This window comes from Nocardia sp. NPDC051570 (genome assembly GCF_044454005.1).
Lineage (GTDB): Bacteria > Actinomycetota > Actinomycetes > Mycobacteriales > Mycobacteriaceae > Nocardia.
The window spans coordinates 54,836-96,430 of record NZ_JBITDI010000024.1 but is presented as its reverse complement, the minus strand read 5'-3'; the positions used below and the strand labels follow the sequence as shown (position 1 = coordinate 96,430).

At 66.1% G+C, this 41,595-nt stretch carries 37 protein-coding genes; 13 read left to right on the top strand and 24 right to left on the bottom strand.

The genetic code is table 11. From position 1 onward, the window contains the following. Positions 1-680: 680 nt before the first annotated feature. Complete coding sequence (locus ACIA76_RS38915; RefSeq protein ID WP_397159749.1) at positions 681-1,412, top strand: class I SAM-dependent methyltransferase; 732 nt, start codon at positions 681-683, stop codon at positions 1,410-1,412. 157 nt (positions 1,413-1,569) lie between these two features. Next, positions 1,570-1,794 carry a hypothetical protein gene (locus ACIA76_RS38910; protein ID WP_397159747.1) on the top strand — a complete coding sequence of 75 codons (225 nt, stop codon included), beginning with the start codon at positions 1,570-1,572 and terminating at the stop codon, positions 1,792-1,794. Between the two features lie 259 nt (positions 1,795-2,053). On the opposite strand, the gene ACIA76_RS38905 is transcribed toward ACIA76_RS38910, so the two are convergent. From ACIA76_RS38905 to ACIA76_RS38880, 6 genes are all read right to left on the bottom strand, one after another. Further along, positions 2,054-2,908: a MurR/RpiR family transcriptional regulator gene (locus tag ACIA76_RS38905; protein ID WP_397159745.1), complete on the bottom strand. Its 855-nt coding sequence runs from the start codon at positions 2,906-2,908 to the stop codon at positions 2,054-2,056. 107 nt (positions 2,909-3,015) lie between these two features. Then, positions 3,016-4,173 carry a M20 family metallopeptidase gene (locus ACIA76_RS38900; protein ID WP_397159743.1) on the bottom strand — a complete coding sequence of 386 codons (1,158 nt, stop codon included), beginning with the start codon at positions 4,171-4,173 and terminating at the stop codon, positions 3,016-3,018. Then, positions 4,173-4,925 carry an amino acid ABC transporter ATP-binding protein gene (locus tag ACIA76_RS38895; RefSeq protein ID WP_397159753.1) on the bottom strand — a complete coding sequence of 251 codons (753 nt, stop codon included), beginning with the start codon at positions 4,923-4,925 and terminating at the stop codon, positions 4,173-4,175. The genes ACIA76_RS38900 and ACIA76_RS38895 overlap by 1 nt, the downstream gene beginning before the upstream one ends. A 38-nt stretch (positions 4,926-4,963) precedes the next feature. After that, positions 4,964-5,917 carry an amino acid ABC transporter permease gene (locus ACIA76_RS38890; protein ID WP_397159741.1) on the bottom strand — a complete coding sequence of 318 codons (954 nt, stop codon included), beginning with the start codon at positions 5,915-5,917 and terminating at the stop codon, positions 4,964-4,966. An 81-nt stretch (positions 5,918-5,998) separates the two neighbouring features. Next, entirely contained in the window at positions 5,999-6,943 is a 945-nt protein-coding gene (locus ACIA76_RS38885) for an ABC transporter substrate-binding protein (protein ID WP_397159739.1), read from the bottom strand. Positions 6,944-7,939: 996 nt separating this feature from the next. Further along, positions 7,940-8,530: a TetR/AcrR family transcriptional regulator gene (locus ACIA76_RS38880; protein ID WP_397159737.1), complete on the bottom strand. Its 591-nt coding sequence runs from the start codon at positions 8,528-8,530 to the stop codon at positions 7,940-7,942. 146 nt (positions 8,531-8,676) lie between these two features. On the opposite strand from ACIA76_RS38880, the gene ACIA76_RS38875 reads away from it, so the two are divergent. From ACIA76_RS38875 to ACIA76_RS38865, 3 genes are all read left to right on the top strand, one after another. After that, positions 8,677-9,459: an alpha/beta hydrolase gene (locus ACIA76_RS38875; protein WP_397159735.1), complete on the top strand. Its 783-nt coding sequence runs from the start codon at positions 8,677-8,679 to the stop codon at positions 9,457-9,459. A gap of 663 nt (positions 9,460-10,122) precedes the next feature. After that, on the top strand, positions 10,123-11,034 hold the full coding sequence (locus ACIA76_RS38870) for an alpha/beta fold hydrolase (protein ID WP_397159733.1): 912 nt from the start codon (positions 10,123-10,125) through the stop codon (positions 11,032-11,034). A 39-nt stretch (positions 11,035-11,073) separates the two neighbouring features. Beyond that, positions 11,074-11,604: a phenolic acid decarboxylase gene (locus ACIA76_RS38865; protein WP_397159731.1), complete on the top strand. Its 531-nt coding sequence runs from the start codon at positions 11,074-11,076 to the stop codon at positions 11,602-11,604. A gap of 247 nt (positions 11,605-11,851) precedes the next feature. Here the strand turns inward: ACIA76_RS38865 and ACIA76_RS38860 are convergent, their stop codons facing one another. Next, positions 11,852-12,445, bottom strand: a complete 594-nt coding sequence (locus ACIA76_RS38860) for a DUF4097 family beta strand repeat-containing protein (protein WP_397159729.1) — start codon at positions 12,443-12,445, stop codon at positions 11,852-11,854. A gap of 668 nt (positions 12,446-13,113) precedes the next feature. On the opposite strand from ACIA76_RS38860, the gene ACIA76_RS38855 reads away from it, so the two are divergent. The 5 genes from ACIA76_RS38855 to ACIA76_RS38835 all read left to right on the top strand — a co-directional run bounded on the left by ACIA76_RS38855 (position 13,114) and on the right by ACIA76_RS38835 (position 18,206). Further along, a complete protein-coding gene (locus ACIA76_RS38855; RefSeq protein WP_397159727.1) occupies positions 13,114-13,848 on the top strand; it encodes a dienelactone hydrolase family protein in 735 nt (244 codons plus the stop codon). A gap of 440 nt (positions 13,849-14,288) precedes the next feature. Continuing rightward, positions 14,289-15,740, top strand: coding sequence for an FAD-dependent oxidoreductase (locus ACIA76_RS38850; protein WP_397159725.1), 1,452 nt, complete (start codon positions 14,289-14,291; stop codon positions 15,738-15,740). Positions 15,741-15,944: 204 nt separating this feature from the next. Then, positions 15,945-16,862 (top strand): D-alanyl-D-alanine carboxypeptidase family protein, encoded by a 918-nt coding sequence (locus tag ACIA76_RS38845; RefSeq protein WP_397159723.1) that lies wholly within the window; start codon positions 15,945-15,947, stop codon positions 16,860-16,862. A 131-nt stretch (positions 16,863-16,993) separates the two neighbouring features. Then, positions 16,994-17,638 (top strand): class I SAM-dependent methyltransferase, encoded by a 645-nt coding sequence (locus ACIA76_RS38840; RefSeq protein ID WP_397159721.1) that lies wholly within the window; start codon positions 16,994-16,996, stop codon positions 17,636-17,638. A 58-nt stretch (positions 17,639-17,696) separates the two neighbouring features. Continuing rightward, positions 17,697-18,206 (top strand): hypothetical protein, encoded by a 510-nt coding sequence (locus ACIA76_RS38835; protein ID WP_397159719.1) that lies wholly within the window; start codon positions 17,697-17,699, stop codon positions 18,204-18,206. 38 nt (positions 18,207-18,244) lie between these two features. Here the strand turns inward: ACIA76_RS38835 and ACIA76_RS38830 are convergent, their stop codons facing one another. The 7 genes from ACIA76_RS38830 to ACIA76_RS38800 all read right to left on the bottom strand — a co-directional run bounded on the left by ACIA76_RS38830 (position 18,245) and on the right by ACIA76_RS38800 (position 26,225). Then, entirely contained in the window at positions 18,245-19,387 is a 1,143-nt protein-coding gene (locus ACIA76_RS38830) for a serine hydrolase domain-containing protein (RefSeq protein WP_397159717.1), read from the bottom strand. 29 nt (positions 19,388-19,416) lie between these two features. Then, positions 19,417-20,535, bottom strand: a complete 1,119-nt coding sequence (locus ACIA76_RS38825) for a serine hydrolase domain-containing protein (protein ID WP_397159715.1) — start codon at positions 20,533-20,535, stop codon at positions 19,417-19,419. 54 nt (positions 20,536-20,589) lie between these two features. Then, positions 20,590-21,738, bottom strand: coding sequence for an MAB_1171c family putative transporter (locus ACIA76_RS38820; RefSeq protein WP_397159713.1), 1,149 nt, complete (start codon positions 21,736-21,738; stop codon positions 20,590-20,592). Between the two features lie 5 nt (positions 21,739-21,743). Next, on the bottom strand, positions 21,744-22,181 hold the full coding sequence (locus ACIA76_RS38815) for a hypothetical protein (protein WP_397159711.1): 438 nt from the start codon (positions 22,179-22,181) through the stop codon (positions 21,744-21,746). Positions 22,182-22,705: 524 nt separating this feature from the next. Continuing rightward, on the bottom strand, positions 22,706-24,286 hold the full coding sequence (locus ACIA76_RS38810) for a family 2A encapsulin nanocompartment cargo protein cysteine desulfurase (RefSeq protein ID WP_397159709.1): 1,581 nt from the start codon (positions 24,284-24,286) through the stop codon (positions 22,706-22,708). Further along, entirely contained in the window at positions 24,258-25,205 is a 948-nt protein-coding gene (locus tag ACIA76_RS38805) for a family 2A encapsulin nanocompartment shell protein (protein ID WP_397159707.1), read from the bottom strand. Before ACIA76_RS38805 ends, ACIA76_RS38810 begins: the two co-directional genes overlap by 29 nt. Before the next feature lie 255 nt (positions 25,206-25,460). Beyond that, positions 25,461-26,225, bottom strand: a complete 765-nt coding sequence (locus ACIA76_RS38800) for an HAD family hydrolase (RefSeq protein ID WP_397159705.1) — start codon at positions 26,223-26,225, stop codon at positions 25,461-25,463. 203 nt (positions 26,226-26,428) lie between these two features. On the opposite strand from ACIA76_RS38800, the gene ACIA76_RS38795 reads away from it, so the two are divergent. Beyond that, the gene (locus ACIA76_RS38795) at positions 26,429-27,385 is read left to right on the top strand and encodes a hypothetical protein (protein ID WP_397159703.1); all 957 of its coding nucleotides are present in this window, start codon (positions 26,429-26,431) and stop codon (positions 27,383-27,385) included. A gap of 24 nt (positions 27,386-27,409) precedes the next feature. Here ACIA76_RS38795 and ACIA76_RS38790 read toward each other — a convergent pair whose 3' ends face one another. The 3 genes from ACIA76_RS38790 to ACIA76_RS38780 all read right to left on the bottom strand — a co-directional run bounded on the left by ACIA76_RS38790 (position 27,410) and on the right by ACIA76_RS38780 (position 31,215). Then, positions 27,410-27,601, bottom strand: coding sequence for a three-helix bundle dimerization domain-containing protein (locus ACIA76_RS38790; protein WP_397159701.1), 192 nt, complete (start codon positions 27,599-27,601; stop codon positions 27,410-27,412). 327 nt (positions 27,602-27,928) lie between these two features. Next, entirely contained in the window at positions 27,929-30,718 is a 2,790-nt protein-coding gene (locus ACIA76_RS38785; RefSeq protein WP_397159699.1) for a cation-translocating P-type ATPase, read from the bottom strand. Continuing rightward, positions 30,715-31,215, bottom strand: a complete 501-nt coding sequence (locus tag ACIA76_RS38780; RefSeq protein ID WP_397159697.1) for a hypothetical protein — start codon at positions 31,213-31,215, stop codon at positions 30,715-30,717. The genes ACIA76_RS38785 and ACIA76_RS38780 overlap by 4 nt, the downstream gene beginning before the upstream one ends. A gap of 242 nt (positions 31,216-31,457) precedes the next feature. On the opposite strand from ACIA76_RS38780, the gene ACIA76_RS38775 reads away from it, so the two are divergent. After that, complete coding sequence (locus tag ACIA76_RS38775; RefSeq protein WP_397159695.1) at positions 31,458-33,188, top strand: GAF domain-containing protein; 1,731 nt, start codon at positions 31,458-31,460, stop codon at positions 33,186-33,188. 115 nt (positions 33,189-33,303) lie between these two features. Next, on the top strand, positions 33,304-33,951 hold the full coding sequence (locus ACIA76_RS38770; RefSeq protein WP_397159693.1) for a response regulator: 648 nt from the start codon (positions 33,304-33,306) through the stop codon (positions 33,949-33,951). A 56-nt stretch (positions 33,952-34,007) separates the two neighbouring features. On the opposite strand, the gene ACIA76_RS38765 is transcribed toward ACIA76_RS38770, so the two are convergent. The 7 genes from ACIA76_RS38765 to ACIA76_RS38735 form a co-directional block, all read right to left on the bottom strand. Then, positions 34,008-34,658: a universal stress protein gene (locus ACIA76_RS38765; RefSeq protein WP_397159691.1), complete on the bottom strand. Its 651-nt coding sequence runs from the start codon at positions 34,656-34,658 to the stop codon at positions 34,008-34,010. After that, positions 34,655-36,751 carry a glycosyl hydrolase family 65 protein gene (locus ACIA76_RS38760; RefSeq protein WP_397159689.1) on the bottom strand — a complete coding sequence of 699 codons (2,097 nt, stop codon included), beginning with the start codon at positions 36,749-36,751 and terminating at the stop codon, positions 34,655-34,657. The genes ACIA76_RS38765 and ACIA76_RS38760 overlap by 4 nt, the downstream gene beginning before the upstream one ends. Before the next feature lie 84 nt (positions 36,752-36,835). Next, entirely contained in the window at positions 36,836-37,327 is a 492-nt protein-coding gene (locus tag ACIA76_RS38755; RefSeq protein WP_397159687.1) for a hypothetical protein, read from the bottom strand. A 223-nt stretch (positions 37,328-37,550) separates the two neighbouring features. Next, complete coding sequence (locus ACIA76_RS38750) at positions 37,551-38,264, bottom strand: hypothetical protein (RefSeq protein ID WP_397159685.1); 714 nt, start codon at positions 38,262-38,264, stop codon at positions 37,551-37,553. Positions 38,265-38,713: 449 nt separating this feature from the next. Continuing rightward, positions 38,714-39,682, bottom strand: coding sequence for a YihY/virulence factor BrkB family protein (locus ACIA76_RS38745; RefSeq protein ID WP_397159683.1), 969 nt, complete (start codon positions 39,680-39,682; stop codon positions 38,714-38,716). Positions 39,683-39,753: 71 nt separating this feature from the next. Then, on the bottom strand, positions 39,754-40,101 hold the full coding sequence (locus tag ACIA76_RS38740) for a lipopolysaccharide assembly protein LapA domain-containing protein (protein ID WP_397159681.1): 348 nt from the start codon (positions 40,099-40,101) through the stop codon (positions 39,754-39,756). A gap of 174 nt (positions 40,102-40,275) precedes the next feature. After that, positions 40,276-41,331, bottom strand: a complete 1,056-nt coding sequence (locus ACIA76_RS38735; RefSeq protein WP_397159679.1) for an LLM class flavin-dependent oxidoreductase — start codon at positions 41,329-41,331, stop codon at positions 40,276-40,278. Positions 41,332-41,595: the final 264 nt, after the last annotated feature.

Below are 41,595 nucleotides of genomic sequence, written 5' to 3'. Positions count from 1 at the left end.
CGCATGGATCGCATAGATCGACACCCCCGCTGATGTGAATCCCTCGCCGTCAACCGTAACCCGTTGTGCCAGTACTGAAAAGCCTCGGACAGCTGCCAGAAGACTTATGCTGGCCCAGATTCCGCCAAAGGGTTGACGTAAGACAATCTGCGAGTTCGCTCACATCGTGCGACTTGGTGTCGCAACGGCAGTAGCGGACGTTCGAAGCGGCGACGGGTTGGTGTGCTCGAGTCGACGTCTCGGGGGTCTGGTCTTCCGCGGTTGGCATCCGTGGTCGGCTGCGCGATTTCGTATGGTTTTCGACCGGCACGGCTTCGACCTCGCGATTGGCCGATATCGGCTGCGACTTGCAGGAAACGGTTCCCGTGCCTACTGAACCCGGATAGCCTGGCCGGGTGGCCAGTTCTGAACTTGCGCGGCTGTGTCGGGTGATCGACAGGCCCACTGTACCGACGCGCTCGTGCTGGACTTCCGGACCGTAGCAGACCTTTCGGTCGATCACAACGGGGTTTTCCGACGACGAAACGATCCGAATTCTGCAAGGGGTTGCAGCGGAAGATCGGCCGCGGCCGACACGTCCAGGGCGGAACGCCTTCTCCCGACCGCTACCTGCAATGTGATGCTGGTTTAAGGGTGGCGTCGTTATCGGTGAATGGCTTTGCAATGAGGGGGATTCGGCTGTGACCGTTCGGCGGGGGTCGTACGGCATCGACGCGCCGGTGGTGGTGGCGGCCTTCGCTGCTGCAGTCGCCACGTGCGCCGCTGGCGTTGTTGTGTTCGCAGTGCTGGGCATTACCCCAGCCGTCGTCGGGTTGGCCATCAGCGGTATCTGGGTGCTGTGTCAGCTTGCTTTGTATCTCCATGTGACATGGCGGGGAAAGTTCGTGGTTTGGAGCAGTTTGCTCAGCGAGCTGGGCTTGCGCGGTGATGAACGTCTGCTCGACATGGGTTGTGGTCGGGGCGCGGTGCTACTTGCGGCGGCCGAACGCCTGCCGAACGGCAACGCTGTGGGTGTCGATCTGTGGCGGGGCGTCGACCAGTCCGGCAACCGCGAAACTCTGACCCGGAGCAACGCGATCGCGGAAGGTGTTTCCGACCGCGTGGAGTTGTGCACCAGCGACATGACCGATCTGCCGTTTCCGGACGGGAGCTTCGATGTGGTTGTCTCCAACTTGGCCATTCACAACATCGGTTCCCGCGCCGGCCGCGGCGCCGCCCTCGATGAAGCGTTACGGGTACTGCGGCCTGGAGGCAGGCTGATGATCGCCGACATCCGCCGAGCGCGCGAGTATCGGGACCACCTCGTCGAGCGGCGCGTCTGCGACATCGTTCTGCGACCGCTGGGCTGGCGAATGTGGTGCGGCGGCCCCTGGGAATCCACCACGATGGTCACCGCCGTGAAACCCGGCTGATACAGGCGATCAACGAGCAGGCTTGTTGTTGGCGGCGCGAATACAGGCACACTGCTGTGCGACTCGGCTCAAAACCCGGTAATCGGCCACTTGTCGTGCGTTCGGTTGGCACACTTGGCCATCGAGACACGCTGGTCAGCGCGCTCAGATCTCATCGATGCGAATGGACCTCAGCCTCGCTCGGCGACGGTTGTGCACGAAACCTCGGAGCTACGGGGGTGCCATCATCCGCGAACAACGCCGACTCACCGACACCGAGATCGACTACGCCATCACCAGCTACCAGCAAGGCGAATCCCTCGCCCGCAGCGGCCAGCGCCTCGGCGTCGCCCACACCGCCATCCGCACCGCCCCTCCGGCGCCGCGGCATCCCCCGCCGTGATACCCACGGCGACCATGACCTCAAAGCTGGAACGTCGGTTTGCGCCCCTGGAGCGGCTCGTACAGCCGCGACACGCACACAGGTGCGGCGTGAACTGCTGATTTCTGCCGATGTCGAGGTGTCCAGGCGCCGCAGGCGGGTCCGGAACGGTGAGGTGGGATGAGGTCGAGCTGTCCAGGAGTGGGATGGCAGGCTTCCTTCACTTGGCCGAAGTTGACCGCGCACCAGTCTGCCGGTGCGCAGATGTTCGGGGCGGAATTCAGTACAGGACTGTCGTTTTGGCCGCGGCCTCGCAAGCGAGCATCCGCTGGTGCGCGGCCTCCCCCAGGTCGGCCAGCAGCGCGGCGACCACCGTCTCCACGACGGCGACGGTGGGCACCAGGCTGTCGTATGGCGAGGGTGAGGGGGCGTCCACCTGGCTGGGCAGCACGACACTGGCCAGTGAGGCGACCGGCGACAGCCAAGTGTCGGTGAAAAGAATGATCTTGCAATTCTTTTCCCGAGCCACCCGGGCCAGCTCGAGATGGTGCGGTTCGTAGCGGCGGTAGTCGAAGATCACCAACACGTCGCGCTTGCCGAGACCGGCCACCGACCCGGCCCGCTCCACCGGCGCGTCGGGCAGGCGAAAAGCGTTGTCGCGCAGTTGCACCAGATGCATCAGCAGGTAGTGGGCGAACACTCCGGTGAAACGGCCGCCGGTGACGTGGATGCGCCGCCGCCGCTCACCCAGCAGGGCGACCGCGGCGCGCAGATCGTCGGGAGGCAGGGCAGTGAGGGTGCGCTGCACCGCCTGGCCGAAGACCTCCGCACTCTGGCGCAGCAGTGCCTGCCCGCCCGAGCCTGATTCGCTGTAGAGGGTCAGCGGCGACGCGTTGCGCTGTTCGAGCTCGGTCCGCAACGCCTGCTGGAATTCGGGAAAACCTGTGAAGCCGAGCCGGTTCACGAACCGGATGACCGTCGGCGCGCTGGTGGCGGCTCGCTCGGCCAGCCGGGCCGCCGATTCCAGGCCCGCCGTCGGATAGGTCGCGAGCAGCACCCGCCCAACCTTGCGTTCGGACGGCGGGAAATCCCCGAGACGCTGCCGGATGGTGTCGGCCAGACTCTGCTGGGTCACAGGCGGTTTCCCTTTCTGATCGGTGTGACGCGAGCGTATCGGCCCGAGCAGCGCACGCCGCGCCCGCCAATGCAGCATGCACGAGGAGACATGAACGCACGAAACTCCTAGGCAAGATTCAGAATCAGCCCGGTGAGCAGGCAGATCCGGGGGATGATGCTGTCCAGGTCGAGCCATTCGCTCTCCGAATGGTCACCGCCGCCGACGGGGCCGAGCCCGTCCAGCGTTGCCGCGCCGACTCCGGCCGCGAGGTTGGCGTCGGCGACCCCGCCGGTGCTGACAGCCCCGACCTCGAAGCCGAGTCCAGCAGCGACCCGTTGGGCCGCGGCGACCAGTTCGGCCGCGGCTTGCATGGGTTCGACCACTCCGTTGCGCTGGACGCTGGATCGGGTGCCCGGAACCCATTCCCGGCGGGCGAGGCGGTCGATCTCGTCCAGCGCGGCGGCCAGCCCTGCCGCCGTGCTGGCGCGGACCTCGCCGTCGATGACAACCTGGGGGCATACGATATTGGGGCGGGTGCCGCCGTTGATCACACCGACATTGACCGTGGTGCCGGGCCATTTCCCGTTCAGCGCCTGGAGTTCGACCACCAGACGAGCCGCGGCGAGCGCGGCGTTCGCGCCGCGCTCGGGTTCGATGCCGGCGTGCGCGGCCCGGCCGGTCACGGTGATGCGGATATCGGCGATTCCCTTGCGCGCCTGGACGAGTGCGCCGTTCTCGCGAGCGCATTCCAGGCACAGCACGATATCGGCCGCAGCGGCCAGGCGTTCGATGTGCGGGCGACTGGCGGGTGCGCCGATCTCCTCGTCGGGGCTGCACACCACGACCAGTTCGGCGTAGGGCTCCGCGCCGTCCTCGACGAGCGTGCGCAGGGCGGTCAGTCCGGCCAGCAGTCCGGCCTTGTCGTCGGTGACGCCCGGGCCGTAGGCAATCGCACCGTCCACCCGGAACGGGCGCGCCGCCACGGTGCCGTTCTCGAAGACGGTGTCCATGTGCGCGAGCAGCAGGAAGCGGCGTCCGGCCGAATCGCGCCCAGTGCGCCGGCCGATCACCAGATCGCCCAGCGGCCGCCCATCGGGGTGGCGCATGGGGAGGCGCTCGACCGTGCAGCCCAGCGTGGTCAGCCGTTGCGCGCAGAAGTCGGCGATCTTGCCGACGCCTTGGGCGTTCCAGGTTCCGCAGTCGACGTCCACCAGGTACCGCAGGTTCTCGACGAAGCCGGGGTAGGCGGCCGCTACCCGTTCGCGGAGCCGATCCGGTCCCATCACAGCACCTTCGAGAGGAAGGCAGCGGTACGATCGTGCCGCGGGCGGACCAGAACCTCACGGGGATCTCCGCTCTCGACGACGACGCCGCCGTCCATGAACACCGCGATATCGCCGGCCTCGCGGGCGAAACCTATTTCGTGGGTCACCACGATCATCGTCATTCCTTCCGCCGCAAGCTGTTTCATGACCGCGAGCACCTCACCGACCAATTCCGGGTCCAGCGCCGAGGTGGGCTCGTCGAAAAGCATCAGCTTGGGGCGCATGGCGAGGGCGCGGGCGATGGCCACACGCTGCTGCTGCCCGCCCGACAGCTGCGCCGGATACCGATCCCCCTTGTCACGCAGGCCGACTCGGGCGAGCAGCTCGTGCGCGTTCTGGACCGCCTCGGCGCGCTTCACCCCGCGCACCCTGACTGGCGCCTCGAGGATGTTCTCCAGCACCGTCATGTGCGGGAAGAGATTGAACCGCTGGAACACCATGCCGATATCGCGGCGCCGTCGCGCGATCTGCCGGGGCCGCAATTCGTGCAGCCGATCGCCGCGCTGCTCGTAGCCCACCAGGTCGCCGTCCACCCAGAGCCGACCGGAATCGATCTTCTCCAGGTGGTTGATGCAGCGCAGGAAAGTGGACTTGCCCGACCCGGAGGGCCCGAGCAGGCACATCACCTGTCCGGCCTCGACTCGCAGGTCGATGCCCTCCAGCACCCGGGTCCGCCCGAAGCTCTTGTGCACGTTCTCGGCCAGCACCATGGGTGCGGCTGCGCTTGTCGTTCGCTCGCTGCGCTCGCTCACCGGGTCGCCTTTCGGTTGAAGCCGAACATCCGCCGCAGCGAACCGGGCCGGTTGCCGCCGATCCGATGGCCCCTGCCGAAGCGCCGTTCCAGCCATGCCTGCGGCACCGACAGCGCCGAGGTCAGCGCCAGGTACCAGACACTGGCGACGATGAGCAGCGGAATCACCTGGTAGTTCTGGGAATACACGTCCTGCAGGTTGGTGAGCAGGTCGTGGCCCGCGATCACCGAGACCAGGGCGGTGGACTTGAGCATAGTGATGGTCTCGTTACCCATCGGCGGCACGATCACCCGCATGGCCTGCGGCAGCACGATGCGGCGCATGGTATGCAACCGGGACATGCCCAGCGACTGCGCGGCCTCCGATTGCCCGGAGTCGACCGATTCGATTCCGGCCCGCACGATTTCGGAGGCGTAGGCGATCTCGTTCAGCCCCAGGGCCAGCAGCGCGGCCGCCGACGCGCCGATCACTGAGCTGGTCTGTGCCTGGAAGAGGGTGATGTGAGTGAACGGGATGCCCACCATCAGCTGCGGATAGATCGCACCGAGGTTGCCCCACAGTATCAGCTGGACCAGCAGCGGGGTGCCGCGGAACAGCCACACGAACGTAGCAGCGGCCGAGGACAGCACACGGTTGCTGGACAACCGTATAACGGCGACGACCGTGCCGCCGACGATGCCGATGAGCATGGCCGCCACGGTGAGCCATAGCGTGACCCACAGCCCGCGGAACACCAGGCCCTCGGTCAGGTAGTCGCGGACCACGGCCCAGTGGATATTGGGGTTCTTGCCCAGCGACCACAGGATGCCGCTGACCCCGACGGCCGTCAGCGCGGCGGCCAGCCACTGACCGTAGTGGCGGACGGGGACCGCGGGCAGCCGGGCAGGATCGGCGTCACCGACCTCGGCGGGTGCGGCAGCGAGGGGCGTTCGGATGTCAGATGCGCTCATACCTGTGCCTCGCTGACGCTTGGCTTCGGCATGACCGCGAGTGCGGCTGTGCTTGTCGTTCGCTCGCTGCGCTCGCTCATCTCAGCCCACCGCGGCATTGATCGTGGCCTTGGAAATGGCGATTCCCTGCTGGCCGTAGTGTTCGAGGATGCGATGGTAGCTGCCCTCGTCCATCAGCGCTTGAAGCGCCCGCTGGATCGAGTCGGGCAGTCCGCCTTGGGATTTCGCGACGCCGATGCCGTTGGGGGTGGCGTCGACGCCATTGGGGTACTGGGCATCGTCGATCAATTCGAAGGCCGTACCGCCCTCGGCGGTCAACGCCAGATAGCCGCCGGCGGGTTTATCCATGAAGTCGGCGATCACCTTGCCGCTCTTGATGGCCAGCTGCGCGTCGGCGTCCTTGGGGAACACCGACAGCTGCACGTCGGGTTTGCCCGCCTTGGGGCACGGGCTGTCCTCTTGCAGCAGTTCGGCCTGTTTGGTTCCACTCTGTGCGGCTACCGCGCGGCCGCACAGGTCGATCAGTGTCGAGATACGTTCGGGATTGCCCTTGGCGACCAGGATGCCCGAGCCGGACGCAGAGTAATCGACGAAGGTGAGCACCTGCTGTCGCTCCTTGGTGTCGGTCATGGCCGACATCACCACATCGAACTTCCCGGCCTGGATGGACGGGATGATGGAGTCGAATTTCGTTGCGGTGAAGTCGAATCGCACACCGAGCTTGGTCGCGATCGCCTGGCCGAGGTCGTAGTCCAGGCCGGTGATGCGCCGGCTGCCCGCGCCCTCGAACATCTCGAAGGGCGGGTAGGGCACGTCGGTGGCGACCCGGACCACCCCCGAATCCTTTACCGCGGCCGGTAGTCCGTCGTGCAGCCCGGGTTCGCGGCTCACCGTCACACCGGCGATGGCGACCGACTCCGGTTGCGCCGGATGGCTTTCGGCGGAGGTGTCGCATGCGGGGAGAGTGAGCGCGAGGGCGAGCACTGCGGCCCATGCCACAGGCCGCGACGAGGTAGCTCTGCTCATCGAGGTTCCTTACTTTGTTGCGTCCCGGCGGTCAGGCAGGCCCCGAGGTGAATAGTTTATTACATCTTATGCATCTATGTATCAGATGTATGATTCATAACATGTCCGTCACGGGCATTCGCCCGCATTCCGCCTCTCGCACAAGGAAATCCATACGGCCACCCGCCACCTCATGTGCCGGCCCGACTACTTCGCGGTCACCTCTGCGATCAACCCGTGCACGGATCCGTCCGCCAGCTCAGATCGCACGGTCGCGATCCGGCAGTGGGAGACGCTGCCGGGAGACCTGCGTGGTGACCACACGTGACACTCACTCACCCCCAGCAGACTTCGGAGATCAGCGCAGGCGCCATGACAGGAGGCCAAAGCGCGATCGCGGACGCGATGACAGCCTCACGCCGTTCGTTCATGCGATTGATCAAGTCGGTGACAGTCCAGCCCGTACACGCAGTCGGCACGCCGAGATCCGAGTCCGCAACGGTAGACGCATCGCAGAAATAGCTCTACCGCGGCCACCGCCGCGAGTGTCGCGTCCCGTCTGATGGTGGTAAGCAGTACGAATCTTGAAGCTTTGCCTCACATTCACGCTTTCTCCTTGACCGCATCCAGCAATCCTGACAAAACGACTGTCCTTCGCCCAACTCGAAATAGCAAGCAGCATAGGGAGTTTCAACTACCCAGTCACGAACGAGGTAATCGGATGATCCTGGAACTCGCTTTCACTGACGGTCAGAGTCCTTGGCTGCGACGGATACCCGTGTAGACGGCAGTGGCCGGCGCACCGATGACCCAGTCGACAGCCAACGCCACCGAACGCGCGGTAATGGCTCCTACTTATCTTGTAGCCGCCGCAACCTCGTGAACGTCCAGTATTGGCGCTGCGCGGGCGGTCTGAAGCGGCCTTGGGCGGGTGTCAAGCAAGATCGCGACGTCGGATTTCGCCGATGCGGCCCCATGGCTCTCGAGGCCGCCGTCGAGATTCACCGACAGATGGCGTCACGGTTCACCGATGAAGCCAGGGAGGCCCAGTCCGCCCAGCAATGCGTTGACACAGGTATCGCGTAGCGCGGTGCGCGAGAAGGTTTCGTTCTCGAGCCATTGCATGCAGAGGATGCGGACGAATACCAGCCAGCCCATCACGACCGCCGAAACGAGTTCTCGGCGATGGTCGGCGAGTTCGGGTGCGTCGAGTATGCGCTGCCGCAGGACGACGAATAGGTCCGACGTGACCGCTTGCACGGCCGGATCTCCGGACAGCTCCCGATTGGCGGCCAACGTAGTCAACTTGTTCGCGGCGTAGTAGTCGAGGTGGGTGTCCAGCGCCACGGATAGGTATTCCCGCAGCGGTGTCGCCGAATCGAGCGCTGTCGTCGTCAGCAGCCGATCCGCCCGCTGACGCCAGATCGCCGCGAACAGGTCGGCCTTGTTCGGGAAGTGCCGGTACAGCAGCGCACGCGACACGCCCGCGCGCGCAGCGACATCCTCCATCAGGACATCCGCGTACGGTCGCGCCGCGAACAGTTGGGTACCGACATCGAGCAACTGTTCGCGGCGTTGCTCGGGCGTGAGTCGACGGCGTGGGGCCATGGCGGAAATATTAGTTGACGCATGCCTACTTACGGCGATACCGTTCCACTTAGTAGACAAGCGTCTACCAAGGAGTGTCGGCGCGCGGGCCTGGCTCGAGCCGCGGAGGGGGCGGCTCGACGCGGCGAAAGTGAAGGGGGAGAACGATGCTCGAAATCGTCGAAAGAGGCCGGGAAACCGCAGCCCAGCCGGTACCACTGCTGTTCGTACACGGTGCGCTGCACGGGGCATGGTGTTGGGACGAGCATTTCCTCGGCTATTTCGCAGAACACGGATACCACGCACTGGCGCTGAATCTGCGCGGTCACGGTGCCAGCCCGACATCGGTACCGCTGCGGTCGGTCTCGCTCGCGGACTATATCGACGATGTACGCGTCGCCGCTGCGGGCCTTCCCGTCGCACCGGTGCTCATCGGTCACTCGCTGGGTGGATTTCTGGTACAGAAGTACCTGGAAACCGATGATGCCTCGGGGGCCGTGCTGTTCGCGTCTACGCCGCCGACTGGCGGGCGTGGGCTCGCGCTGCGCGGGGCTCGCCGGCATCCGTGGCTCAATCTCAAGTCATCGGTGACCGGCAAGCTGCTGCCGATGTTCGGCACAACCGCGGCGGCGCGGGAGTGGTTCTTCTCGGCGGACATGCCCGAATCGCTCGTCACCCGTTACGCCGGACAGTTGCAAGAAGAAAGTTTCCGCGCATCGATGCAGGCCGTGCTGGGCTCGGCGCATCCGGACCGGGTGCGCGCGCCGATGCTGGTGCTCGGTGCCGCCAACGACAATATGTTCAGCGTCAAGGAAACTCGCGCGACTGCCCGGGCATACCGAACGGAAGCGATATTCGTGCCGAACATCGCGCACAGCATGATGCTCGAAGCCGGTTGGCAGAACGCGGCCGATCACATCCTGAATTGGCTTGGCGGACTTCAGCTCTAAGCAATTCTTGAAGTGAGGTGAGGGGCGGGCTGGTCGCCTACCTCACAGCGAAAGGTGCGGGTAGCGCGACTGCCCCAATCCTTGACAATCCGTGGTGAGCCGACATCTGTCACCCTTGTTCAGCGTCATGACATCCTTCCTCGCTAGCAAGATCAACAACCCATGGATCGTATCGCGAACGACGACACCATCAGGCCCGCACGAGTAAGACCACCTCGCCGGAGAGGCGGCAACTGTCTGGCATGCAACGCAATTGATCCCCATCAGCCACCGCGCCGCGTGACCTGACCATCGGAGCACCCGACCGAACGTACTGACATGCCGCGGGGCGCTCGTTGGTCGGACGTCCAAACTGATTGGCTGACAGCATTTCTCACCGCGCGCACATGGCCGAGTTCCGTGTCCGCTCGGTGGCTGCAACACGGGGCCACAGCGCTACAAATCCAGAGAACCGTCGCAAAACTCCGCCGACATGTCTGCGACACAACACCACACCACAGGTCTGGATCCCCCCAGAACGCGGGATGGTTGCTGTCGGTGGCGGAGGCTATCCGACTGACCGGTGTGTGTCCTCTCGTGCTTCGAGATGGAACCACCTCGGTATCGGGTGCGTCATATGGTGCGAGGGGCGATCGGTCGGGCAGGGAGAGTCGAGGGGGCGAGATGCCGGACCGGGTGGAAATGGATCAGGGGCCGGTACCGCAGATTCCGCCCTGGAGTTCCAGCATCGACGCGTCACTCGGGTGGCGTGCGCGAGCCACCGGGCAGCGATTAATAAGACTTTGCTATAACAGTTTCATGCCGAACTTCAGGACGTTCGATGGTCTGGAGCTCAACTACACGGTATGGACGGGTGATGGTCGGCGGAGCAGGCCTGTGCTGTTGCAGCACGGGTTCATCGTGGACACCGATGCGAACTGGTTGGAGCCGGGTGTGGTGGCGGCGCTGGGCGCGGCCGGGTTCACGGTGATCGGGCTGGACGGCAGGGGCCACGGCCGGTCGGCCAAACCCCACGACCCCGCGAAGTACGGCGAGGACAAAATGGCGCGCGATATTTCGGCGTTGCTCGACGAGCTGGGCTTGGGCGAGGTCAACCTGGTCGGCTACTCGATGGGTTCGCTCGTCGCCTTGATGGTCACCGTCGCCGACTCCCGGGTGCACTCGCTCACCGTCGGCGGCGTCGGATCAGGCGTGGTCGATCTCGGCACCGTGGACACCCGGGTGGGCAATGACGACGCGATCGTCGAATCACTGCTGGCCACCGAACCTGCCACACTCCCGGCCGGTCCAGCGACGCAGTTCCGTAAGGCCGCGGACCGGCTCGATGCGGATCGGCTCGCGCTCGTCGCGGTACTGTCCGCGGGGCACGCAAAGGTGACCGGCCTCGACACCATTGCCGTGCCCACTCTGGTGCTGGTGGGGCAGGACGATCCATTCGCCGCGGAGCCGGAGCGGCTGGCCGCCGCGATCCCCGGGGGACGGTTGGTGAAGGTTTCCGGCGACCACATGAGCGCGATCACGGATCCGGCGTTTTCCGCCACGCTGGTCGATTTCCTGGTCGAACTCGACACCTGAGGATCGGTGCTCAGAATTCGAGATATAAGGAGCAGGCAGATGACCGCAACGACAACCGGCGAACCCATCCAGGAGCTGGACGAGATTGTCGGCACCCACTTCATCTACACCTACGCCACCGGCTGGCAGTACGAGTGGTACGCCCGCAACGAGAAGGAATGTGACTACCGCATCCACCACGGTCTGGTCGGGGGCCGCTGGGTTACCCATCAACCGATCGAGCTGGTGCAACTGTCCGCAGACGGTCAGTTCAAAGCCGACTGGCACGAACCCACCGGCACCTGCGTCAGCCTCTTCTTCGATCTGCCGCGCCGCCGCCTGCACGGCACGATCTTCTTCCCGCAATGGATCGGCGGGCAGAACCAGCACCCGGAGAAGACGATCTGCTATCAGAACGACTTCCTCGAGGATATGCACCGCTTCCGCGACGAGGGTCCGGCATACCCGTACGTCATCGTTTCCGGGTTCGCGACGATCACCTACATGGAGAATGCGGGCCGAGACAACGACGAGGTCATCAGTATGGCCCCGGGGCAGCTCCCCGATGGGTACACCGACCGCACCAACTGAAACCAGATCGTGTGCGTGCCATGGGCGATGGGTGGGGCAAACGCTCATCGGCTACATGTGACCGCTGGCGGGGTGACCTCCTCGGAGTGCGAGTACATCAAGGCATGAGCCTCGTCGGCTTGTAGTCCTCGAAAAGAACATTCGCCGAATCAGCCGAGTCCTTAACCAGGGCGTCACCACGTCCACCGCCGACACCCGTACAACGTCCTCTCTTGCCGCTGGTCGCGCGTTGTTCAATCGCCCAGAATCAGGCGGACTTCACTGCGATATGACCGTTCGACGTGCGAAGGTCGAGGTGATACTGCCCCGTCGGGGTGTTGGGCACATCGACGTTCTTGTCACCGCTGTGGGTCTCGGCCGTCACGTGGTAGCTGCTGGCCGGAACGGCCAGGTCGATGGCCCCGTTGTGGGTCTCGGCCCGCACATCCTGCGCCGTCGCCAAGGTGAGGTCGATTCCTCCGTTGCTGGTCTTCGCCTGGATGTGGTCGCCCTTGATTCCCTGCCCCTGGATCTTGCCGCTCGCGGTCTCTACTTTGACCGGACCCGCGATGGTGTCCATGCTGACCTGACCGGAGTCGGTGGACACGTCGACGCTGCCCATCCCGGACAACGTGATCGCGCCGCTGTGGATGCTGCCACTCACCGGCAGGTTCGCGGGCACGGTCAGCGTGTAGTCCACACTGCAGTCCTGACCGCAGCCATTCAGTACCAGCTCCCCGTTGTCCACGTGATACGTGACGCCCGATGGTGCCGCGCCGCGGTAGGCCAGCGATCGCTGCAGCGACACCTGGCTGACCCCCGCACGGCCGGTGATGGTCACACCACCGGAGGCACTGTCCAACCGAATCGACGAAATCTGCTGTGACAGAGTGTCACTGTCCTGGCTGGAGGTCGTCCCGATGCCACACGAGCCGACGGCGAGCGTCCCCAATCCGATGACAGCGACAAGCCCCAACGCACGAAGTGGCCGACACATGACATTCCCCCTACCAACTACCGGTTGATTACTGACCGACGCCAACGTCGCAACTCCGACGACAGTAGTGAACTCATCCTGCCGCCACATCAGGGACAACCCCGATACATACCCTAAAACGTTGTTGCACTCCGGATCCCATCGATCACAGCGATCGGCTGGGGCAGGGTTCAGAAACGACAATCCGGCCGCCATCCTCAACGCCGCCGGACATCTATGCCGCACACCGCGCTGACCGAACCGGCTAGCGCGACACCTCGGAAGATCAACGGGCTGAACGCCGATGACCGCCGGGCAGTGCGCGCTCATGGCGAATTGCGGGCATTCCGAACGATTCATCCGGCCACGGAGCCACCGCGAAAACCTGTTGGCGAACCACGGCGAGCACTGTTACCGTTCCGGAGGCCGTGCAAGAGAACGAGGAGGTGGTACCCGTGAACGCAGTATCGACATGGGTGCTCCCCTCTGGGGTCACGGTCGGGCGATAGGTCGTCCGGGAGCGCCGTTCCAGAGCACTCCCGAAAGGCACGACTGTGCAATTCATTTCCGAACAGCGGCTCGACGACGACAGCGTCCTCGAGCGCGAATTCACCCTCGGCGAGATCCCCGGCATCTTGTGGACGCCCGCACCCGAATCCACACCGGCCCCGCTGATCCTGCTCGGCCACCCCGGCGGACTGCGGACGATGTACCCCCGAGTCGCGGCCCGGGCCCGGCATGCCGTGACAGCAGGCTTCGCCGCGGCCACCATCGAGCTCCCCGGAGGCGGTGACCGGCCCCGTTCCGCCGTCACCGAGCAGGCCCGCACCGACCTGCACCGGGCGCTGAAGGCCGGCGAGCCGGTCACCGACGACATCGTCGACCGGCTCATCCTCCCGCTGGTCGACCAGGCGGTCCCGGAATGGCAGGCCACCTTGGACGCCCTTCTCGCGCTGCCCGAGATCGGCGGCCCGGTCGGGTATTCAGGCGGGGTGATCTCGATCGGCACCCGGCTGGCGGTAGTCGAGCCGCGCATCTCGGCCGCCGTTCTGTTCGCCGGGAGTTTCGTGCCTCGCTCCATCATCGAGGAGGCCCGGCAGGTCACCATCCCGCTGCATGTCCTGCTGCAGTGGGACGACGAAGGAAACGACCGGCAGATGGCGCTGGACCTGTTCGACGCCTTCGGCTCCAAGGAGAAGGCGCTGAACGCCAATATGGGTGGGCACACCGGCGTCCCGCAGCACGCGGGGGAAGAGGGGAACCGGTTCTTCGCCCGCCACCTGAAGTAAGGCCGGCCCGTCAGGCCGGCAGACGATAGGAGCCCTCGGCCAGGATGCCGCTATCGAGGACAGGTCTCAGTCCTTCCTCGATAGCGGTAGCCGCAGTCAATGCACTCCGGAAGACCAACGGGCAGAGATCATCTCGACTGGCCGGACGCACCCGAATGCCGAATATCGTGCGTTCTCCGATGCCCGCCCGCCTGACCCATCCGGCGTCGTGCGGGTGGATCGGATTTCCGATGGATTCTGGGAGCTGTTGTCTGCGTTGATGTCTCGGAGGCACAGTCGGATGGGATGGCCAGTCAGCGGAGTTCGGGCCGTGAAAAACGGTGTGGCAGTACCATCTCCGGTCTGCCTACGGCGGGGCGCAACCGAGGTGCGGCGAATCAGGCTTTGCGCGCGGCGATTCGCGGTCATACTGAAGGCCGGAAATCGAGTGAGGAGCCGCCGTGGACCGTCTGGCACCCATTTGTGTCGTCGGGGCGGGCCAGAGCGGCATTCTCGCCGCCGCGAAGCTGCACGACCTGGGCTATCGCAATGTCGAAATTCTCGAGGCGTCGCCGCAGCTGGGCGGACTCTGCGAGACGGCCGAGGCAGACGGTGAAATCTACGACTTCCAGGCGCATCTCATTGTGCAGCAGGACTTCGGTGCGGACATGACGGGAACCGCCATCCACGAGTTGATCACCAGGCACCCCGTCCCGACCCACACCGAAATCCTGCATTTCGTCGCCCGCTCGCCGTCCGGCGGACCGCAGCAGGCCGTGCCGCCGCACTTCATGCCGCTGCTGTCCACCCTGACCGCGGAGCAGGCCGCCGACCAGTTGACCGCGGCGTGGACCATCATCGAGCAGGCCCGCCGGGACCGAAGCGGACCCGGCATGCGCGGCTTGGCTTTCGACCGAATTCCCGGCGAGACCTGGGAGAGCTACCGCGCCAGGCACCCGCCGCTGGTCGGGGAGATCCTGCAAGGCCTCGTGCTTTACGCCAATATGCGGCGACCGCGCCAGCCCGCCGAGACCGTCATCAATATCAATGCGCACATCAACGGGCACATCGCACAGCTGGCGAAGATGTTGCTGTCGCTCTATCCCGCGGAGAGAGCGGCTCTGCTGGCGCGCATGCCGCCGTCGCTGGTGGCGCAGATCGGCTCCCGGCGCCCGATCAGTCTGGGCTTCCCGAACGGATTCCGCAGCCTGCTGGCGCGCATCGCCGACGACCTGCGCCTCGACATCGCCCTGAGCTCCCGAGTGACCCGAATCGAACCCCGTGGATCCGACACGGTTCGGGTCACCTGGTGTGCGGACGGCCGCGAGCACGCACGTGACTACGCCCGCGTCATCGTGACCGGCCGCCCGTCCCAGATCCGAGATGTGTTCGACACCAGCGATATCGGCGACCTCTTCGCCGAGCGCAATTGCCCGCGAGCCTGGACCCGCAGCTATCTCATCCGGGCGGGCGCGGAGCCGATCGCGTTCCCACGCCGCGCCGGTTCCCCGGAACCACTGGGTTTCTGGGTGATCGACCCCTACGGCAGCTACACCGACACCGATCCCGACCAGGCGCTGCACCGCATTACCGCGGCCAACAAACAGCACCCCGGCCGGAACTGGGTGTGCTTCAGCAACTCCGACACCTCGGTCACCGACGCCGAAGCATGGGCCACAGCCAAAGACACCCTGTTCCTGTTCGGCGAACCGGAGCTTCTCGCCGAGACGATCGCCGAATGGCCCGCCTACCCCAGCGCGGCCGCCCTGCGCGACGGCTGGTTCGACCGGATCGAGGCCATCCAGGGGCGCGACGGCATCTACTTCGTCGGCGAAATCCTCTCCGGCCCCACTATCGAGTGCATCAGCTCCTTCGTCCGCGACTCCATTCCCACCTGGTTTCCCACCGTGTGAGTCGTACTTACCCCCGAATCCCTCGACAGCGTGCATCATCTCGAAGGGCCTCCGTGGCGCTCAGGGGAGGGCGGCCAGTTGCTATAGCGTTGCTGAGCACCGTGCGGATCTGCCGCCGCTACCGGGCGCCGAACTCTGGGACTACGGCGTGTCTTCCGATGGGTGATGCCCCTATCGGATCGCCGATGCAGGCACAATGTGGCGATGCAGCCATATGCGCGATTGATGCGGGCCGCCGTCGCCGGGGCACTCATCGTGGTGGCCGGGCACGCCGCCGCGGCCGCATCCCCGGTGAGCGTGTCGCATACCCAGCTGTTCCCCTGGTTGTCACCCGAACCGGACGGGGTACAGGCGCCGGGAGCGGAGTTGGCGGACGGGAATACCGGCGCGGTGCGGTGGGCGCGGCAGGCGGACACCACCGCCCCGATCGGCAGCATCACCAAGGTGATGACGGCGCTGGTCGTGATCAACGCCGGCAACCTCGACCGGAATATCACAGTGCCGCAAGGAATCATCGACTACGACCGCAAATATGACGGCAGCACAGCGGGTTTGGTTCCCGGAGAGGTGCTCACCGCGCGACAACTGCTGTACGCGATGCTGCTTCCGTCCGGCTGCGACGCCGCCTACGCCCTCGCCGAGGCGTACGGCCCCGGCCAAGCCGGCTTCGTCGACATGATGAACGGCACCGCGCGCCAACTCGGCCTGGCGAGTACGCATTTCAGCGACCCGAGCGGACTGCCCAACCCCACCGACTACTCCACCTACTCCACCCCGGCGGACCTGGTGACGCTCGGTCTGCGCGCGATGAGTCTTCCGGTGTTCCGCGAGATCGTCGGTATGCAGAGTTATCACCTGCCCGCAGGCCCGGGGAACCGCGATCACCTGTGGCAGACCACGAACCTGCTGCTGCACGACTACCCCGGCACCGTCGGCATCAAAACCGGGTCCACCGACGCCGCGGGGACCTGCCTGCTGTTCGAGGTCGTCCGGGCAGGACAGCCACTGATCGGCGTAGTCCTGCACAGCTCACCGGACAGCGACGCCGTCGCCGCACGTGACGCCGAGCGAATGTTGAACTGGGGCTACGGGCCGTTGCTCGGCTCACTGTCGGCTGGCTGATGGGCGAGCACGGGCAATCCCAGTGCGTCCCGGCGACATCGGCTACCGGACGGCCGACGGCTCGCTCGAACGACCGGGATGCGGCGACTATCGACCGTTGGACCAATGTTTCGATGGGTAGCATTCCGAGCGTGAATGCCGTTGCCGCACGTCTGATGTCTGCGCTTGCCGGTCAGCTCGGCCATCCCCACGGTCTGCCGGGGAAGGGAGTCGCAGTCCTGCTGAATCGCGCCAATCGGCGTGATGTGATCGCGGCGGTCGAGGCCGCGGCGATCACCTCGAGCGAAACTGTCGCCGATCTCGGATTCGGCGGTGGGGCCGGGTTGGAGTTGCTGCTCGACCGCGTCGAATCGACGGGCATCGTCTATGGAGTCGATATCTCGAAGGATATGGTGAATCGTGCCCGGTCCCGGCTCACCCGCTATGTCGACTCCGGCAGGTTGCGGCTGCTGCAGGGATCGCTGAGCGCCCTTCCACTCGCCGACGCCAGCCTCGACGCGATCATCACGGTCAACACGATCTACTTCGTCCCTGATCTGGATGTGGTGTTTACCGAACTCGCCCGCGTACTCCGGCCCGACGCCCGCGCGGTCATCTGCATCGGGGCCCCTGCCGCGATGGCCAGAATGCCGTTCACACCATACGGATTCACACTACGTCCGGTCACCGAGGTCATCGCCGCATTGGAACGTGCCGGGCTGTCGGTGGACCACCACGAGGTGCCGGTCGGCCTGATGCCGGGGCATCTGCTCATCGCCCGCCGCCCGGCCCGATAGTTTTCCGAAACCGGCAGCAGGACGGCGTGGCGGCGGTGATGTAGGGCATGGTGTGTGAATGAGTTACAGGCAGCTGCGCCGACGATGCCAGTCGTTGCTGAGTCACATGGATCTGCCCCCTTTCTCCGATGTCCAAACCCTGTGCAAGAGTTTGTCCGCGCAGCGGGGCCGCCCGATCTATTTGCATCCACTTCCACCGCAGAACGACTCCAAGGCCTGCGGGTTGTGGCTGGAAACCAGCGAAGACGACCACATCTTCTTCGAGCAGAAAACCACCCTGCTGCATCGGGAACATATTTTGTACCATGAGCTCGGCCATATGCTGTGCGATCACGATATGCACGGCATCACCGACAGCGAGGCCTTGGATTATGTGTTCACCGATCTCCAACCGAACTTGATCCGACGGCTGCTCGGGCGAACGAATTACACGACACGGCAAGAGCAGGAAGCCGAGATGATCGCCGGTCTGCTGCGCGCCCGCGCCATCAGCACGGCTCCTCCCCCCTCCCCCGGAGTACTCGGAGGATTGGAGACCCGGCTGAGGTTCCGGCCGACCTCACGCTGAGTTCGTGTGCGGCGCACCGGCGTTCCGGCGCGCGATGGTCAGGTGGCGAGTGCTTGATAGGTGGCGTTGATGATGTCGATTCCTCGTCGGTCGCCGATGGTGTACTCGCGGCGTCTGATGTGGTTGGGGGCGTAGGCAATAGTCAGGTGAGCATCGATATCGATAATCACCAGCGATCCCCCGCTGCCGTCCCACCAGCAAGTTCGGGGATGCGGCAACGGGGAGGGACCGAGCTCGGGGGAACGGAGTCCGAAACCGGTGCCGTAGCGCAAGGAGGTACCGAGGACGAGGTCGGTGCCATGGGCCTGTTCGCGCAGTGCTGCTTCACATCCTTTGCGAGACAGGAGATTACGGGTGGGCATGTCTCCCTCGCAGGCCAGTACCGAGTGGATCGCGGCGATGGCGCGCGCGTTGCCGATGCCGGAAACCGCGGGGATCTCGGCGCGGCGGTACTGGGCGGTTCTGGTGTCGTCCAGGGTGAGTCTCGTGCGTAAGGGGATGACTGGGCTGGATGAGGGCGTCGCGGCGGGTTCCGTGGTCGGCGGTGCGGGAATCATCTCGGCGACGCGATGATCATGACGGGGGTCCAGACCGATGTGGAAATCGGCGCCCAATGGTTCGGCGATCTCCTGCGCGAGAAAGGTTCCCAGCGAGCGTCCGTCGACGCGGCGCACGATTTCGCCGAGCAGATAGCCCTGGGTGAGTGCGTGGTAGCCGGCCGCGGTGCCCGGTTCCCAGCGGGGGGCTTGCCGGGCGAGCAGCGTGGTGGCTTTCTCCCAGTCGCACAACTCGTCCAAGGTCAGCGGCTGGTCCCAGTCGGGCAGCCCGGCGGTGTGTCCGAGGACCTGCGCTACCGTGATGCGATCCTTGCCGGCGGTGGCGAATTCCGGCCAGTAGCGGGCGACGGGGACGTCGAGGTCTATTCCGCCGCGGTCGGCGAGCACGAGAATGCACAGGGCGGTCATCGTTTTGGTGACGGACCGGACTTCGCTGATGGTGTCCGCTTGCCAGGGACGTGTCTTGTCCTGGTCGGCGTAGCCGCCCCAGATATCGACGACGGGCGCGCCGTCCCGATACACCGCCACCGAGGCTCCGATATCGAGCCCAGCGTCCAGCGTCGCCTGGAAGAGTTCGCGCACAGCGGAGAACTGTGCGTCGCAGGCGCCGTGAACCCGTGCCATGACAGTCCTTTCGGTTGTTCTGCGCCAGCTCACCGGCACTGCTGTCCAAGAGCCCGGCGTAGTGCCTCGAAGAGGGCGGTTCGACGCGGGTCATGGCCGTACCCGGACAGCAGATGGTTGGGGATGTAGGCGACTGCGAGCTGGTCGGCGGTGTCGGCGAATGCCAGGGATCCCCCTTTGCCGCTGTGTCCGAAAGAGGATTCACTGAGCAGCGGGAACGTTTGGCTGTGGAGGCTGTAGCCGAGGCCGAATCGCGTCGGTGCTTGGAGAGTGACGTCGTGGCCGCTGACTTGTTCGGTGGTCGCGGCGGCGATCGTCGCGGGCGAGAGCAGGGGCGCCGCCGGGTCGATGAGCGCCGCGTAGAGGTGCGCCAGGGCCCGGGCGGTGGCGACGCCGTTGACCGCGGGCATTTCGGCGAGAAAGGTTCCGGCGTCGGTGAAGTCGATTGGTGGCGTGGTGAGGGCGATCGGCGGCCGTCGAGGTGTCGCGCGATCGGGTGATTCGTTGAAGACGAGGCGGGCGAGGCGGTGATGCTCGGCTGTGGGCAGTCCGATGTGGAGGTCGAGTTGCAATGGTTCGGCGATTTCCTCGGCAAGGAAGGCCGAGACGCTGCGGCCGTCGATGCGCCGGATGAGCTCACCGGCGAGCCATCCGAAGGTTTGCGGGTGATAGCCATGCGCGGTCCCTGGTGTCCAAGAGGGCTTTTGCACCGCGAGAGCGTCGATCATCGGGTTCCATCGCAGGGCTTGCTCGAGCGGAAGGGGCGCGTCGAGTCTGGGCAATCCGGCTTGGTGGCTGAGGAGCCAGGCCACGGTGATCTCGGCTTTGCCGGCTCGAGCGAATTCGGGCCAGTAGGTGGCGACCGGTGCGGCCGGATCCAGCACACCTCGGTCGATGAGGATGTTCACACAGGTGGCTGTCACGCCTTTCGTGGCCGAGAGGACACCGCAGAGCGTGTCTTCCTGCCAGGCATGGCCGGTACGGAGATCGGCTGTTCCGGCCCACAGGTCGACTACGCAGTCACCGCGGTGAAAGACACTCAACGCGGCGCCGATCTCACCGTGCTCCGCGAAATTCTCGGCGAAGGCGTCCCGGACGGTATCGAACCGGGGATCGCACGTGCCGTGGAGGGGGATGGTGGCGGTCACGGGAGAGCCTCCTACTCGTGTGCTGCTGTTTGCGTTATGCCATGTCCCCGAACGTTATTGCACGACGACGCTACCCGCCGGAGTGAGCTGGTCGACGAAATCCTTCACCAGTGCCGAGTTGCGGGCTCGGGTGACGTGGAGCAGGAACGTGAGTTCGGCTTCGAGGTCCTCGCCGCCGAGCTCCGCCATATTCAGGGTCTGTGGATGGGTGCGGCTGTGGCGCCTCGCGCGTTGCGCGGCGTGGATGAGGCAGGCGGCGGTTAGGGCATCCACATGCTCGGGACGGGAATTCTCGACAGTGCGGCGTACGTGGTCGATCGCTGACGGCGCGATGTGGTCGGTGAGAATCAGGAGGGCATCACGGATTTCGATGACCATGCGATACAGACGCAATTCCGGCGAGAACACCGCTGTCATGGTGTCGACAACCCGGAATCGGGGTCGCATCAGTGTCACCTGCGGGGTGGCCGTCACGAGCTCGACCCATAGTGGCCACAGTATCCACGACCTTCCGCAATTCTTCGCCCACAGGTATACGGCGGGAGCGATCGGCAATCCCGCACCCACGGCCTGAAGAATCTCTTCGATGCCGGTCACCGGCGGTACGTAGCTCAGAATCGCCGGAACAGGGGTGATCAGATAGGAGATGAACACCATCCACAGCACGCAGGCGAAGGCCGCGCCGATCCCGAAGATGAACAGGCCCCACCGCACAGACCATTCGCGGGCGCGCCGCCAGTAACGCCAACAGACCGCGACGACGATGGCATCGGCGATCAGGTGATACCCCATCAACAGGTACCAGCACAGCACCGGTATCTGGGGTGTTCGCCCGTTGAAATGTCCATGCGGCGGCGAGGTGAGATCGAAGAAGATCAGGAGGGCCATCATCAGCGCGGCCGCCGCGAACAACGGCTTGATGTGCTGACGGCGCAGCGCCGCTCCCAGCACGAGATGAATCAGAACAGTGGACGCGGCGACATCGCACAGATTCCTGCCCAGATCGATGAGATGGAGTGGGCCGCCGACGATTCTGCTCAGTCCCTCGCTGATCGGATCCTGGTACAGGGTGGTAGTCAGGGCAATGAGCGCGACCGCGAGCCATAGATCGCGTTGGCCCCGATCACGCAGCGCCGCCGGTGCCCGCAGGACGGTCACGACCCACATGCAGACGAACCCGATTGTTTCCAGCCACGGCAGCATGATGATCAGAACTCCCAGGCCGGGCGGCGGCGGTAACCCATCGCGGTCTCGAGCCTTCCCAACGTCCCCGCAGACGGTCGCGGAATAGGATTGGCCCCCTGCGCGAGGATGAGACTGGCGAGCATCTCCGCTTCTCGCTCCTGAATGGTCGTGTAGTTCGTCGGCCCGAGCATGTCGCGAACACCCACCGGACCGAGTCGACCATCGGTCAGGTACTCCGGCGGTGTCTCCAGCACGCGAATCGTATGGCCGCAGAGGAAGTGTGCGAGCTCGTGAACGATGATGTGGTCGCGGTGGGGCACGATGGTCCGATCCTGGAAGAACAGGAAATCCGTGCTGGCGGTGGTCACACACAACCCGCGCAGCGCAGTCCGCTCCCCCGCCGGTATCGCACGGGTCAACGAATGCAGTACCAGCTCGCGGCCGCGCTGCTCGGCGACCATCCGGCACAATCGTTCGGCCGAGAACGGGTGTGGCAGTGGAAGTTGCGCAGCCAGGTGGCGACAGCGGCGGAGCATTCTGCGGTCCTGCGCGCGCTCCCGTTTCCAGCACACTGCCACGCACGCCCCCCATCACTCACCCGGGCTTGCCCCGCTGCGGGCGTTGTGTCCGGTTTGTAGCTACCGATGCGCGCTCGACTTTAGCGGCTCAGGTCGCGACGTGCGTACCGAGTCGATCGCGCTCGAGCCGCGGGCTGATGCGTGATCGCAGGAAGTGCATGGGTAGTCATCTCCATGCGCACCAGGTCGCATCCGGCGGCTTGCGCGCGAAGCACAAGGGACGGGTCGGCCGCACAAAGGCGCTTCGAAATGGTTGGGCGGCAGGACTTCCCGTCTGACGCCCAGCTGCCGTGGGGGCCCTGTGGTCCCGTCGGCGGGCAGGGCCGATCGCTGAGTAGGCCCGGGGCGCGGTGGCGGGATTGCTCCTGCTCCGTTTCCCCGGACCTCTCGCCGAATGATGTCGATCCTTACCGGCGCGAGCGGGATGCCAGCTGTTCGAGGGTGGTGATCATGCGGTCGATCTCCTCGCGGGTGTTGTAGAACGCGAAGGATGGGCGGACTGTTTCCTCCAGGCCGAGGCGGCGCAGGATCGGCTGGGCGCAGTGGTGGCCCGACCTGACGGCTATTCCCCGCTCGTTCAACGCCTTTCCGATCTCGGCGGGTGTGCGGTCGGCCATCACGAAGGACAGCACGCTCACCTTGTTTGCCGCGGTGCCCACGAGGCGTATGCCGGGGATGGCCGCGACCCGTGGAGTGGCGTAGCTCAGCAGGTCGTGTTCGTAGCGGGCGATGGCGTCGATGCCTCGGTGTTCGAGGTACTCGAGGGCGCGGCCGAGGCCGATGGCGTCGGCGATATTGCCGGTGCCTGCCTCGAATCGGCCGGGCGGCGGCTGGTACAGCGAACGTTCCAGCGTGACATCGGTGATCATATTCCCGCCGCCCTGCCACGGCGGCATATCCCGCAGCAGGGCGGATTTGCCGTACACCACGCCGATTCCCGTGGGGCCCAATACCTTATGGCCGGAGAACACGAAGAAATCGGCGCCCATCGACTGCAGATCGATCCTGGTGTGCGGCACCGACTGCGCGCCGTCGACGAGGGTGACGGCTCCGGCCCGCTGCGCTTCGGCGACGATCTGCCGGATGGGCGTCACGGTGCCGAGACAGTTCGAGACCTGGGTCACCGCAACGAGTTTCGTCCGCTCGGACAGGAGCTTCGTGTACTCGTCCAACAGCAGTTCCCCGGACTCGTCGACCGGGATCACCCGCAGCCGCGCGCCCGTCTCCGCCGCCAGCATCTGCCAGGGAACGATATTCGCGTGATGCTCCAGATGCGAGATCAGGATCTCGTCGCCCGCGTGAATGTTCTTTCGGCCCCAGGTCTGCGCGACCAGATTGATGCCCTCGGTAGCGCCACGGACGAAGATGATCTCCTCGGGCGAGGACGCGCCCAGAAAGCGTGCCACGACAGCACGGGCATGCTCGTAGGCATCGGTGGAGCGTGCGGCCAATTCGTGTGCGCCGCGGTGGATATTGGAGTTCTCATGTTCGTAGAAGTACGCGAGCCGGTCGATGACCTGGCGCGGCTTCTGCGTGGTGGCGGCGTTGTCGAACCACGCCAGCGGGTGTCCGTTCACCCGCTCCCGGAGAATGGGGAAGTCGTTGCGCACGGAGTACACATCGAAGGGCGGGTGCGAGTCGGCGACGAGTGCGTCACCGACCGCCGGGGCCTGCGGCCGGTCCAGGAAGTAGAAGACCGGTGCCGTCGAGGACTGCGCCCCAGCCGAAATCTGCTGCGGGGGCGGCGGTTCGGTCATCGATGGCACGGCGGCGAGGAACGGGCCGATGTCCACCGCGGCCGGGTCCACCGATGGCATCGCGGTACCGCTCGGCATACCCACGGGTCGGGACAGTTGCGTGGGCAGGGCCGAGAAGATCTCACCCGCAAGGTGATTCATGGTCACCTCGTCCGGCCGCGCACCATTCTTCGCGGTGCTCCCCGGCACCGGCCCGGGGAGGTCAGCGCCGTTCGGTCGAGGCATAGTCATGGAATCGGTTCACCTCGGCTCCCTCGAGCAATGCCACCGCGTCATCGGTCAAGATCGCCAGTGAGCTGTACAGCGTCATCAGATAGGACGCGATCGCGCGGCGGTCGATACCCATGAATTTCACCGAAAGCCCGAGTCCCTGTTCACCGGTCAGGCCGGGCTGATACAGGCCGACCACTCCGCGTCGCGCCTCGCCGGTGCGGATCAGCAGGAAGTTCGTCCGGCCGTCGGTGACGGGGACCTTATCCGACGGAATGATCGGAATCCCGCGCCAGGTCAGGAATTGCGATCCGAACAGGCTCACGGTGGCCGGCGGTACTCCCCGCCGGGTGCACTCGCGGCCGAACGCCGCGATCCCCTCCGGATGGGTGAGGAAGAAGCCCGGCTCCTTCCACGCGCGGGCGATCATGGCGTCGAGGTCGTCGGGGGTGGGCGCCCCGGCGATGGTCGAAATCCGCTGCTTGTCGGCGACATTGGCGATCAGCCCGTATTCGGGGCTGTTGATCAGCTCGTTCTCCTGATGCTCCTTGATCGCTTCGATCGTCAGGCGCAACTGTTGGGTGATCTGGTCGTGCGTGCCCGAATACAGATCGGAGATGCGGGTGTGCACGTTCACGATCGTGTGCGCCGCCTTCAGCCGATACTCCCGAGGCCGCGTCTCGTAGTCGATGAAGGTCTCGGGCAGCAAGGACTCGTCGGCACAGTCGCTCTCGACGGTGACGGTCTGTTCGTTGGTGACTCGATTGCGCCGGTAGACGCCGGCCTCGACCGGAACCCAGTCCAGCAGATGAACCAGCCACCGCGGGGTGATCGACTCCATTTGCGGAACAGATTTGGTCTCGGTCGCAAGGCTCTGGGCGGCCTCATCGCCCAGCGAACTAAATTGCGGCTCAACCAGTTCCGTGACATCAGTTTTCATATGACACCTCATCCGAATCCGCTAGCGGGCATCGCCGACGCCCTGATGTGAAGTGTTGCATCGTGTTTCACCGCCAGCATCGCACGCCCGGATCGTGCCGAATCCACGCCGGAACGACTCACGCGCACCGGGCGTAACCATGAAACGCGTTGTAAAGCCAGGTTTTAGATCAACGAGATTCCAATACGAAGATCTCCCCCCTAAACACCCGTAGGGGCGGTAACCGATACGTTCACTGGCTGGTCACCGTTCCGTTCACTGGTGAATCTCGACCGCCGCCAGATCGGCGACGACGAGATCGGCACCACCGGCGGCCAGCCGGTCGGCGTGCCCGACGCGATCGACGCCGATCACCAGTCCGAACCCCCCGCGGCGCCCGGCGGCCACCCCGGCCTCGGCGTCCTCGACGACCACGGTGCGCTCCGGATCCGCGCCGAGCCGTCGCGCGGCCTCGACCAGCATCGCCGGATCCGGTTTGCCCGCCAGCCCAAGACTTTCGGCCACCACGCCGTCCACTCGGACGGCGAACAGATCACCGATTCCGGCCGCCGCGAGCACCTGGGCGCAGTTGCGGCTGGCGGAGAAGATCGCGGTACCGATGCCCGCCACGCGCAGCCGCCGCACCAGCGCGACCGTCGAGGCGAACGCGGGCACCCCGTCGCGGGCGATGCGCGCCAGGAACAGCCGATCCTTACGATCACCCAGCCCGCATACGGTGACCGCGTCGGGCGGATCCGAGGGCGCACCCCATGGCAGCGAAATACCCCGGGAGGCAAGGAAATCGGCCACACCACTGGTGCGGGGCTTGCCGTCGACGAAATGTTCGTAATCGCTCTCGGTGAACGGCGCCAGATCCTCGCCGGCACCCGGTTCGCGGCTGCCGAGGAAGTCGTCGAACAGTTCTTTCCATGCCGCCTCGTGGATGCGCGCGCTGTCGGTCACCACGCCGTCCATATCTAAGATCACCGCGTCGTAGCGGCGCAGATCAATGCATACGCCGGTCTCGCCACTGCTGTGCATCCCACCAGCCTGCGCCCGCGGCGACCGGGCGAGAAGGGCCACAGGTCCCACATGGCCACCCGCTGAAGGCCCGAACTCGAGGTCGAATGGCGGATCCCACCCGGGCAGGATCGCCAGCCGACGGCCGGCCGCGACCTTGTGCGCCGGAGTCGGGGTATTTAGCCTCTCGTCGCTGCCGGGGTCGGTGGTGTCTGCTGGATGCCATGGGGAATCGCAGCGTGCGCGCGGCGGGGTTGTCGCAACACACCGTCGGCGCCGCCGGTGCCCGGGCAGTGGCCGCCGCCGGCTCGTTGACCGCGGCCGAACGGCTGCTGCCCGACGGCCCCTGCCGACGTGCTGTGCGCGTGGGGGCTTCGCTGATCGAGGCCGAGCACGCCGTAGCCGCCACGGTCCTGTGGCAGCTGCGCGTTCTGGCCGCACGGCAGCCATGGGGCGGCGCCCGCATGATCCGTTCACTGGCCGGCGGATTCGAGGGCGCCAATATCGTCGCGCTCGCGAGCACGCTCGACGGGGCGCCACCACAGCCGATATTCGATCTGGGAGCGCTGGACTGGGCGTGGACCCGTGTGAATGCTGCTCGATCGCTCCCGGAACTGCGTGTGGCACTGCGCAAATCGGCGTGGGGCGAACCAGGCGGCGATACCGTCACCGACATCGCCGATGCGGTCGCGGTGATCTGGGCCGCCCGGGTGGCCGCGGAAGTACCTCCCGCGGCCTCATGGGCCGCGGGGGCGATGGCGTACCTGGTGGCTCGCCGCCAGGTGCTACAGGCACGCCCACTGCCGCAGCCGTTGGCGCTGCGAGCCCGGCACCTGCTCGGTTCCGCCGCGCTCCGCGCGGCGGACCTGCCGGAGTTCGTTGCCGCGCTGCCTGTCTCGGCCCGTTGGGCGTTGGTAGGATTGCCGCCGGACGAGTTGCGGCGGGCGGTTTTCCGGTGGTGGGCCCGCATCGAGCGTGATGGCCGGAAGCTGCTGTCGGGCAGGCGATTCGAGGCCGACGCGGCCGTGGGCACCGCGGCGATACTGGCCGCGGATGCCTGGCGAGTTCGGGTCGCACTGCAGATCGCGGCGGGAGTGGGCACGAGGGAGGATTTCGATGAACTCATCCGACCCACAGACCCGACACTCCAGACGCGGGGCCGAGTCGATCGAGATCGATGACCCCGGTCGGCGGGCCCCGCGTATTCAACGAGCTGCCAGCTCGATGTTCACACGCCGCTCGATGAGCAGGGGAACGAAGTTGCGAACTCTCGCGCCCGCGAGGGAATCTCGGGCGCGTGCGACGATCGCCGCGATGGTGCCCGGTGGCATCTCGGGGTGGTGCGTGGTTATCTTCTCCAGTACGGACCGGACCTGAGTGTCTTCGTCGTTCAGCATGAACCTCATGGTTCTCGCCTCGACACCAGCCGCACAGGGGACTTCTACCCCACTGAGTGAAGTACTCCGACCCCATTGCGTCTCTGGGCTGTCGGTATCGGCTCGCCGGCCGTCGTACGGCGAGCCGGACGCTATCGTTCGCCCCGACGAAGGTCCGGAAATCGCTGCATGATCTTCTCGATCTGCTGATGCACCCACGCCAGTTCAGCGGTCAACGGCTGGTGCGCCTCAGCCCCGACGGCCGACCGCCGCCGGGCAATCATCCGCGCGTGACGCTCCAGCTCGACGAGAAACACTCGGGCTTGCGCGGTGTCTGGATCATCCGAATCAGGTGGCATGGCGGCGCAGCCATAGTCGGCGGAGTTCGTCGGCGCCCCACACGATGAACGGGAACGGGACCACCAGCAATAGTTGGCCGGCAGACAGCGAGGCGGTGCCGAGTACCGGGTGCATGAACGGCGTGTACACCAAGGCAAGGGCGAACACGACCTCGGCGGCGATGCCCCACAGCAGCGCCGGATTGGTGAAGACGCCGACCGCGCGCAGCGACGCGCGCTCGGTGCGAGCGGCGAATGCGGTGCCGATCTGGCAGGCCACGATGCCCAGCCAAGCCACCGTGGTGGCCTGCTGATAGGGATGGTGCAGGGTGGCGCCGACCCCGGTGGCGTCGCCGGGATGCCACCCAGCGCGGTACAGAACGAGCAGGAACCCGGCCATGACCAGGCATGCGGAGATGGCGCCGAGAAACGCCCAGGCACGCAACAGCATTGCCGGGCGGATGATGCCTTGCTTCCGTGGGCGTGGTGGCCGATCCATCAGTCCCGGTTCGGCCGGTTCCCGCGACAGCGCGAGCGCGGGCAGGATATCGGTGCCCAGGTCGATCGCCAGAATCTGCAACACGGTCAATGGCAGTGGTATGGCCCCGCCGGACAAGGCGAAAACCAGGAACGGCACGACCTCGGGGACGGCGTGGGTGAAGATGTAGAGGATGAATTTGCGGACATTGTCATAGACTCGGCGGCCCGCTTCGACGGCGATGACGATCGTGCCGAAGTCGTCGTCGGTGAGCACCATGGTCGCCGCTTCGCGGGCTACATCGGTGCCGGAGCGTCCCATGGCCACCCCGATATCGGCGCGGTGCAGGGCGGGGGCATCGTTGACGCCGTCGCCGGTCATGGCCACGACTTGTCCCAGTGCCCGTAGTGCGTCGGCGATGCGCAGCTTCGCCTCCGGCGAGCTGCGGGCGAAGATGATTTCCTCGTCGCCGGCGAGCAGTTGGTCGAGTTCGGGCTCGCTCAGGGCGTCGAGCTGTTCACCGGTGACGATGCGGGTATTCGCCGACCCTATTCCGACGCGACGGGCGATCTCGGCCGCGGTGAGCCCATTGTCCCCGGTCACCACATGGATGCGGATCCCGGCACGATGGGCTCTGGTGATCGCGTCGACGACCTGCGGCCGGGGCGGGTCGAACATCGCGACCAATCCGAGCAGACACAGCCCGCCCTCCACGTCATCTCGGCCCGCGCCGGCCTCGGCAACGTCATCGAGTCGTCGCCGCGCGATGGCCAGCATGCGCAAGCCCTGGGTGGCATATCCGTCGATCAAGGCGGTCAGGTGGGTTCGGTCCAGATCCGTGAGTGTGTGTTGCCCACCGCCGATTTCGGCGATCGTGAGACAACACGGCAGCACCGTTTCGGGTGCGCCCTTGGTGTGTACGGCGAGGGTGCCGTCGCCCTCGACATCGACGGTGGACATGCGGCGAAGGTGAGCGGCGAAGTGGAACATCGCCCGTCGACCGACAGCGCGGTCATGCGGATCGAGAGGTTCGCCCACGGTGGCGTCCAACTCGAGCAGCGCGAGTTCGGTCGGATCCCCGGTCGCGGTCGGCGACGTTGCCGACGCCAACGCGGCGCTGGTGCACACCGCCGCCGTATATGCCAGTGCGCGCAGCTCACGCGAACCGGTTGTGCTGGTGATGTTTTCGAGATCGACCTCACCGCTGGGCAACCACACCTTGGTCACCCGCATCTTGTTCTCGGTCAAGGTGCCGGTCTTGTCCGTGCAGATCACCGTTGTCGAACCCAGCGTCTCCACCGCGGACAGCCGCTTGACCACGGCACCGTGGCGGGCCAGATCGCGCACACCCACCGCCAGCGCGAGGGTAATGGTGGGCAGCAGCCCTTCGGGCACGTTCGCCACGATCAGCCCGATCGCGAACGTCCCCGCTGCCACCCAGCCCAGGCCGGCGGCGACACCGACGGGAACGAATACCAGCCCGGATCCCGCCGCCACGATCGCGATCAACCAGGCCACCCGCTTGACTTGCCGTTCGAGCGGGCTGTCGTCGCGAGTGGTGCGCTGAGTCAAGGCAGCTATGCGGCCCAGTTCGGTATGCGCTCCGGTCGCGGTGACCACCGCTTTGGCGTCACCTTCGAGGCAGGCCGTGCCGCTGAACACGAGATCTTTGGCCTCCAGCCGAGGGCCGGCGGTATCGGTGTGATCAGCGGAACGAGTGGCGGACACCGATTCTCCGGTGAGTGTGGACAGATCCACCTGCAGGTCACCGTCGATGAGCCGGGCGTCGGCGCAGACCCGGTCGCCCTCCGAGATCACCAGCACATCACCGGGCACCAGAGTGCGCGCCTCGACCTCGACCGGGGTGCGGTCGCGCACTGCGCGCGCGTGGGTGGGCAGATAGGCGGCCAACGCCTCCACCGCTCGTTGCGCCTGCATTTCCTGAACGAACGCGAACCCGGCGTTCAACGCGATAACGGCAACGATCGCCGCCGCGAGGACCGCGGTGCCGGTCACCAAGGCCAGCAGCGCCGCGACGACCAGGACCAGGGCCAGCGGGTGAGTGATCTGTTTGAGCAGTTCACGCGGCCACTGCCGACCCGACGGCCGCGGCAACTCGTTGGGCCCGTACACCAGCAGCCGCCGCTGGGCCTCCCGCGTGGATAATCCCGATTCCGAGGTTCGCAGGTCGCGGAACAACACGGTCAAGGGCTCTCGCGAATCGGTCGCCCCCGCCGCGGAATCCACCGGCGTCGCACCGGAGACCATGGCCGAATTCAGGTCGGGCTGACCGGTCGGGGGCGGGGCGGTGTGGGTGCTCATCGGCGGGGTTCCCATGTCCAGTCGCGTATTTCGGGTAGGTCTCGGCCGTGGGTGTTGATGTAGTGGTTGTGTTCGACGAGCTTGTCGGCCATCGTCTGTCTGAGGTAGTCGCCGGTGGCGCCGGGGAAGGAGAACTGGGTGAACAGCTTCTTCAACCCGGCCTCGTCTTGGCTGATGTCGGGATAGATCTCGCTGTAGGAACCCTCGAGGTAGGTGTTGGCGACCAGCGCGGGCCCGCCGTGACCGGGACCCGCGACATAGAACATATCCAGGTCGTAGCTGGTGATCGCCCGATTCAAGTGCACATAGATGAAGTTCTGACCCGGTGTGGTGCCCCAATGCCCCACCACCAGCGGCTTCACATCCGACAACGCCAACGGGCGCTTCAACAACGGATTGTCGTAGAGGTAGATCTGGCCGACCGACAGGTAATTCGCCGCCCGCCAGTAGGCATCCATGCGATGCAGTAGTTCCGGTTCCAAAGTTCGGGTCACCATCGGGCGCTCCTCGCCTCCACGAGCTACGACGCGGCCGGGCTTCGCTCCACCACAAGACCGTCCCCCGACCGTATTTCGCGCGATATCGCGGATCGAAGAGGAATAAGGCATCAGCTCCGGGGCCGACCGTCACGCGCAGCCGCCACCGTCGCCGGAACCTGGCCTGGTGCCTAGAATGAAAGCACTCTCCGAGTCCTGAAGTGCGGCTCCGGATAAGCAGCCGCCTTCGAGAGGTGCCCCCGGTGCCCGACCAGCGACCCATCGACGCCTATTCCGTCCGCGACACCCTCTCCCAACTCCGGCTCCGCGAACTTCTCGCCGAGGTCCGAGACCGGATCGAACAGATCATCGACGCCCGCGACCGGATGGACGGCCTGGTCGAGGCGATGCTCACCGTCACCGCCGGACTCGAGCTCGACGAGACGCTGCGCACTATCGTGCATACCGCTATCACCCTGGTAGGCAGCGATTTCGGTGCGCTCGGGGTGCGCGGGCGCGACAACGAACTGGACCAATTCATCTACGAGGGCATCGAGGACGCGCTGCGCGCCCACATCGGTGATCTGCCGCAGGGCCGCGGCGTGCTGGGTGTGCTCATCGACGAACCCAAGCCGATCCGCCTCGACAACCTCGCCGACCATCCCGCCTCGGTCGGGTTCCCCACCAACCATCCACCGATGCGCACCTTCCTCGGGGTCCCCATCCGCATCCGCGACGAGGTCTACGGCAACCTGTACCTGACCGAGAAGTTCGGCGGGCAGCTGTTCACCGAGGACGATGAAGTGCTGGTGAAGGCGCTCGCCGCCGCGGCCGGGGTGGCCATCGATAATGCCCGCCTCTACGAGTCGGCCCGCCGCCGCCAGGCCTGGATCGCCGCGACCCGCGACATCACCACCGAATTCCTCGCCGGTACCGACTCCAGGCAGGTATTGGCGCATCTGGTCGAGCACGCCCGGCGTCTCACCGGATCCGCGCGGGCCTTTCTCGCGATATGCCTGGACCCGGACACCCCCGCCGACGAGGTCACCGCCCTGCGAGTCACCCAATGCGACGGTCCCGGCGACGATCTCGTCGGACGAGAACTGCCCATCGCCGGCACCGCGATCAGCTCCGCATTCCATGGCCAGGCCGCACTTCGCTTCGGTACACCGCAGGAGGCCGGCCTGGACGATGATCTGGCCGCCGCGGGCCCGGTGCTGCTGCTGCCGCTCTACACCACCGAATCCACCCTCGGCGTCCTCGTGGCCGCACGGCCACCCGAGGACATGCACTACGACGATGAAACCCTGGAACTGACCGCGGCATTCGCCAGCCAGGCCGCCCTGGCCATGGAGCTGGCGACCACACAGGAGCAGATGCGCGAGCTCGGCGTGCTCACCGACCGCGACCGCATCGCCCGCGATCTACACGACCATGTCATCCAGCGACTGTTCGCGGTCGGCCTGGCATTGCAGGGCACCATCTCGCGCAGCCACAAACCCGAAGTACGCGAACGGCTTTCCCACGCGGTCGACGAGTTGCAGGACGTCATAGAGGAGATCCGCACCTCCATCTTCGATCTGCACGGCGGCAACGGCGGGATCACTCGTCTGCGGCAGCGGCTCGACGATGCGGTCCACCGGCAGGTCGCCGACACCGCTATCGCGGCTTCGCTGCGCATCACCGGACCGCTGTCGGTCCTCGACGGCGAACTGGCCGATCACGTCGAAGCCGTTGTGGGCGAAGCGGTCAGCAATACCGTGCGCCACTCCAGGGCCGACACCCTCACCGTCTCGATCACCGTCGGCGACGACGTCGACATCGTCGTGGAGGACAACGGGCGCGGCCTGCCGCACGCCATCACACCCAGCGGCCTGAACAACATGGCCAGCCGCGCCGAACAGCGCGAAGGCACCTTCGCCGTCTCCCCCGCCGGCACCGGCGGCCCGCACGGCCCCGGGACCCGGGTCCGGTGGACCGTGCCCCTGACATGACCCGTCCGCGTTGGCCGAGTCACAGTGGCACAAGAGGACTTTCGGCCATATCCGGAGGTCGACGATCTGCCTAGGGTGATCTTCACCCATCCCTCATTCCGATTGGACACCACCCATGATCAAGGTGTTCCTGGTCGACGACCACGAGATCGTCCGGCGCGGCCTGACCGACCTGCTCGACGCGGACCCCGACCTCACCGTGATCGGCGAAGCCGGCGGTGTCTCACAGGCTTTGGCCCGCATCCCCGCGCTGCGCCCCGACGTGGCGGTCCTCGATGTCCGCCTGCCCGACGGCAACGGCATCGAACTATGCCGCGAACTGCTGTCGCGCCACGAGGGCCTGCGCTGCCTGATCCTCACCTCCTTCACCGATGAACAGGCCATGCTCGACGCCATCCTCGCCGGCGCCAGCGGCTACGTCGTCAAGGACATCAAAGGTATGGAACTGGCCGAGGCCATCAAGGCCGTCGGATCCGGCCGCTCGCTGCTGGACAATCGGGCCGCGGCGGCCCTCATGGACCGGCTGCGCCGCAGCACCGAACCGGACGGCCCCCTCGCGACCCTCACCGAACAGGAACGCACCCTGCTCGACCTACTCGGCGAGGGACTCACCAACCGCCAGATCGCCGAACGGATGTACCTCGCGGAGAAGACCGTCAAGAACTACGTCTCCCGCCTGCTCGCCAAACTCGGCATGGAGCGCCGCACCCAAGCCGCCGTCTACGCCTCCAAACTGCGCACCGGACAAGAGCGTTCACACTGACATCGCGTCGGGGCCGACGTCCCGCCGATCGTCCCCCGCGGTCGGCGCTGATGCCATCAGCCCGGAACAGCGACGGGAATCAGCATCACCGGGACAGGCGATTCCCGGACCGTCCGGCGCACGGTCTGCGCTCGGCCTGGGTCCAGTCGTCGCGACCAGCCCAAGATGATGAGATCCGCGTGCGCCCCGGCGATGTCGACCACATGCTCTCCCGGTGCGCCGGTCCGCAAGGTCAGCGTCGGGGCGGAGCCGGGGAGATGGGGGGCACAAAAGCGCGCCAGGAACTCCTGCTCCCAGATCGGTCGCGCGTGCGCGGCCTGATCCCAGAATCCGGGTCTCGTGGCCGCGTCGAATACGTGCAGAACCACGATGTCGACTCCTGCCGACCGGAACAGGCGAACCGTCTCGGCCACCGCCGCAACCGCCTCGTCGGTTCCGTCCAACGGCACCAGGACCCGTTCGATAGCCTCGATCGGCCGTGCCGCCGGTACCAGGACGACCGGTTTCTCCGCATGCCGCACGATCCGCCACCCCGCGCCGTCGAGGGCGACGACTCCCGCGGTTACTTCGGAGTCGGCGAGATCCTTCAGGAACTCCTCGACGGTCGTATCGGCGGGGACCACGCGCACCTCGCCGTCGACCGCATCGGCGAGTGCGTGCGCCACCGCCATCGATGCCTCGCTGGATCGAATCAGGAAGCGGCTCATGGCAAATCCCTTCTCGAGAGCGCCCGGACCATCTCACCGGACACCACGACCGGCTCGGCATCACCGACCGCCACCGGGATCGGCCCATCGGTCACGACACCCACCCGCTGCTCGGTGAGATCCAATCGGATCCGGCGACCCAGGCATCGGAAGGCCAGGCCCAATCGCGGCCACCGGGCCGGGAGCGCGGGACGAATCGAGAGCACTCCCGCGCGCACCCGCACTCCGGCGAAGCCGGTCAGCACTGCCTGCCACACCCCGCCCATGGTGGCCACGTGCAGCCCGCCGGCGGTCATCGCGCTGCGATCGTCGAGGTCCATTCGCAGCGCGGGCTCCAGCATTTCCAGTGCCTCGTCCGGCCGCCCGGCCCGTGCCAGCAGGCACGCCATGGTCGCGGGCGAGAGCGAGGATCCGTGGGTGGTGCGCGGGCCGTAGTAGTCCAGATTGGTCGCGAGTGAATCGGGCACGACTTCGTCGGGTACCAGCTGATGCAGCATCAGGACATCTGGTTGTTTGATCAGTTGTGCCCCGGCCACTCTCGCCTGTCCCAGCAGCACATCGGCTGCCACCGGTGCGCCACCGATCTCCGCCGCGGTGAGCGGTTCGAGGTCGTAGTAACCGCGGAACTGTTCATAGCGACCGTCGGCCCCCATGCCGTCCACGAGGCGCTCCGCGGAGTCACGCCAGGACGCGAATTCCGCTGCCTCCATGGCATTCCGGGGTGACAGTAGGGCCGCACGACGGAGGTTCCACCGAGCCATCACGTTGGTGTAGGCATTGTCGTCGACGGTCTCGTGATACTCGTCCGGTCCGATCACCGCATCGATATGCCCGCGGCCGTCCGCACCGACGCGTATCCGCGACGCCCAATATCGGGCCGTCTCGGTGAGCAGATCCCGCCCGTCGGTCTCGAGATAGTCGCAGGCCCCGGTCCATTCGGCGTAATAGTCTGCGGCCCAGGCGATATCGGCGGTGATGTGCTCCTCCTGGGTGCCCGTGAGAATGGGTACCGCTGTGCCGCCGAGGAATCCGGAGCGTGGTGTCACATCCGTGCCGTCGGCGGCCGATTCCCAGGGGAACCGGGCGCCGTCACGGCCCTCGTCTCGGGCACGAACCCGCGCCGCCCCCAGCCGATTCCGTCGATAGGCGACCATGGCGGCCGCGGCCGCGGGATCCATGCTCGCCAACGCCGGGAGCACAAATACATCGGCGTCCCAGAACACGTGACCGCGATAGCCGGAACCGGAAACGCCGCGCGCCCCCACCGCCGATTCACCGTGCGCGTCGGCATTGCACCACAGCTGAAACAGCGCGTACCGCACCGCCAACTCGGTCTCCGGATCGTCGGGGAGGTCGATCCCGACCTCCGACCATCGCTGTGCCCAGGTCGCCCGATGGGCCGCGAGCAATTCGTCGAATCCGTGATCCCAGGCTCGGTGCAACTCCCGCATGGCGCGTCCGGCGCCGGTTCGTTCGGCGGAGTCCACGGTGAAGGCCGCCACCCGCTCCAGCGCGCCTTCCGCTGTGCGTTGCGCGGCCGCCGCCACCATGGCACCGACCGGTGATTCGATTCGCAGACAGCGTGTTTCGGCAGTCGCTCCCATCGACAACACCTGTTCGAATTCGGCTCGGACCCCCTCCTGTGCGGCCGGGGCTCGCAGGGGCGGCCCGGGCCGGGCGTCCGCGATCACACGCATGGCCGTGACGCCCGGTCGCTGCGCGCAGGCGAATCGCAGACTGCGAAACGTGCCCTCCCCGTCGGTTCCACGTCGATGGAGCACTCCGTCGCGGAGGTCGAGCACGAACTCGGCGACCGGATCCTCCGACAGGTCCAGCCGGGTCCACACCGGCCCCTCCAGCAGACGTTGCTCCGTACCGGCCCCCGCGAAAACACCGGCCGCGAGCACTCCGGGAGTCGTTTCGCCGCTCTCCTCCGGCGTGGCCCGGGTCGCGAATCCACCGGAGCCGATGGTGAATACGGCGCCGTCGGCAATCACGGGCCGGACAGGGCTCGGCCGAACGGTCCACCGCGGATCGCATTCGGCAGTAGTCACCTCGGCATCGGTGGCCGAATTCCCCACGCGTGCAGACACATCATCAGCATCCATCTCCTGCCTCTCTGGGAGTCGCCGCCTTCGACGATGCCCTGGCGTCGACCGGTCCGCCAGGGTCGAATGTCATCGGACGCTCCCGTGTGGTGCGGGGAGCTCCGTCCATGGGACGTGCCATGTGGCACGAACGGCGAGATCCAGTGCCTGCCGGTTCTTCTCGCCGACGTAGGCGAACAGATCGCGTAGCATCTCCCGGTCGGGGGATGCCAGTGCCTCGATCCGGTGGGACAACCCTGAGAGATCATCGCGAATACAGGACAGCGCATAGACCGAGCCGCCGCGCCGGCTCGCGGCCAGGACGGCCGACAAACCGATGTCGATATCGGACCGTTCTCTCACACGCCAGCACTGCGGATCACGCACCGCCTGCCGACTCGAAGCATCGACATAGTCGTACAGCCTGCGCACCGCCTGGTCATCCGGATCGGCGGCGTCCAGCGCCTGTGCCTCGGTGGCCATCGCGAGCACCGCACGCCGCACGCCGTCGATATCGCCGGTCTCGGGCGCCTCGCGCAACCGGTCCGCGAGTGAAAGCAGTTGTCGCTCCAGCTGATTCATCTCGAGGACCTCCTCGCTCGGGACCGCGTCGGCAGAATCCTCTCCGGCCCGCGTGTTCACCCTAGAGGTTGCGCGACCGATCCCGCTGCGGCCCAAAGCCAGTGAACTCGAGGGCCTTTCGTACTCTCCCCGCGAGCATGGTCAGCATGGAAGAACCCGGCCACATCGCTGGCTCGCGCGGTGTGGCCGGGTTCGTTTCTCGATCCGACTCGGTCAAGCAGTGTCAGCAGTTGCCGCTGCCGGTGCCCGCATGACCGGGAGCGCCGCTGCCGCCTCCGCCGGTCCCGCCAGGGCCGCCGGGGCCACACTGACCGACAACGCCGGTGCCGGTTTTGACCCCACCGTTGCCGCCGTCTCCGCCGGCCCCTCCGGATCCGTTCGCGGCGGGTCCGCCGGTGCCACCGGTCCCACCCGCGCCGCCGTTGTTGTTCACGCCGGACGCGGCACCGCCGCTGCCGGCCTTACCACCAGCCCCGCCGGTCGCGGCGGCCAGGGCGGTTCCCCCGGTCCCGCCCGCCCCGCCTGCGGCGCCCGCGCTTCCGGCAGCTGTGCCGCCACCGCCTGCTCCACCGACGCCGCCCGCGCCGCCCGCGCCCGCAGTGGGTCCGCTGATGCCGCCGTTACCGCCGCGACCGCCGGCGCCCATGGGCCCGAGCCCGCCTGTCCCGCCGTTACCGCCCGCTCCACCGGCGCCGCCGCCGAAGCCGGCTCCACCGTTGCCGCCATTACCTCCGGGACAGTCCGCGGTGCCCGCGCTGCCATTGCCGCCGACACCACCGGCCGGGTGGGAGGCCGTCCCCGCGGCACCGTCGGCGCCGTTGACCGGCGCACAGGCGGCGAATGCTGGTGGGGCCACGGCGATCATGGCTCCGGAGGCGAGCACGAGGCCACCCAGGACGGCGGCGAGACGAGTATGCGTAGTACGAGTTCTGATCATGATGATGCTCCCAATATGCTGACGAGCAGATATGCACGCTGTCCATACCGTGGCGGAATTGCCGCCAAGTCGGTGACTCCTCCGGTTCGTCCAGGGAGGAGTGTGTGAATACACCCCGCGCTAAGGCGTATTCACCGGCTTGTCCGGTCACCCGACGAGCCGACACGCGTTCGTCGTCTTCGTCAGCGTTGCTGGAGACTGAAATTCGAACTGTGGTTGTCGCTGAGGTTCGGAACTGCCGTGTCGGACGGTGTTACCGAGAATCCATGCGGACGGTCTCTTCGGTGAGAGCTATCACGAACCTCGAGTGGCTCGGATTGTTACATCCCCATTACACGCCCTCGTCAGCACGACGTCAACAGTGTAGGTCTATGTTAGTTGGATACGGTGTACCGGTAGTTGCCCACGCGAGCAGGAACCCTGCACGTTCGGCGGTGCCGGGCCGAATATCAAGCGCCGGGCCGCTGGTCGAAGGTGACGGTGATGTCCTCGAAGTCTTTGTTGCGCTGGGCTTGTGCCTGATCGGTGTAGGTGCGCCGATCCCCAGTGGTGAGGCTGACGTTTTCGGTGAACGGGGTCATCAAGGCGCGGGGGTGGAGTTTGTCGATCCGCACGACGTTGATCTGCACACACAGCACGACCGAAAACGCGGCCAGGTAGAGAAAGCCGAGCAGTCCGAGCACAACGGCGAATACACCGTTGGTGTTCGAGGCATGCCGCACCACTCGGATGACGTAGAGCGAGCCGAAGCGTTGTAGCAATTGCCACACGATGGCGGCCGTGATCGCGCCGGGCGCGACCTGCCGCAAGCTCAGGGGTCTGACGGTGGCCATCTTGAATGCGATCGCGAACAGTCCCGCGTTGAGCACAACCGATACCAGTATGAGTAGCCAGGCGAATCCGAAACCGATATGCAGCGCGGCGGCGAATCGCGACAAGACCGTCAATGCGAGCATCGTGGGACCGAGGGTGATCAGTCCCATCAGCCCGCGTGCTCGTGCGGCGAAGGGATCGGGACGTTGATTGCGGGGCACCGACCAGGCGATGTTCATCGCGTTCTGCACGGCTACCGATACGGCGAGGCCACCGTACACAGCGCCGGCGATGCCGATGATCAGGCCCACGGTGCCGCCACTGAGTCGCTCCGGGTGACCGAGTTGGTCGCCGATCACCGGGAATTGACTCACGGCCGAGTCGAGGATGCGCTGCTGGAGGTGCGGGTGCGTTTTGAGAACCACGCTGAGCACCGTCGACAGAATCAGCAGTAGCGGAAACAACGACACAAACGCGTAGTAGGTGAGCAGCGCGGCCAGGTATCCGCCCTGATCGTCGACGAACTTGTAGATCACCGCGAGGGGAAACCCCACACTGCGGTGACGTTGCTGCCACCGGTCGACTCGGGCGAGGAATTCGGACACTCATTCCTCACGGTGCGATATGACGGGGATCAACCGTCGGCGGCCGGAGATTGGTTGCGCCCCAGGGCGAGTCATCGGCGAGTCGAGCGGCGCACACGCCGGCGTAGTTGCCAGATTCGCAGTGATCCGGCCGTCGCTGTCAGCAATACGCCTGCGACAGCGGCCATCAGCATCGCGACCGCCAGCGACAGATGTCCGCTCATGCCGAGGTAGGAGATCTTCACCGACTGGGTGTTCTGTAAGAGGAAGATCAGCAGCAGTACCAGGACGAGACCGAAGATGACGATGCCGATCCACGTATTTCCGGTGCGGGTGGCCCGCAGCGGGCTGCGGTTGGCGGGGACCGGCGGCGGACGGCCAGCACTGGTCGGCGGGGCCGGTATGGGTGGTGCCGATCTCGCGCCGGACGGATCGACCATGATGCGCCTCCTCTGGTGAATGTGACGAGTGGCGGGAGGCCCGCCCCTTCCGGGTATCGGATTTCCCGACAACGCCCGACAGCTCCGTCACTCGAGCGGATACCGCGCACACGCGGCCTCAAACCCCCAGTCGCTCACGTGCACTCAGGGCCCACGTCGCAGCCGAATGCCGTTTCACGATGAGGCGGGCCGCCAGCCCAGCTCCGGCCCCAGCCTCGTCGCGATGTCGGTGAGGATCTGCACGTAGTCCTCGTGTTCGAAGGCGAATGGCAATGCGAAGGCAACCTGATCCACCTCGCGGAACGCCGCATGCGCGTACAGCTGCGCGGCGATCTCGGCACTGCTGCCCACGAGATCCCGCGCGAACATCATTCGGGCGGGGCCCTGCGGCGCGGCGGTGCGAGGCGTGCGGCTCGCGGCGTAGGCCTCGTACTTCGCTCGCTGTTCGGCCGACGCCGAGTCGGTGGGAATCACGACGAGGCCCTGTGACACGCACGCCTTTTCGCCGTCCGGGTGGTGCGCGCGGAAGGTGCGGATCTGGGAGAGCTGGATCTCGGCGAAGTCCTCTGACTCCTCCGCCTTGACGACGCTGCTGGTCAGCAGGTTCATCGCGTGCTGCCCGGCCCACTGCGCGGAACGTAAACTGGCGCCGCCGTACCACATCCGCTCCCCGAGCCCGGCCGAATACGGCTGCACGCGGTCGGAGAAGACCTCGAACCCGGCCGTGCCGCTGAAGCCGCTCGCGGGCTCACCGCGCACGAAGGAGAGCAGCCGCTCGACGCGCGCGTAGCTGAAGTCCTCGACGTCCGCGGTGTCCGGGTAGAGCGCGTCCCTGACATGTTCGTAGTGCATCGGCGGGCCGACGCTGATGCCGGGATTGAGCCGTCCGCCGGAAAGGATGTCGACGGTTGACAGGTCCTCGGCCAGCCGCAGTGGATTCTCCCAGCCGAGCGGGATCACGGCCGTCCCGAGCTCGATCCGGCTGGTCCGCTGCGAGGCCGCGGCCAGCACGGCGACCGGCGAGGAGATCCCGTATTGCAGGTGCCGGTGCCGCACCCAGGCGCTGTCGAAGCCGAGCTGCTCGCCGAGCTCGATGACCGCGAGCGTGGACTCGTGCCCCGGCCTCGGATCGGCCGCGTCGAACAGGCCGATGGTGAGGAATCCGAGTTTGCGCAACGGTTCCGAACTCTGCGGCACTGTGCCCCCCTCTGCGGTTCGCCGGTAATTCATGATGCCAACGCGTCACCGAGTCTGTTGCTTCCCTAGGTCCGAAGCTCGGTCTCCCCTGTGATCTCTCGGACATTCCCGAAGCGGACGGTTCCCCGTGACTATTTAGTCAGGTAACCTGATAATATTGCCTTACTGAGTGGTACTTCCGAATTTGACGGTGTTACCTCGCACGCGGCCCGCCTGATTTCGCGCGGGCGAGACCCGCATTCTCGGTCGAGTTCCGCAAAGCAGCTTCGCGTCGGTTACCCGGCGTGGCTCGTGACG

Coding starts and splice junctions, on each gene's coding strand:
- ACIA76_RS38830 (WP_397159717.1), bottom strand. CDS start 19,387: ATGGCACGGGTTCACGGCGCCTGCGACGCACAGTTCTCCGCTGTGCGC.
- ACIA76_RS38810 (WP_397159709.1), bottom strand. CDS start 24,286: ATGACTATGCCTCGACCGAACGGCGCTGACCTCCCCGGGCCGGTGCCG.
- ACIA76_RS38755 (WP_397159687.1), bottom strand. CDS start 37,327: ATGAATCAGCTGGAGCGACAACTGCTTTCACTCGCGGACCGGTTGCGC.
- ACIA76_RS38740 (WP_397159681.1), bottom strand. CDS start 40,101: ATGGTCGATCCGTCCGGCGCGAGATCGGCACCACCCATACCGGCCCCG.
- ACIA76_RS38910 (WP_397159747.1), top strand. CDS start 1,570: ATGCGAATGGACCTCAGCCTCGCTCGGCGACGGTTGTGCACGAAACCT.
- ACIA76_RS38895 (WP_397159753.1), bottom strand. CDS start 4,925: ATGGTGCTGGCCGAGAACGTGCACAAGAGCTTCGGGCGGACCCGGGTG.
- ACIA76_RS38770 (WP_397159693.1), top strand. CDS start 33,304: ATGATCAAGGTGTTCCTGGTCGACGACCACGAGATCGTCCGGCGCGGC.
- ACIA76_RS38735 (WP_397159679.1), bottom strand. CDS start 41,331: ATGAATTACCGGCGAACCGCAGAGGGGGGCACAGTGCCGCAGAGTTCG.
- ACIA76_RS38820 (WP_397159713.1), bottom strand. CDS start 21,738: ATGCTGCCGTGGCTGGAAACAATCGGGTTCGTCTGCATGTGGGTCGTG.
- ACIA76_RS38795 (WP_397159703.1), top strand. CDS start 26,429: ATGGGGAATCGCAGCGTGCGCGCGGCGGGGTTGTCGCAACACACCGTC.
- ACIA76_RS38750 (WP_397159685.1), bottom strand. CDS start 38,264: ATGATCAGAACTCGTACTACGCATACTCGTCTCGCCGCCGTCCTGGGT.
- ACIA76_RS38785 (WP_397159699.1), bottom strand. CDS start 30,718: ATGAGCACCCACACCGCCCCGCCCCCGACCGGTCAGCCCGACCTGAAT.
- ACIA76_RS38805 (WP_397159707.1), bottom strand. CDS start 25,205: ATGAAAACTGATGTCACGGAACTGGTTGAGCCGCAATTTAGTTCGCTG.
- ACIA76_RS38890 (WP_397159741.1), bottom strand. CDS start 5,917: ATGAGCGCATCTGACATCCGAACGCCCCTCGCTGCCGCACCCGCCGAG.
- ACIA76_RS38870 (WP_397159733.1), top strand. CDS start 10,123: ATGCCGGACCGGGTGGAAATGGATCAGGGGCCGGTACCGCAGATTCCG.
- ACIA76_RS38865 (WP_397159731.1), top strand. CDS start 11,074: ATGACCGCAACGACAACCGGCGAACCCATCCAGGAGCTGGACGAGATT.
- ACIA76_RS38880 (WP_397159737.1), bottom strand. CDS start 8,530: ATGGCCCCACGCCGTCGACTCACGCCCGAGCAACGCCGCGAACAGTTG.
- ACIA76_RS38835 (WP_397159719.1), top strand. CDS start 17,697: ATGAGTTACAGGCAGCTGCGCCGACGATGCCAGTCGTTGCTGAGTCAC.
- ACIA76_RS38800 (WP_397159705.1), bottom strand. CDS start 26,225: ATGCACAGCAGTGGCGAGACCGGCGTATGCATTGATCTGCGCCGCTAC.
- ACIA76_RS38885 (WP_397159739.1), bottom strand. CDS start 6,943: ATGAGCAGAGCTACCTCGTCGCGGCCTGTGGCATGGGCCGCAGTGCTC.
- ACIA76_RS38845 (WP_397159723.1), top strand. CDS start 15,945: ATGCAGCCATATGCGCGATTGATGCGGGCCGCCGTCGCCGGGGCACTC.
- ACIA76_RS38875 (WP_397159735.1), top strand. CDS start 8,677: ATGCTCGAAATCGTCGAAAGAGGCCGGGAAACCGCAGCCCAGCCGGTA.
- ACIA76_RS38815 (WP_397159711.1), bottom strand. CDS start 22,181: ATGGTCGCCGAGCAGCGCGGCCGCGAGCTGGTACTGCATTCGTTGACC.
- ACIA76_RS38765 (WP_397159691.1), bottom strand. CDS start 34,658: ATGAGCCGCTTCCTGATTCGATCCAGCGAGGCATCGATGGCGGTGGCG.
- ACIA76_RS38780 (WP_397159697.1), bottom strand. CDS start 31,215: ATGGTGACCCGAACTTTGGAACCGGAACTACTGCATCGCATGGATGCC.
- ACIA76_RS38790 (WP_397159701.1), bottom strand. CDS start 27,601: ATGCTGAACGACGAAGACACTCAGGTCCGGTCCGTACTGGAGAAGATA.
- ACIA76_RS38900 (WP_397159743.1), bottom strand. CDS start 4,173: ATGGGACCGGATCGGCTCCGCGAACGGGTAGCGGCCGCCTACCCCGGC.